Raw genomic sequence first — 42223 nt, 5'->3', positions numbered from 1 at the left:
CGAGATTCCGTTGACAGAAGGCGGACCAGTTGTTGTCAAGAAAGGGGACAATGGCACTTGGGCTGTAGAGGGTAACCATCCAGGCGTGAAGGTTACAGGCGGTTCGATTGAAGTTCCAGCGGACAAAGTAGGCGATAGCGTCACCGTCACAGCAAAAGTTGGAGAAGGCGATCTAGAAAATAGCACAAACAGTGCAGCCTACAGCAAACAAGCGCATACTGTTCGTAAGACAGACATCATCAAGAAACCAACAGACACCTTGAGTGGCGAAGACCTTCATACGAAGACGGGAGTTGTGGGAGTCACAGTAGGAACGGAAGAGAAAGACTATGCGTCATCGAACATTCACTCCGTGACTTCAAAAGAACAATTACCAAGCTTAACTGCAGGAAGCACCCAAGATATTCCAGTTACGATTACTTACACTGACGGAAGTAGTGAAGACACGACTGTTAAGTTGAAAGTAACGAAAGCCGCGCCAACAGCCCCAACCGTAGAACAATGGCAAAACGGTAACTTGAAAGTGACTCCAGATACGACAAATGGAGGCGATCGCATCGAGATTCCGTTGACAGAAGGCGGACCAGTTGTTGTCAAGAAAGGGGACAATGGCACTTGGACTGTAGAGGGTAACCATCCAGGCGTGAAGGTTACAGGCGGTTCGATTGAAGTTCCAGCGGACAAAGTAGGCGATAGCGTCACCGTCACAGCAAAAGTTGGAGAAGGCGATCTAGAAAATAGCACAAACAGTGCAGCCTACAGCAAACAAGCGCATACTGTTCGTAAGACAGACATCATCAAGAAACCAACAGACACCTTGAGTGGCGAAGACCTTCATACGAAGACGGGAGTTGTGGGAGTCACAGTAGGAACGGAAGAGAAAGACTATGCGTCATCGAACATTCACTCCGTGACTTCAAAAGAACAATTACCAAGCTTAACTGCAGATAGCGAGACTGAGGTTCCAGTATTGATTACGTATAATGACGGTTCTCAAGAAAATACAGCTGTCACACTAAAAGTCGCACCAGTAGCACCTAACGTGACTGTCCAACCACAAGATGGCACAACAGGAGACTTAACACTAACAATCAAACGACATGATGATACTAAATACCCAGATGATTCTGTAGTAACTGTTCCAGGAATAGACGGAACATTCAAAGTTAAAGATGGAACAATCAGAATTAAGAATGATCAACTAAAAGATAAAGTACAAACAGGCAAAGTTACCGTAACAGAAGGAACAAAACTTCCAGCAGAAACTGACGGGGATAAGACGATTCCGGCGAAGAAAGTACTAAGTGCAACTCCAACATTTACGGTAGGAACACAAAATCCACAAACTGGAAATGTTGAAGTAACAGTTGATGGAGTTCCTGAAGGTACTAAAGTTAAATTACCTGGTATTGCTAGCGAAAAAGTTGTCACTGGAGGAAAAGTAGAGTTATCTCATAATGAGTTACCTGAAAATCCAACAACAGGAAAAGGAATTGCCCAAGAAGACGGTAAACTTCCAAAAGAAGGAACAAGTGATATTACAATTCCTGGTAAATTAACTAGCGCTAAAGGTGAGCCTGCAAGAGAATTTGAAGTAACAATCCCACTACCGATTGTAGTTCCAGATCCAGAACATTTAACGCCAGAAGAAAAAACAGAATTAGAGAAAAAAGTTAAAAAATCTAATCCAAATATGGATGTTAAAGTTGACGATAAAGGAAATGTTACTGTAACAGAACCTAAAACAGGTCAATCTAAAGTAATTCCAGTTAAAGATTTAACTGTTAAAGACTTCACCCCAGTGAAACCAACCGACAAGGTTCCAGTGAAAGACAAATCCCACTTAACTCCAGAAGAGAAAAAACAAGTGGCAGACAAAGTCAAAGATAAGAACCCAGGTAAGGAAGTAACAGTAGGAGACGATGGCACAGCAACAGTGACAGATCCAACAACAGGAATTAGTCACACAATTCCAGGAACAGACTTAGTGAACCAAGACTTCGAACCAGTGAAACCAACTGAAAAAGTTCCAGTCAAAGACAAATCCCACTTAACTCCAGAAGAGAAGAAACAAGTGGCAGATAAAGTCAAAGATAAGAACCCAGGTAAGGAAGTAACAGTAGGAGACGACGGCACAGCGACGGTTACCGATCCAACAACAGGAATCAGTCATACAATTCCAGGAACGGACTTAGTGAACCAAGACTTCGAACCAGTGAAACCAACCGAAAAAGTTCCAGTCAAAGACAAAGCGCACTTAACTCCAGAAGAGAAAAAACAAGTGGCAGATAAAGTCAAAGACAAGAACCCAGGTAAGGAAGTAACAGTAGGAGACGACGGAACTGCGACAGTGACAGATCCAACAACAGGAATCAGTCACACAATTCCAGGAACAGAGCTAGTGAACCAAGACTTCGAACCAGTGAAACCAACTGAAAAAGTTCCAGTCAAAGACAAAGCGCATTTAACTCCAGAAGAGAAAAAACAAGTGGCAGACAAAGTCAAAGCGAAGAACCCAGGTAAGGAAGTAACAGTAGGAGACGACGGCACAGCGACAGTGACAGATCCAACAACAGGAATCAGTCATACCATTCCAGGAACCGAGCTAATAACAATTGTGCCACCTATAGTTGAAGTACCAGAATACACAGAAGGGATAGGGACAACAGGTGACGGCCAACAAGGACCAGCTACGCCATCTGACGATACAAATCGTAGACCAGATACTGCTACCCCTGCTGAAGTGCCAGCTACTCAGCCGACTGAACAACCAAGTCAAACAGTTGAAGTACCTGCTCAATTGCCGAATGAAGTGTCAGAAACTGATTCATCAGTTTCTCAACCGCAAGCAGTATTGCCAAATACTGGTACACAAGAAAACCGTGCTACCGGTGCATTCGGACTTCTATCTCTTCTTGGCGCATTTGGTTTGCTATTTGCCAAAAAGAAAAAAGACGATGAAGAGGAAGCTTAAATAGATGATCTCATCTGATCCTTAGTAGTTTTCCCTGCATAAAGTCTTGGTAAATCAAAAAGAACTAGAAAATCACTCATTTGTGAGAATTCTAGTTCTTTTTTCGTATTTCATAAACATTTCATATTTAGGTTTTATAATAGTCTTACAAATATGGAGGTGACAAATGAATCCAATCCAAAGAGCTTGGGCTTATGTCAGCAGAAAACGACTGAGAAGTTTTATTTTATTTCTGATTTTATTGGTCCTATTGGCTGGAATTTCAGCCTGTTTGACTCTGATGAAGTCCAACAAAACAGTGGAAACCAATCTTTACAAATCACTTAACACATCTTTTTCTATTAAGAAGATAGAAACTGGGCAGACTTTCAAGTTGTCAGACCTAGCATCTGTAAGCAAGATTAAGGGACTGGAAAATGTTTCTCCTGAACTCGAGACGGTCGCAAAACTAAAAGACAAGGAAGCAGTGAGTGGCGAGCAGAGCGTTGAACGTGATGATTTGTCAGCTGCGGACAAGAACTTGGTTAGCTTAACGGCTCTTGAGGATTCATCCAAGGATGTGACCTTCACCAGCTCGGCTTTCAACTTAAAAGAAGGGCGACATCTTCAAAAAGGGGATTCAAAGAAAATCATCATCCACGAAGAGTTGGCTAAGAAGAACGGTCTTTCCCTTCATGATAAGATTGCCTTAGATGCTGGTCAGTCAGAAGCTGGTAAAGGACAAACTGTCGAGTTTGAAATCGTCGGAATCTTCTCTGGTAAAAAACAAGAAAAATTTACAGGCTTGTCTTCCGACTTCAGTGAAAACCAAGTCTTTACAGACTATGAAAGTAGCCAAACCCTTTTGGGCAATACTGAACCTCAAGTTAGTGCAGCGCGCTTCTATGTAGAAAATCCTAAGGAAATGGACGGACTCATGAAGCAGGTAGAAAACTTGTCCTTGGATAGTCAAGGTTACCAAGTTGAGAAGGAGAACAAGGCTTTTGAACAAATCAAAGACTCAGTTGCAACCTTCCAAACCTTCCTGACCATCTTCCTTTATGGGATGTTGATAGCAGGAGCAGGGGCCTTAATTCTTGTTTTGTCTCTCTGGTTGAGAGAAAGGGTCTACGAAGTGGGAATTTTACTGGCACTTGGAAAAGGCAAGAGCTCGATCTTCCTACAATTCTGTTTAGAGGTAGTTTTGGTATCTCTCGGTGCTTTGCTTCCATCCTTTATCGCTGGAAATGCCATTACATCCTATCTGCTCCAAACTGTCCTAGCCAGTGGAGATCAGGCAGTCTTACAAGACACGCTAGCCAAAGCAAGCAGTTTATCAACCAGTATCCTATCTTTTGCAGAATCCTATGTTTTTCTAGTTCTGCTTAGTTGCTTATCTGTAGCCCTTTGTTTCGTATTCTTATTTAGAAAATCGCCTAAAGAAATTTTATCATCTATTAGTTAATACTCTTCGAAAATCTCTTTAAACCGTGTCAGCTTCCATCTGCAACCTCAAAACAGTGTTTTGAGCAACCTGCGGCTAGCTTCCTAGTTTAATCTTTGATTTTCATTGAGTATAAGAAGGAGAAATCATGACCTTATTACAATTGCAAGATCTTACCTATCGTTATAAGAATACTGCCGAGGCAGTTTTATATCAGATCAATTATAATTTTGAACCCGGGAAATTTTACAGTATTATTGGGGAGTCAGGAGCAGGAAAATCCACACTCTTGTCCCTCCTTGCTGGTTTAGATAGTCCTGTTGAAGGTTCTATTCTTTTCCAAGGAGAGGATATTCGTAAGAAGGGCTATTCTTACCATCGTATGCACCATATTTCCTTGGTTTTTCAAAATTATAACTTGATAGATTATCTTTCTCCACTGGAAAATATCCGCTTGGTCAACAAAAAGGCAAGCAAGGATACACTGCTTGAGCTTGGTTTGGATGAAAGTCAGATCAAGCGGAATGTTCTCCAGTTATCAGGTGGTCAACAGCAACGTGTTGCCATTGCTCGTAGTTTGGTCTCAGAAGCTCCAGTTATTCTAGCGGATGAGCCAACAGGAAATCTGGACCCTAAAACTGCTGGAGATATTGTCGAACTGCTCAAATCACTTGCCCAGAAAACAGGTAAATGTGTCATTGTCGTAACTCACAGCAAAGAAGTGGCACAAGCGTCAGATATTACACTTGAATTGAAAGATAAGAAACTGACTGAAACTCGCAATACGACGAAATAATACGAGCTTTTTCTGTTAGAACTATAAAATAGAATAAAATCTAGAAAGGGAACCTATGTTACACAACGCATTTGCCTATGTTACAAGGAAGTTTTTCAAATCGATTGTCATCTTCCTGATTATTCTCCTCATGGCGAGCTTAAGTTTGGTTGGCTTGTCAATCAAGGGAGCTACTGCCAAGGCTTCTCAGGAGACTTTTAAAAATATCACCAACAGTTTCTCCATGCAAATCAATCGTCGCGTCAATCAAGGAACGCCTCGTGGTGCTGGGAATATCAAGGGTGAGGACATCAAGAAAATCACCGAAAACAAGGCCATTGAGTCTTATGTGAAACGCATCAACGCTATCGGAGATTTGACTGGCTATGAACTCATCGAAACGCCAGAAACCAAGAAAAATCTGACTCCTGACCGTGCTAAACATTTTGGAAGTAGCTTGATGATTACAGGTGTCAATGACTCCTCTAAAGAAGACAAGTTTGTTTCCGGTTCTTATAAGCTGGTCGAAGGTGAGCACCTAACCAACGATGACAAAGACAAGATTCTCATGCACAAGGACTTGGCAGCCAAACACGGCTGGAAAGTAGGGGATAAGGTCAAACTAGACTCTAATGTCTACGATGCAGACAATGAAAAAGGTGCCAAGGAAACAGTTGAAGTGAGAATCAAGGGACTCTTTGATGGTCACAATAAGTCGGCAGTAACTTACTCACAAGAACTCTATGAAAACACAGCTATTACAGACATTCACACTGCTGCAAAACTTTATGGATACACAGAAGACACAGCTATTTATGGGGACGCAACCTTCTTTGTAACAGCGGACAAGAACTTGGATGATGTTATGAAAGAGTTGAATGGCATCAGTGGTATCAACTGGAAGAGCTATACACTCGTTAAAAGCTCATCTAACTACCCAGCTCTTGAGCAATCCATCTCTGGTATGTACAAGATGGCCAACCTCCTCTTCTGGGGTAGCTTGAGTTTCTCAGTTCTTCTCCTTGCCCTCTTGCTCAGCCTTTGGATCAATGCCCGTCGCAAGGAAGTGGGAATTCTCCTCTCTATCGGTCTCAAGCAGGCAAGTATCTTGGGTCAATTCATCACTGAATCCATCTTGATTGCCATCCCTGCTCTTGTTTCTGCTTACTTCTTAGCTACTTACACAGCGCGTGCAATCGGAAATACTGTCCTTGCCAATGTGACTTCAGGTGTTGCCAAACAGGCTAGTAAGGCGGCTCAGGCCTCTAACCTTGGTGGTGGTGCAGAAGTAGATGGCTTTAGCAAGACCTTGTCGAGCCTAGATATTTCCATTCAGACATCAGACTTTATCCTCGTTTTTGTTCTTGCTTTAGTTCTAGTCGTTCTCGTTATGGCGCTTGCTTCAAGCAATCTCCTTAGAAAACAACCAAAAGAGCTTTTGCTGGATGGTGAATAATACTGATGCTAGACTGAAAAATGTGGCTAGCAACTGAAAGTTTTAAAATGATAAATGAAGCAGAAAGCAGTGGTGAAAATCATTGCTTTCAGTTGCTTTCTTTGTACTTTAGTGCTTAAAATATGATATACTAAAGCTATGGAATTTATTAGAAAGGAGTTTCGCAACTTATATATGGAATTGTGCATAAAAATCTATAGAAATCTTATCTTGAAAATAGATAGATAAATCTGTAGAAGCCTATCCATATCGCAAACATAGGCTAGTAGACCTAGGCAGGGTCTACTTTGGAAAATATAGAATAGTGAGGAAAAATAAACATTATGAGACAAACAAATGTTAGAGGAAGCTTGTCCCTCCGTGGCTTTAGAAAATTGAGAACTGGTGCAATTGTTGCGACAGGTGTCATTTTGCTAGGTCTGGGCTTTTTAGCTCCAACTGTATCAGCCAGTGAACAAGATGGTGTCTGGGTAGCCAGAACAGTTGAGGAAGTAAAAGCTGACCTTCAAAAAGAAGGTGATTTATTTAAGTATGTCATTAAGTGGGGAGATACATTAAGTGTTATCAGCGAAGCAAGCAATATCCCTGTAGATGTACTTCAAGAAATGAATCAAGCTTCAGGCAAGAATTTATTCTTACCGCACAATGAATTGTACTTTACCGAAGCTGAAACGGTTTCAGATACAGTCACAAAACACAAGATTGTCATCAAAGAAAGTGGTGCAAGTGGCGAAGTTCGCACTTACGAAGTCTTGCTCAAGAAAGATCAGGAAACAAAAGCTGTTACCTTTGAATTAACAGATGTCACTGAGAAAGTTGAAAAAATGACTGTGAACTATAGCCCAGTCTATCAGCCTGTATCAGCACCAGTAGTGGAAAGAGCGGAAGAATCGGGTGAAGAACCTGCTTCAGAAGCACCAGCAGAGACAAGCCCAGAAGTTAAAGAAGAAACAGAAGCTCCAGTAGCGCCAAAAGCAGAAGAACCAGCGACACCAGCGCCAAAAGTAGAGGAGCCAGCGCAACCAGCGGAAGACCAACCAGTATCGCCAGGAGCGACAGAAACACCAACTCCAGCGCAACCAGCGGAAGACCAACCAGTATCGCCAGGAGCGACAGAAACACCAACTCCAGCACAACCAGCGGAAGACCAACCAGCAGCGCCGGGAGCAACAGAACAACCAACCCCAGCGCAACCAGCGGAAGACCAACCAGTATCGCCAGGAGCAACAGAACAACCAACTCCAGCGCAACCAGCGGAAGACCAACCAGTAGCACCAGGAGCGACAGAAACACCAACTCCAGCACAACCAGCGGAAGACCAACCAGCAGCAGGAACAACACCAAAAGCAGACGAACCAGCAGCAGGAACAACACCAAAAGCAGAGGAGCCAGCAGCAGGAACAACACCAAAAGCAGACGAATCAGCAGCAGGAACAACGCCGAAAGCAGAGGAGCCAGCAGCAGGAGCAACACCAAAAGCAGACGAACCAGCAGCAGGAACAACGCCGAAAGCAGAGGAGCCAGCAGCAGGAACAACGCCGAAAGCAGAGGAGCCAGCAGCAGGAGCAACACCAAAAGCAGACGAACCAGCAGCAGGAACAACACCAAAAGCAGAGGAGCCAGCAGCAGGAACAACACCAAAAGCAGACGAATCAGCAGCAGGAACAACGCCGAAAGCAGAGGAGCCAGCAGCAGGAGCAACACCAAAAGCAGACGAACCAACGACCTCAGCACCGAAAGACGATGAATCAGCTTCTTCGGTTGAATCTCCATCAGCAGGTAATCATTTAGAAGAGTCTGGAGCGCCATCTACAACTCCTACAGGTGACTCAACAGCTACCCAACCAAGTGATTCAACATCGTCACTGGTAACCCCAAGTGAAGAAGCACCGGTCACATCAGGCGATACCAATTCTACTGCACAGCCAGCTGGAGAAACAGGTAACTCTGAAACAACTGCAGAACCTTCCAATACTCCATCTGCGGAAGCTACAAATGATTCAGGGAGTGCAGCGACATCAGGTTCAGTAACAGATGATACTACTTCAAATGTGGAAACTACAGAACAACCTGAAACTTCAGCTCCAAAAACCGAAGCAACAGCGCCAAAAGCAGAAGAACCAACGGCCTCAGCACCGAAAGACGATGAATCAGCTTCTTCGGTTGAATCTCCATCGACAAGTAATCATTCAGAAGAGTCTGGAGCGCCATCTACAACTCCTACAGGCGACTCAACAGCTACCCAACCAAGTGACTCAACTTCGTCACCGGTCGCCTCAGGTGAGCCCAATTCCACTACACAGCCAGCTGGAGAAGCAGGTAAAACTGAAACAACTGCAGAATCTTCCAATACTCCATCTGCAGATGCTACAAATGAATCAGGGAATGCAGCAGAATCAAGTTCAGTAACAGACAACGCCCCTTCAAACACAGGGGTTGCAGATCAACCTGTAGCTTCAAATTCAAGTTCTGAATCACCGGCGACCTCAACACCCAAAGCAGAAGAACCAGCAACAACTGAGCCGAAAGCGGAAGAGCTAACTTCTGAAGAAGCAAAAGCTAAAAAGGAACTAGCAGATGCACAAAAAGATGGGGAAGATATTATTAATGAACGAGTATCTTCAAAACTAGCTGAAATAGAAAAAGTTAAAGACGAAGCCGAAAAAGAAAAATTAAAAGCGGAATTAAAAACATTAAAAGAAGACGCATTAGCCGCAATAAATAATGCTAAAGATCATGATGCAGCAGTAGCTGCTGCGGATGAATATCAAACTAAAATTGATGAAATTAATGTTCCAGGTGAAGAATTACCAGCACCAAACTATAATAAAGATAATTTAACAAATGGCCGTAATGAAGGTACTACTATTGACAATGGAAGTACGGTAATAGGTCATGGTTCAGGTGAAGCTACCTCAACAACTCCGACACAGCCTGCTAGTGAAGAAAGCACGACTTCGACAGCATCTCCAACACAACCGTCTTCAACTTCAGAAAGAGGTTCAAGTTTTAGAAATGCCCCATCAGTTCAAGCAAGAGCAAGAAGAGTGGCACGTTCAACATCAGAACCAGATGGAACTGTAAATATTAGCTATAACTTCGCTGGAATGCCAGATATTCATGGCTTCCTATCTGATCCGGGAGAAAATAACACTGTCACAATTCCTGCAGGAACGAGTGAAGCACAGGCAAAAGAGCTAGTAAAAGAAAAAATTCAAGCCAAGATAAAAGACTTAGCTGCTAGAGGGTATCATGTGAAAAATGACATTATTTTTGAACAAGATACTACTGTGAAAAATTATAACTACGTCGTTACATTCACTAAGGAGGCTACAGGAACTTCAGGTTTCAGAATGGCTCCAGCAGTTCAACCACGCGCTAGCAGAAATCGTAGAAGTATAGAACAGCCAGTTCCTCAAAAGGTCAAAGTCAATGTTTTTTATAACTTTGATCAAATGAAAGATATTGCAGGTTTCCTAGGAGATATCAATGGAACTTCTCTTGAAATTGCGGAAGGTTTATCAAATGAACAGATTAAAGCAGCTGTCAAGAGCCAAGTTGATGCTAAGAAAGAAGAGTTGGGCAAACGCGGCTATACTTTCAAAGAGGACTATGTCTATCAAGCTAATGGGAAAGATTATAATTACGTTGTAACATTTTCAAAAGCAGCTAAATAATTTTCATTCTATAGAGAGTGAAATGCAAGCAGAGAGAGCGATAGGCTCTCTTTGTTTTATCTAGTGGTCAGTTGCTTACAGACAAAAGGCCAGTAAGAGGCTATAATAGAAAATAGAGTAGGTAGTTATTCTAATACTCTTAGAAAATCTCTTCAAACCACGTCAGCGTCGCCTTACCGTATATATGTTACTGACTTTGTCAGTTCTATCTACAACCTCAAAGCAGTGCTTTGAGCAACCTGCGGCCAGCTTCCTAGTTTGTTCTTTGATTTTCATTGAGTATAAGAAAAATAAAAAATAGAGAGCAGTTAAAGTATGAAAATTTTAATTGTAGAAGATGAAGAAATGATCCGTGAGGGGGTCAGTGATTATTTGACGGATTGTGGCTATGAAACCATTGAGGCTGCAGATGGTCAGGAAGCCTTAGAAAAATTTTCCAGCTATGAAGTAGCCTTAGTTTTACTGGATATCCAGATGCCCAAGCTCAATGGTCTGGAAGTTCTAGCTGAGATTCGTAAAACCAGTCAGGTTCCTGTTTTGATGTTGACTGCATTTCAGGATGAGGAATACAAGATGAGTGCCTTTGCCTCTTTGGCAGATGGCTATCTGGAAAAACCTTTCTCCCTCTCCCTCTTAAAAGTGAGGGTGGACGCGATTTTCAAGCGCTATTATGATACGGGACGAATCTTCTCCTATAAGGATGCCAAGGTAGACTTTGAGAGCTACAGTGCTAGCCTAGCAGGTAAAGAAGTGGCTATCAATGCCAAAGAGTTAGAAATCCTTGACTACTTGGTGAAAAATGAAGGACGAGCCTTGACTCGATCTCAGATAATTGATGCCGTCTGGAAAGCGACAGATGAGGTTCCCTTTGACCGTGTCATTGATGTTTATATCAAGGAATTGCGGAAAAAGCTAGACTTGGACTGCATCCTCACTGTGCGCAATGTTGGTTATAAATTGGAGCGAAAATGAAACGAACAGGTTTGTTTACAAAGATATTTATCTATACCTTCTCGATTTTTAGTGTTCTGGTTATTTGCCTTCATTTAGCTATTTATTTTCTTTTTCCTTCGACTTATCTGAGTCATCGTCAGGAAACCATTGGCCAGAAAGCGACAGCCATTGCCCAGTCCCTAGAAGGGAAGGATAGGCAGAGTATCGAGCAAGTGTTAGAGCTGTATTCCCAGACTAGTGATATCAAGGGGACCGTCAAGGGAGAGATGACTGAGGACAAGTTAGAAGTCAAGGACAGTCTTCCTCTGGATACAGACCGCCAGACCACCTCTCTTTTTATCGAGGAGCGCGAGGTGACAACGCAGGACGGTGGTACCATGACTCTCCAGTTTTTAGCGTCCATGGATTTGCAAAAGGAAGCAGAGCAAATCAGTCTCCAGTTTCTTCCCTATACCTTGCTGGCATCCTTTCTGATTTCCCTCTTGGTGGCCTATATCTATGCTCGGACCATTGTTGCACCGATTTTGGAAATCAAACGGGTGACTCGTAGAATGATGGAACTGGATTCCCAAGTGCGATTGCGCGTGGATTCTAAGGATGAGATTGGTGATCTCAAGGAACAAATCAATAGCCTCTACCAGCATCTTTTGACTGTTATTGCGGACTTGCATGACAAGAATGAAGCTATTCTCCAGCTGGAAAAGATGAAGGTCGAATTTTTGCGAGGGGCTTCTCATGAATTGAAAACACCTCTGGCTAGTTTGAAAATCCTAATTGAAAATATGAAAGAAAATATCGGGCGTTATAAGGATAGAGAACACTATTTGGGAGTAGCCTTAGGAATTGTGGATGAGCTCAATCACCATGTTCTGCAGATACTTTCTCTCTCTTCTGTGCAAGAATTGCGAGATGATAGGGAAGAAATTGACTTATACCAGATGACGCAAAGTCTGATTAAGGATTATGCTTTACTAGCCAAGGAAAGAGAGCTCCAGATAGACAATAGTTTGACTCATCAGCAGGCTTATCTAAACCCATCAGTTATGAAGTTAATCCTGTCTAACCTCATCAGTAATGCTATCAAGCACTCTGTTCCAGGTGGCTTGGTTGGCATTGGAGAAAGAGAAGGGGAATTTTTTATAGAAAATAGCTGTAGTCCAGAAGAACAAGAAAAACTAGCCCAGTCTTTTTCTGACAATGCTAGTCGCAAGGCCAAGGGGTCTGGGATGGGGCTCTTTGTGGTCAAGAGTCTATTGGAACATGAAAAATTAGCTTATCGTTTTGAAATGCAAGAGAATCGTTTGACTTTCTTCATAGCTTTTCCAAAAGTCGCCTAAGACTAGGGAGAGAAAGGGTTTACATAGATGAAGCTAGAAGAAATTCAATCGAAACTGCGGGAAAAACTAGATTTTTTTGTCAAAAAGTGATAAAATGAACAATGTAAATGGGATGACCCATAAAAATATACAGGAGGCCTGATAAAATGGCAATCGTTTCAGCAGAAAAATTTGTCCAAGCAGCTCGTGACAACGGTTATGCAGTTGGTGGATTTAACACAAACAACCTTGAGTGGACTCAAGCTATCTTGCGCGCAGCAGAAGCTAAAAAAGCTCCAGTTTTGATCCAAACTTCAATGGGTGCTGCTAAATACATGGGTGGTTACAAAGTTGCTCGCAACTTGATCGCTAACCTTGTTGAATCAATGGATATCACTGTACCAGTAGCTATCCACCTTGACCACGGTCACTACGAAGATGCACTTGAGTGTATCGAAGTTGGTTACACTTCAATCATGTTTGATGGTTCACACCTTCCAGTTGAAGAAAACCTTAAATTGGCTAAAGAAGTTGTTGAAAAAGCACACGCTAAAGGTATCTCAGTAGAAGCTGAAGTTGGTACTATCGGTGGTGAAGAAGACGGAATCATCGGTAAAGGTGAATTGGCTCCAATCGAAGACGCTAAAGCAATGGTTGAAACTGGTATCGACTTCTTGGCAGCTGGTATCGGTAACATCCACGGTCCTTACCCAGCAAACTGGGAAGGTCTTGACCTTGACCACTTGCAAAAATTGACAGAAGCTCTTCCAGGATTCCCAATCGTATTGCACGGTGGATCAGGTATTCCTGATGAGCAAATCCAAGCAGCTATCAAACTTGGTGTTGCCAAAGTTAACGTTAACACTGAATGCCAAATCGCATTCGCTAACGCAACTCGTAAATTTGCTCGTGATTACGAAGCAAACGAAGCAGAATACGACAAGAAAAAACTCTTCGACCCACGTAAATTCTTGGCTGACGGTGTAAAAGCTATCCAAGCATCAGTTGAAGAACGTATCGACGTATTCGGTTCAGAAGGTAAAGCTTAATCTAGCTGAATAATACAGATGAAACCTGCCCATTGGGTGGGTTTTTTGGTGTGAATATACTGTAGAAGAACCAATCTTAAGTTGCTTAAAGGACTTATTTTTTGTACAATAATGCTATGAAAAAACTAAAACAATGTAGTCTTGCCTTTCTTAGTTTCGTTCTTTTGTTTCTAGCGGCTACATTCATCTTTCACCGTATCAGTTTGGAAAAGGAACAAGCCTCACTGACACCTATGGGGCAACAAGTTCTTGTCAATGGACATCAAATGAATGTTTACGTTGAAGGGGATGGTCCTGAGACTATAGTAGTTCTCTCAGGTGCTGGTATTGCTTCTCCTATATTGGACTTTAAAGAAGTATCGGAATCCTTATCGAAACGGTATAAGGTAGTCATCGTGGAGAGAGCAGGGTATGGTTATAGTGATGATAGCAATCATTCAAGAGATGTGATAGAGGTTTTGTCTGAGACGCGTCAAGCTCTTTCACAAGCAAATGTCAAAGGTCCTTTTATCATTTTGTCTCATTCCATGGCTAGTCTTGAGAGTTTAGCTTGGCAGGAAAAATATCCTGATGAAGTGAAAACCCTGGTTGGATTAGATTGGGCACTGCCAGCTAGTTATGAGAATTTAAAGCAAAATCAGGCCTTAATCACTGTGGCATTTTGGAGCAGCAAGATTGGCCTATTACGCTACTTTCCTGAGTCCTTTTATATAAAAAATCCAACTCTGATTGAAACTGAACGAAAACAATATAAAATTCTAGCTTATAAGCAGTTGATGTCACAAGCCATGCTTCATGACTCCCAAAAGGTAAAGGAAAATGCCAAGAAAGTTCCCTCAAACATTAATCCGAAAATTCCCACCTTACTACTGGTGTCTAACGGTCAAGGTACTAGTTTTGGTCAATCAGAATGGCAGCATTTTTCAGAGAAATTTGCTAGTGAACAGTCTAATGTGAAAGTCATCTATATGGATGTACCACACGACCTTTATCATTATCAAAATCATGAGGTTGTTTCTCGTATTGAAGATTTTTTAAAGAGTAATTGAGGGGTTAGAAATCATTTTAGAGTGATGACAATAATTAAATGCTGAAGGATTAACAGTAGAATCGTGAGTTTTTTCGATTAAAAAAATTCTTTTTCTTATCCACCAGCCTGCCTATTGGGCAGGTTTTTGGCGTTTTAAGGGGAACTATTAAGCCAGAATTTTTGATTAAAACTATTATTTTAAGAGAGAAATCTTTAATTTTATAATCTGTAGGCAAACGCTTGCATTTTAGTTTTTATTGGACTATAATAGGTTGGTATAAAGACTTCTGTAGCAATAAAATGTAGAAGGTGTAGAAAGTAAGGATTTAGAATACTTGTAGTCAAAAGACAATGTTGCTATTCCTTGCGATAGGGAGATAGATATGGCGATGATAGAAGTGGAACATCTTCAGAAAAATTTTGTGAAGACTGTTAAGGAACCGGGCTTGAAGGGGGCTTTGCGTTCCTTTATTCATCCTGAAAAGCAGACCTTTGAAGCGGTCAAGGATTTGACTTTTGAGGTGCCAAAGGGGCAGATTTTAGGATTTATCGGGGCCAATGGTGCTGGGAAGTCGACAACCATTAAAATGCTGACAGGGATTTTAAAACCGACATCTGGTTTTTGTCGGATTAACGGCAAGATCCCCCAGGACAATCGCCAAGATTATGTCAAGGATATTGGAGTGGTCTTCGGGCAAAGAACCCAGTTATGGTGGGATTTAGCCCTGCAAGAGACCTACACGGTCTTAAAGGAGATTTACGATGTGCCAGACTCGCTCTTTCATAAACGCATGGATTTTTTGAATGAAGTCTTGGATTTGAAGGACTTTATCAAGGACCCCGTGCGGACTCTTTCACTTGGTCAACGGATGCGGGCGGATATTGCTGCTTCCTTGCTTCACAATCCCAAGGTTCTCTTTTTAGATGAGCCGACCATTGGTTTGGATGTTTCGGTCAAGGATAACATTCGTCGGGCTATTACTCAGATCAATCAGGAGGAAGAAACCACCATTCTCTTGACCACTCACGACCTGAGCGACATTGAGCAACTCTGTGATCGGATTTTTATGATTGATAAGGGGCAAGAGATTTTTGATGGAACGGTGAGCCAACTCAAGGAAACCTTTGGTAAGATGAAGACGCTCTCCTTTGAACTGCTACCAGGTCAAAGTCATCTAATTTCTCACTATGAAGGTCTACCTGATATGACTATCGATAGACAGGGGAATAGTCTCAACATTGAATTCGATAGTTCTCGCTACCAGTCGGCTGATATTATCAAGCAAACCCTGTCTGATTTTGAAATCCGCGATTTGAAGATGGTGGATACGGATATCGAGGATATTATCCGTCGCTTCTATCGAAAGGAGCTCTAAGATGGTCAAATTGTGGAGACGTTATAAACCCTTTATCAATGCAGGTGTTCAGGAATTGATCACCTATCGAGTCAACTTTATTCTTTATCGGATTGGGGATGTCATGGGGGCTTTTGTGGCCTTTTATCTCTGGAAGGCAGTCTTTGATTCCTCCCAGGAGTCTTTGATTCAGGGCTTTAGTATGGCAGATATCACCCTCTACATCATTATGAGTTTTGTGACCAATCTTCTGACTAGGTCAGATTCGTCCTTTATGATTGGGGAGGAGGTCAAGGATGGTTCCATTATCATGCGCTTGTTGAGACCAGTGCATTTTGCGGCTTCTTACCTCTTTACTGAGCTTGGGTCCAAGTGGTTGATTTTTATCTCTGTTGGCCTTCCATTTTTAAGTGTCATTGTTTTGATGAAAATCTTATCTGGGCAAGGGATTGTAGAAGTGCTGGGATTAACTATCCTTTACCTCTTTAGTTTAACGCTGGCCTATCTGATTAACTTTTTCTTTAATATCTGTTTTGGTTTTTCAGCCTTTGTGTTTAAAAATCTTTGGGGTTCCAATCTACTCAAGACTTCCATAGTGGCCTTTATGTCTGGAAGTTTGATTCCCTTGGCCTTCTTTCCAAAGGTTGTTTCAGATATTCTGTCCTTCCTGCCTTTTTCATCCTTGATTTACACTCCGGTCATGATCATTGTTGGGAAATACGATGCTAGTCAGATGCTTCAAGCACTCGCTTTGCAGTTTTTCTGGCTCTTAGTGATGGTGGGCTTGTCTCAGTTGATTTGGAAACGAGTCCAGTCATTCATTACTATTCAGGGAGGTTAGTATGAAAAAATATCAACGCATGCATCTGATTTTTATCAGACAATACATCAAACAGATCATGGAATACAAGGTGGATTTTGTGGTTGGTGTCCTGGGAGTTTTTCTGACCCAAGGCTTGAATCTCTTGTTTCTTAATGTCATTTTTCAACATATTCCATCCCTAGAAGGCTGGACTTTTCAAGAGATTGCCTTTATCTATGGATTTTCCTTGATTCCCAAGGGACTGGACCATCTCTTTTTTGACAATCTCTGGGCACTAGGGCAACGCCTAGTCCGAAAAGGGGAGTTTGACAAGTATCTGACTCGTCCCATCAATCCTCTCTTTCACATCCTAGTTGAGACCTTTCAGATTGATGCCTTGGGCGAGCTCTTAGTCGGTGGTATCCTACTGGGGACAACAGTGACTAGCATTGATTGGACTCTTCCAAAATTCTTGCTTTTCCTAGTCTGTATTCCTTTTGCGACCTTGATTTATACTTCCTTGAAAATTGCGACAGCCAGCATTGCTTTTTGGACCAAGCAGTCAGGGGCTATGATTTACATTTTCTATATGTTTAATGATTTTGCCAAGTATCCGATTTCTATTTACAATTCATTTCTTCGTTGGTTAATCAGTTTTATTGTACCTTTTGCCTTTACGGCCTATTATCCAGCTAGCTATTTCTTGCAGGACAAGGATGTACTCTTTAACATTGGAGGTTTGATTTTAATTTCCCTCGTTTTCTTTACTATTTCCTTGAAACTATGGGACAGGGGCTTGGATTCTTATGAAAGTGCTGGGTCCTAAGATGAAGAAACTCAAAGCCTTGTCTCAGGACAGGCTTTTTCTAATAGAGATGAAAATTCCTTGACATCTATTCTCAGAGTGCTATACTGTAAGTGTAATAGCCGATTTAGCTCAGTTGGTAGAGCAAGGCACTCGTAAAGCCTAGGTCACAGGTTCGATCCCTGTAATCGGCAAAGAGAAGAAACTCATTCTACTGGGTTTCTTTTTTCTTAATTATTGAACCACTTAGACCGAGATAGAGACCAGATAGACAAAAGAGCTTGTTCTTGAAACTGACCTCTGCTATAATGATTTTTGTAAGGGACGTGAGGGGGGCAGTATTAGACAAGTCATGTTCATAAAAAAGAAATCGGAGATAAAGAAATGAAAAAATTATTGGGGATTGTATTTTTAGTGGCAGCAGCGACAGTAGTGTATTTTGGTTCTGTTGGCTGGCCAAATTTGGATGTCAACCTCTGGTCATTGATTCCGGTAGGCTTGTTCCTCTTTTTCACTCTAGAGAATCTTTTGAAAAAGGATTACAAGGCTAGTCTGATGTGTTTAATTATTGCCTTTATCATCGCAAATGCAATTTTGGACCTGTTGCCAATTTCAAGTGGCTTGGTAATTGGAGCAGGTGTCCTAGCTTGTGTAGGTATTGGTTATCTATTTCCTGATAAAGAAGGAAAATAATACTCTTCGAAAATCTCTTCAAACCACGTCAGCTTCGCCTTGCCGTATATATGTGACTGACTTCGTCAGTCTTATCTGCAACCTCAAAACAGTGTTTTGAGCTGACTTCGTCAGTTCTATCTACAACCTAAAAGCAGTGCTTTTAGCAACCTGCGGCTAACTTCCTAGTTTGCTTTTTGATTTTTATTGAGTATAAGAATGATTAAAAAAGATATAAAGAAAAAACACTTCAATCACTGTATTTCAGTTTGATTGAGGTGTTTTCGATTTAGTTTTTTATTTCTGAGCCATCAATTCAACAATCATCTCGATATACATGACAAGGGTTAATAAAAATCCTGCACGCCAGAAGAATTTGATGAATTTAGGATAGTAAAAGCTGCGTTTTTTCAAAAGGAAGAAAAACACGAGAATAATGGCTAGGAGTGAGAGGGCTAGGCCTAGTCTAGGGAGGAAATTATGGGTAAAGGTTTTAGCCGTAATAAGGTAATACTCAAATACCAAGACTGGAAAAGCCAAATCCGCAAAGTTTCGTCCTAATTTTTTTAATCTAAAAAGTTTGGTTATGATAATGCAGACTACTAAAGTCAGTATCAATAATAAAATAGATGCTAATTTCATTAAAATCATACCCATATTGTATCATAAAAAATCGCTAAAGGAAACGAGAAACAGAGGAATTTATAGGAAAGTCAGGCTTTTGAGATTGTGGGTGTTTTTTGTTATAATGAAAGTTATGAAATCTTATAATACCTTGAATGATTATTATCGAAAACTCTTTGGAGAAAAGACCTTTAAAGTCCCTATTGATGCGGGGTTTGACTGTCCCAATCGTGATGGGACTGTGGCTCATGGAGGTTGTACTTTTTGTACGGTTTCAGGTTCTGGAGATGCTATTGTAGCACCAGATGCGCCTATCCGTGAGCAATTTTATAAGGAAATTGACTTTATGCATCGTAAGTGGCCAGATGTTCAGAAGTATCTGGTTTATTTTCAAAATTTTACCAACACCCATGAAAAGGTGGAAGTTATTCGAGAGCGCTATGAACAGGCTATCAACGAGCCAGGTGTGGTAGGAATCAATATTGGAACGCGCCCAGACTGTTTACCAGACGAAACCATTGAATATTTGGCTGAGTTATCGGAGCGCATGCATGTGACGGTAGAATTGGGCTTGCAGACCACTTATGAAGCAACCTCTGACCTGATTAACCGTGCCCATTCCTATGAGTTGTACGTGGAAACGGTCAAGCGTTTGAGAAAGTATCCCAAGATTGAGATTGTTTCTCATTTGATCAATGGCTTGCCTGGTGAAACCCATGAGATGATGCTTGAAAATGTCCGCCGCTGTGTCACGGATAACGATATTCAAGGGATTAAACTGCACTTGCTTCACCTGATGACCAATACACGTATGCAACGAGATTATCACGAAGGACGTTTGCAATTGATGAGTCAGGAAGAATATGTCAAGGTCATCTGTGACCAACTGGAAATCATTCCCAAACATATTGTCATCCATCGAATCACAGGAGATGCACCTAGAGATATGCTGATTGGCCCTATGTGGAGCCTCAATAAATGGGAAGTTCTCAACAGCATTGAGATGGAGATGCGACGTCGTGGAAGTGTTCAAGGATGCAAGGCTGTAAAACAGGAGTTTGAAAATGAAAAGACCACTTGAGATGGCACATGATTTTTTGGCTGAGGTTGTAACCCAGGATGATATCGTAGTGGATGCGACTATGGGAAATGGTCATGACACGCTTTTTCTAGCCAAGCTAGCCAAGAAAGTCTATGCCTTTGATATTCAGGAACAAGCCTTGGAAAAGACGCAAGAGCGTTTGAACCAAGCTGGAATGACAAATGCCCAGTTAATCTTGCAAGGTCATGAGACACTGGACCAGTTTGTGACAGAAGCCAAGGCAGGGATTTTTAATCTGGGCTATTTGCCATCAGCTGATAAGTCAGTCATTACCCAACCTCAGACGACTATTGAAGCATTAGAAAAGCTGTGTGGCTTACTTGTCAAAGGTGGACGGATTGCTATCATGATCTACTATGGTCATGAAGGAGGCGACCTCGAGAAAGATGCTGTCTTGGATTTTGTTAGCCAGTTGAACCAACAAGAGTACACAGTTGCCATTTACCGAACTTTAAACCAAGTCAACAACCCACCATTTTTAGTAATGATTGAAAAATTAGAGAGATATAGACATGGATAAACAATACCTACGTGAAAAGCTGGATGCCATGCGCCAGAATTTTGTTGAATCAACCCACCACGAACGAGCGGTGGGCGTGCTAGACCAAGCGCATATGAGCAAAAAAATGCTTAAAATCAAGAAAAAATTAGTTGCTCTTGAGATGGAACGGTGTCAGAGAAAAATTGAGCACAAAGACTGTTCCAAGATTGACCAAAAAATCAAAGAGCAGAAGGAGATATTTGAATCCTGTTGTAAAAAAGATTAAGGAGGACGTGCGTGGAATTACTGATTTACCTCATCCTATTTTTACTGGTCTTGATTGTCTCAAGTACAACCAATAAGCTCCTGCCCTTTTTGCCTCTCCCTTTGGTGCAAATTCTTTTGGGAATTGTGATTGGTCTCTTTTTACCCAATACCGACTTTCACCTCAATACGGAGTTGTTTTTGGCCCTGGTTATCGGGCCCTTGCTTTTCAGAGAGTCCGAAGAAGCAGATATTACAGCTATTTTAAAACACTGGCGAATCATTGTTTATCTCATATTCCCAGTGATTTTTATCTCGACATTGAGTTTGGGTGGCTTGGCCCACCTTCTTTGGTTCAGCCTTCCCTTGGCAGCTTGCTTAGCTGTTGGGGCAGCCCTTGGACCTACTGACTTGGTGGCCTTTGCCTCTCTGTCTGAGCGCTTTAGCTTTCCTAAGCGCGTGTCCAATATCCTCAAAGGTGAAGGACTCTTGAATGATGCTTCTGGCTTGGTGGCCTTTCAGGTTGCCTTGGCGGCTTGGACAACAGGAGCCTTTTCTCTTGGCCAAGCTGGTAGCTCGCTCATCTTTTCAATTCTAGGTGGTTTTCTGATTGGCTTTTTAACAGCCATGACCAATCGCTTCCTCCATACTTTCTTGCTAAGTGTGCGCGCAACGGATATTGCAAGCGAACTTTTATTAGAATTGAGTTTGCCTTTGGTGACCTTCTTTTTAGCAGAAGAGGTGCACGTTTCAGGGATTATTGCCGTTGTGGTTGCGGGGATTTTGAAGGCAAGTCGCTTTAAGAAAATCACACTCCTTGAAGCCCAAGTAGATACAGTGACCGAGACAGTCTGGCATACAGTGACCTTTATGCTCAATGGTTCTGTCTTTGTGATTTTGGGAATGGAGTTGGAAATGATAGCAGAACCTATCTTGACCAATCCAATCTATAATCCCTTACTCTTGCTAGTATCTCTTGTCGCACTTACCTTTGTTCTCTTTGCTATTCGTTTTGTCATGATCTATGGCTATTATGCTTACAGGACACGCCGCCTCAAAAAAAGTTAAATAAGTATATGAAGGATATGCTTCTCTTGACCTTCTCAGGTGTTAAGGGAACGGTGTCCATTGCTACGATTCTTCTGATACCAAGTGATTTAGAGCAGGAATATCCAATCTTGCTTTTCATTGTTGCAGGTGTCACGCTAGTAAGCTTTTTAACAGGTCTCTTGGTCTTGCCTCATCTTTCTGATGAACAGGAAGAAAGCAAGGACTATCTCATGCATATCGCTATTTTGAATGAAGTAACGCTAGAGTTGGAAAAAGAGTTGGAAGATACCAGAAATAAACTTCCCCTCTATGCGGCTATCGATAACTATCATGGTCGTATTGAAAATCTCATTTTGAGTCAAGAAAATAAGGGGGCTCAAGAAGACTGGGAGGCCTTAAAACTTCTCATCCTCAGTATTGAAAGTGATGGTTTAGAACAGGCTTACGAAGAGGACAAGATGAGTGAGCGTGCCTATCGAGTTTACCAACGTTATTTGAAAAACATGGAACAAAGTATCAATCGTAAGTTTGCGTCACGAGTGACCTATTATTTCCTTGTTTCCTTGCGGATTTTACGTTTTCTCCTACACGAAGTCTTTACCTTTGGCAAGACCTTCCGCAGTTGGAAAAATGAAGAATCACAGAAACTCAGAGCCCTTGACTACGATCAAATTGCAGAGCTCTATCTAGAAAATACAGAGATGATTATCGAAAGTTTGGAGAACCTAAAAGGGGTTTATAAGAGCTCCTTGATTAGCTTCATGCAGGATTCTCGTCTCCGTGAAACAGCTATCATCAGCAGTGGTGCCTTTGTGGAACGGGTTATCAATCGTGTTAAGCCCAACAATATCGATGAAATGCTGAGAGGCTATTATCTGGAGCGTAAGTTGATTTTCGAATATGAAGAGAAACGGTTGATTATGACCAAGTATGCCAAGAAGTTACGACAAAATGTCAATAACTTAGAGAACTATTCTCTGAAGGAAGCTGCCAATACCCTGCCTTATGATATGGTGGAATTGGTAAGAAGAAATTAGTTAATACTCTTCGAAAATCTCTTCAAACCACGTCAGCGTCGCCTTACCGTAGGTATGGTTACTGACTTCGTCAGTTTCATCTACAACCTCAAAGCAGTGCTTTGAGCAACCTGCGGCTAGCTTCCTAGTTTGCTCTTTGATTTTCATTGAGTATAAGATTGTAAATAAAGGAGTATGATATGAAGAAGTGGTGGAAAGAGATGATAGACAAGCCTTTATTAAAAGCTTTTTTGCATTATTATCAAGCATCAGATAGTGAGTTGACCAGTGTCGCAGTAGCCTACTATTGGTTGATTTCGATTTTTCCCCTACTTTTGGTGGTGGTCAATATCCTCCCTTATTTTCAGATTCCTATGGGAGAATTTCTGGGCTTTGTGAAAGACGTCCTGCCCCCAAGCCTCTATGAAGGTGTGGAAAAAATAGCCAGAGAAGTCTTGACGCAACCTTCAACAGGTTTATTGAGTTTTTCTGTTTTATCGGCGTTATGGAGTTTTTCAAAATCTATGAATTTCTTGCAAAAAGCTTTTAACAAGGCTTATGGCGTCGAAAAGAGTCGTGGACTTATTTCCCATCAGATGGTGAGTCTCCTAGTCAGTTTTGGCTTGCAGCTCCTCTTTGCGTTTGCCTTGTTTTTAAGCTTATTTGGGCAGATGATTTTGGATTTACTTGCTCATTATTGGACAAAAGATGGCATTATCTATCAGGCTTTACAAGGGTTGTCAGGTCCTCTGACTTACGCCCTGCTCTTTGCTATCTTGGTCATGCTTTATTATTTTCTTCCCAATCTATCTAACAGGAAAATTAGCTATACCCTACCAGGCAGTGCCTTTGTTCTCTTAGTGATTTTAGGTTTACTAACTCTGTTCTCTAGTTATCTCAATTACTATGTCCATCATTTAGTGGACGTCCGAATTTTAGGTTCTGTTCTTCTTGTTGTTATGATGTTTTGGTTTATCTTGATTGCTAAAATTGTTATCCTAGGCGCGGTGATCAATGCCAGTGTGCAGAGTTTGAAAGATCCGGCCTTTAGAAAAGATTAATACTATTCAAAAATCAAAGTGCAAACCACGTCAGCTTCACCTTGCCGACTCAAGTACAGCCTGTGGCTAGCTTCCTAGTTTGCACTTTGATTTTTATTGAGTATAATTCCTTATCCATTACAAAACGCATACTATCAGGCTTTATAACACCTGATAATATGCGCTTTTTTTGATTATGTAAATTAATAGATAAACATGGCATCACCGAAACTGAAGAAGCGGTAGTGTTCTTGAATGGCATGGTGGTAGGCATCTAAGACTAATTCACGGCCTGCAAAGGCAGAAACCAGCATGACCAGAGTTGATTTTGGCAGGTGGAAGTTGGTTGAGAAGGCATCCACGACCTTCCACTCATACCCAGGTTTGATAAAGATATTGGTCCAGCCAGAATCTGCTTGGATTTGCCCCTCAAACTTGGAACCAATAGTCTCCAAGGTGCGGATAGAAGTGGTTCCGACAGCGATGACACGGCCTCCATTTTCCTTGACAGATCGAAGGGTGGCAGCAGCTTCCTCAGAAAGTTGGTAGAATTCTGAGTGCATTTCATGTTCGTCCAGATTGTCAACTGAAACAGGTCTAAAGGTTCCAAGCCCGACATGAAGAGTCAGATAGACTAGATGAACTCCCTTAGCTTGGATTTCTGCCAGCAGTTCTTTGGTGAAGTGAAGACCAGCAGTCGGTGCTGCAGCAGAGCCACTTTCTTTAGCGTAGACCGTTTGATAGCGTTCACGGTCATCCAATTTTTCATGGATATAAGGCGGTAGCGGCATTTCTCCCAGACTTTCCAAGACTTCTAGGAAAATTCCTTGGTATTCAAAGCGGACAATGCGGCCTCCGTGAGTCAATTCTTCCGTAACGACAGCGCTGAGGCGACCATCACCAAAGCTGACACGAGTACCAACCTTGAGGCGTTTGGCAGGTTTTGCCAGAACCTCCCACTCATCTCCAGCAGTATTTTTGAGTAGGAGTAGTTCCACATGACCTCCAGTTTCTTCCTTTTGACCATAGAGGCGGGCAGGGAGAACGCGGGTGTCGTTCATAACGAGGGCATCACCAGGTTCCAGCATATCAATAATGGAGTGGAAGTGTTTATCCTGCATTTCTCCCGTCTCACGGTTGACAATGAGGAGTTTAGAGGCATCTCGTTTTTCAAGGGGCGTTTGAGCAATCAATTCCTCGGGTAAGTAGAAATCAAAATCAGCTGTATTCATATATTTGTTCATTCTTTCTAAGTTCTAATCTTATCCATTATAACATGTTTCAAGTTTGGACGCTCTTTTTTTGAAAATTAAACCGTTTTCACTTGACAAAAATTGGTCTATACCATATAATAAATATAGATTGAAACGGAGGATAAAAAGATGAAAGTTATTAAAGTTGAAAACCAAATCGAAGGTGGAAAAGTTGCTTTTGAGATTTTGAAGGAAAAATTAGCCAATGGAGCTCAAACCCTAGGACTTGCGACAGGAAGTAGCCCACTTGAATTTTACAAGGAAATTGTTGAGAGTGACCTTGATTTTTCAAATCTAACCAGTGTCAACCTTGATGAGTATGTAGGCCTTGATGGGGACAACCCACAGTCTTATCGTTACTTCATGCAAGAAAACTTGTTTAACCAAAAACCATTTAAAGAAAGTTTCTTGCCTCGTGGGGTTAAGGACAATGCTGAAGCTGAAGTAGAACGCTACAACCAAATTTTGGCTGACCATCCAGTTGACCTCCAAATCTTGGGAATCGGTCGCAATGGACATATCGGCTTTAATGAGCCTGGTACTCCATTTGACAGTCAAACACATCTAGTCGAACTTGACCAGTCTACTATCGAAGCCAATGCTCGCTTCTTTGACAAGATTGAAGATGTTCCAACCCAAGCCATTTCAATGGGGATTAAAAACATCTTGGATGCCAAGTCAATCCTTCTCTTTGCTTATGGTGAATCAAAAGCAGAAGCCATTGCTGGAACCGTGTCTGGTCCAGTGACTGAGAACTTACCAGCAAGTAGCCTACAAAACCACCCTGATGTGACTATTATTGCAGATGCAGAAGCGCTTAGCTTGTTAGAAAAATAAAAAGTATAAAAACCACTTTGAACTGCACCCCAAAAGTTAGACAGAAAAATCTAACTTTTGGGGTGTTTTTATTATGAAATTAACTTATGAAGATAAAGTTCAAATATATGAATTAAGAGAGAAAGGAGAGAGCTTTAGACAACTTTCAAATCAATTTGGGATAAACATTTCTAATCTTCAGTACATGATTAAATTGATTGATCGTTATGGAATAGAAATCGTCAAAAAAGGAAAGAATTGTTACTATTCTCCTGAACTAAAACAAGAGATCATTGATAAAGTTCTTCTTGAGGGGCGTTCACAAATTAGGGTGTCTCTGGATTATGCTCTTCCAAGTAGTGGATTACTTTCGAATTGGCTGGCACAATATAAGAAAAACAGGTATACTATTGTTGAGAAAACAAGGGGGAGACCACCTAAAATGGGACGTAAGCCAAAGAAGAGATTTGAAGATATGACAGAATTAGAACGTCTTCAAGCAGAAAATGAGTACTTGAGAGCGGAGAATGCCATTCTAAAAAAGTTGAGAGAACTCCGATTGAGAGACGAAAAGGAGCAAGAAGAAAAACGGAAATTGTTCAAGGACTGGTAACAGAGTTTTCTTTAGATATCCTTCTAAAGATTATTAAGCTTGCCCGTTCAACCTATTATTACCACTTAAAACAGCTGCATCAAAGCGATAAAGATTATGATATTAAAGCTGAAATTCAGTTAATTTATTCTGAGCATAAAGGAAATTACGGCTATCGTCGCATGACTCTAGAATTACGAAATCGTGGCTTCGTAGTGAACCATAAGAAGGTGCAGCGTCTGATGAAAGTACTTGGTTTAACGGCTCGAATTCGCCGTAAACGGAAGTATTCTTCATACCAAGGAGAGGTTGGCAAGAAAGCAGATAATCTTGTTCAACGTCAATTTGAAGCAACCAAACCAATGCAAAAGTGCTACACAGATGTGACAGAATTTGCCATTCCAGCAAGCAGCCAAAAGCTTTATTTATCACCAGTTTTAGATGGCTTTAACAGCGAAATTATCTCCTACAATATTTCTACTTCGCCGAACTTAGTACAAATGAAAGCTATGCTAGAACAAGCCTTTACAGAGAACCATTACGAAAATACAATTCTCCATAGTGACCAAGGATGGCAATACCAACACGATTTCTATCATCATTTTTTAAAGAATAAGGGAATCCAACCATCTATGTCACGTAAGGGAAATAGCCCAGATAACGGTATGATGGAATCTTTCTTTGGCATTCTTAAGTCTGAAATGTTTTATGGTTATGAGAATACGTTTCAGTCACTTGAACACTTGGAACAAGCTATTGTAGACTATATTGATTACTACAACAACAAACGAATTAAGGTAAAACTAAAAGGACTTAGCCCTGTACAATACAGAACTAAATCCTTTGCTTAAATTAATTGTCTAACTTTTGGGGGTCAGTACACTTGCTCTTTGGAGTGAGTGGTTTTTTACTTCAAATGTTCACTATCCTGCTAAAAGAAATTTTTCTGTAAATTCCCGTAACAGTTGTCGATATTTCATATAAAAAGGTATCCAATAGAAAATTATTAAATGTCTGTAAACTGTGATATAATCGTATTGACTATTTTTTATGATACTATACGATTTTTATTAAGACAGTCGATAGTTGTTGATGCTGGAAACCATGATATAACTGGCAATTCCTGACATGTGAAGAAAGGTTGAAATCCAGCCTGTTATATTTGGTAGAAGCATGGTGAGAGATAGAACGATTAAAAGGATATAAAATAGTTTTAATCCTAAATTGAAATTTTTCCATATACTAAACATATTCATCACCCCACCCGTTACAAAAGCATAGCCAATAGCAGAGATACCCGATGCCTGAATTTCTTGATTCTGTGTTAATATATGGAATGCAATTGAAGATATTATCATAGAAGTAATAAAAACTAAAAATACATATTTTGATCCCCTTTTATACTCCAATAGCCCACCAAAAGGAAGTAACATTAAAGTATTTAAAACTAAATGAAACCATATAAACCATACTGGTGCTTCTTTACTTCCATGCATAAATGTACCACTAAAGTATTGCCAACAATAAATTGGCTTTGAATGAAATGCAAATAAGTCATACATTACACTTCCCAAAAAGGTAGTAAGAATTCCTAGCAATAAACAAATTACAACTAAAATACTGACCACAGGGCAAATTTTTATGATTCTTTTCATGTTATAGATTCACTTCTAAATAATACTAATTTTTGCTAATCAATATGTGCCACTATTATATCATTTTCATCTATAAATGTTAATCAATTTTAACAAGATTAAAATTGAAGATAATATAAGTTTATGGCAGTTTTTTCTTGACAATTATTCCTTTTACGTGTAAAATAGAATAGATCTTGAACTTGAAGGGAGTGAAAAAAATGTCTAAAACAGTAGTACGTAAGAATGAATCTCTTGACGACGCACTTCGTCGTTTCAAACGTGCGGTTACTAAAGCTGGTACTCTTCAAGAAACACGCAAACGTGAATTCTATGAAAAACCTTCTGTAAAACGTAAACGTAAATCAGAAGCAGCTCGTAAACGTAAAAAATTCTAATTAGAAATGAAAGGCTAGAGAAATCTAGTCTTTTTCTTTTAAATAAATACTTCAAAGCCTGCAAAAATCTCAAATATCCTACTACAATTTGATATAATAGAGAGAAGAACTCATTTGAAGGAGGAAATGATGTCGGTTTTAGTAAAAGAAGTGATTGAAAAGCTTAGACTAGACATTGTCTATGGCGAACCAGAATTACTTGAAAAGGAAATTAATACCGCGGACATTACGCGACCTGGTCTTGAAATGACTGGCTATTTTGACTATTATACGCCTGAGCGAATCCAGCTCTTGGGAATGAAGGAGTGGTCCTACCTCGTTTCGATGTCCTCTCACAACCGTTACCAAGTCTTGAAAAAAATGTTTCTACCTGAGACACCTGCGGTAATTGTTGCCCGTGGTTTGGTGGTTCCGGAGGAAATGTTAAAGGCAGCCAGAGAATGTAAGATTGCCATCTTAACTAGCCGTACGGCAACCAGTCGTTTATCTGGAGAGTTATCTAGTTATCTGGATTCACGTTTAGCAGAACGGACCAGTGTGCACGGTGTCTTGATGGATATCTATGGTATGGGTGTCTTGATTCAGGGTGATAGTGGCATCGGTAAGAGTGAGACAGGTCTAGAGCTTGTCAAACGTGGTCACCGCTTGGTAGCTGATGACCGGGTTGATATTTTTGCCAAGGATGAGATTACTCTTTGGGGTGAACCAGCTGAAATCTTGAGGCACCTGATTGAAATTCGTGGGGTTGGGATTATCGATGTCATGAGCCTCTACGGTGCGAGTGCGGTCAAGGATTCTTCACAAGTCCAGCTGGCTGTTTATTTGGAAAATTACGATACACATAAAACTTTTGATCGTCTTGGAAACAATGCAGAGGAACTTGAAATTTCTGGCGTATCTATTCCTCGTATTCGTATTCCAGTTAAAACAGGTCGTAATATTTCTGTCGTGATTGAGGCTGCTGCCATGAATTATCGTGCCAAGGAAATGGGCTTTGATGCGACACGCTTGTTCGAAGAACGCTTGACAAATCTCATTGCTCAAAACGAGGTGCCTAATGCTTGATCCAATTGCTATTCATCTAGGCCCTCTAGCCATTCGTTGGTATGCCTTGTGTATTGTGACAGGCTTGATTTTGGCGGTTTATTTGACCATGAAAGAAGCACCTAGAAAGAAGATCATACCAGACGATATTTTAGATTTTATCTTGATAGCCTTTCCCTTGGCTATTTTAGGAGCTCGTCTCTACTATGTCATTTTCCGTTTTGATTACTATAGTCAGAATTTGGGAGAAATTTTTGCCATTTGGAATGGTGGTTTGGCCATTTACGGTGGTTTGATAACTGGTGCCCTTGTACTCTACATCTTTGCTGATCGTAAACTCATCAATACTTGGGATTTTCTAGATATTGCGGCGCCTAGCGTCATGATTGCTCAAAGTCTGGGACGCTGGGGTAATTTCTTTAACCAAGAAGCCTATGGTGCAGCAGTGGATAATTTGGATTATCTACCTGGCTTTATCCGTGACCAGATGTATATTGATGGGAGCTACCGTCAACCGACCTTCCTTTATGAGTCCCTATGGAATCTACTTGGATTTGCCTTGATTCTGATATTCAGACGAAAATGGAAGAGTCTCAGAAGAGGTCATATCACTGCTTTCTACTTGATTTGGTATGGTTTCGGTCGTATGGTCATCGAAGGTATGCGGACAGATAGTCTCATGTTCTTTGGCCTTCGAGTGTCTCAATGGCTTTCAGTTGTTCTTATCGGACTGGGTATTTTTATCATTCTATATCAAAATCGAAAGAAGGCCCCTTACTATATTTCAGAGGAGGAAAATTAAATGTTAGAAGTTGCATATATTCTTGTAGCCCTTGCTTTGATTGTATTTTTAGTATATTTAATCATTACTGTACAAAAGCTTGGACGTGTTATCGATGAAACAGAGAAGACGATTAAAACCTTAACTTCAGATGTTGATGTGACCTTGCATCACACAAATGAATTGCTGGCTAAGGTCAATGTCTTGGCAGATGATATCAATGTCAAGGTGGCAACGATTGATCCACTCTTTAGTGCAGTAGCAGATTTATCTCTATCTGTTTCCGACCTCAATGACCATGCGCGTGTCTTGAGCAAGAAAGCTTCATCAGCTGGATCAAAAACACTCAAGACTGGTGCAAGTCTGTCAGCTCTACGTGTCGCAAGTAAATTTTTCAAAAAATAAAAAAGGAGAATTCTTATGGGTAAACTATCCTCAATCCTTTTAGGAACCGTTTCAGGTGCAGCTCTTGCCTTGTTTTTAACAAGCGACAAGGGAAAACAAGTTTGCAGTCAGGCTCAAGATTTTCTAGATGACTTGAGAGAAGATCCTGAGTATGCCAAGGAGCAGGTCTGTGAAAAACTAACAGAAGTCAAGGAACAGGCTACAGATTTTGTTCTTAAAACCAAAGAACAGGTTGAGTCAGGTGAAATCACTGTGGACAGCGTCCTTGCTCAAGCCAAATCATGTGCTCGTCAAGCAACAGAAGCATCAAAAGATCGATTCAATAATCTCAAGGAGCAATGGCAAGAAAAGGCCGAAACTCTTGATGAATTAGAAGAGATTGTGATTGATATCAAAGAAGAAAAAATCTAGATTTGATGAGACTGGGCAAAAACTCAATTCTCGGAGAAAATGAAGTAGATCTTCCCACAATCAAACGCATAGTATCAAGGTTTTTCAAGACTTGATATTATGCGTTTTTTGATTTTAATACTCTTCAAAAATCAAATTCGAACCACGTCAACGTCGCCTTGCCGTACTCAAGTATAGCCTGCGGCTAGTTTCCTAGTTTGCTCTTTGATTTTTATTGAGTATAAAGACTTTTCGACAAACCTTTTTTAAAACATATGAGTGTTATGGTTTTTTATGGTATAATGGCAGTGTTGGAAGTGAAATATTTACATTTTTTTATATTTTACTGATATTTTATTAATATTAATCGATCCATTTTTCTATGATTAGAAATCAATGTGATAGTTTATGATCAAGTAGAGGAAAAGCTCTAAAATTTTAGTCAAGAAATGATCTAGTATTCTGTCAAGGCAAAATATTAGAAGCCTCTATTTTGTAAAAAAATAGCTAGAAAGAAAGTTGGTAAAATGAAAGATATTTTTAATAAACGTCAACGTTTTTCGATTCGAAAATTTTCCGTTGGAGTGGCTTCTGTATTAATAGGAATTGCCTTGTTTACACCATCTCAGGGAGTGCTTGCTTCTACGGAAAATTCTCCATCTTCTGTGGAGAAAAAACAAGAGTCTCAAAGTTCACCAGAGAATCGAGCTTCTATTTCCAGTCCAGCCCCAAAAGATACTCCAATAATATCTACAAGAACTACAGAACTTGAGACATCTGGGGAGATGGGCAATAATAGCTTGACCACAAGGGCTTCCGCGGCGGGTGAAGACAGATCAAGCACTCCAGCGGTGAGAGCAGCATCAAATCCTTCCGAGGTTAAAAAGTATGAATTAACTGATGAGTATGCTAAGCAAATAAAAGCAGGAGTAATCGGTTCAGAAGGTAATAAGCTTGACAGTTTGTTATTAAACGGTCCTAAGTTAAGTCCAGAAGCTTATACAGATGATGACTACTTGAAGGATAAAGAAGAACTTTATATTTATGAAAAAGGCGGGAAAAAGTATGTAGGGTATAATAGTCATCCCTTATTAGAAGATACTGATGGTGATGGTATTATTGACAGTAACGAAAAACCCGATGAAAAATTAAAATGGAATGTCAGTGAGCGCGATATGATTATGTTCATGGAATTGTCCTACCGTGATGATAATTATATTGATAGAGTGCTGGATCATAAGAGATCCTTAACAGAGTCAGAGTTATATAAAAAGAATGGTGACAGTAGACCACGTTATGAGTATATGATGATGAATAAGGAATTGGGGCCTTATTGGGAGAGGAAGAAAAGTTACCATACCTCCAGTGGACTAGATGCTGTCTTGTATGAAACGAAGAGTGATTTCTTATATTTACCAAATGGAACTGCACAAGTATTAGCCTTTCGTGGAACAAGTGATGCGAAGGATATAGGAGCTGATGTAACACTTGGATTAGGAAGCAATCCTCAGCAAGGGATAGATGCAGAAAATATCATGCGTGAACTGGCTAAAGATAAGAGTATCACCAATCTTTATTTGACAGGTCATTCTTTAGGAGGATATTTAGTACAACGGGCAATGGTTGAAGCTTATCAGCTGGCATATTCTGACAGCAGAGTCATGTCTCCTAAAGAGCAGTTGGCTTATAGAAACTTTTATAATAATGTATTGAAAAAAGGAACAACATTTAATGCCCCAAAAGTAGTGACGAGTTTGGTTTCTGGTCGTGAATTTTGGCAAAAAGGTTTAGATAGCAAAAAAATAGCCAAGTCTGGTAAAATGACTCATTATATTGTTGATAATGATTCGACGATAAGAAAAGGCGTCAGCAATGATAGTGATGTTGTTATAAATGTTGGAACAACAAGAGGAGGTCATAGTTCACGTTCTTATTTTGAAGCCGATATGATTAATAGAAGACCAGAATTTATATCTGGGAAACGAATTTCCTTAGATGGGACAGGTTATCAAGATAAAAAAATTGCAACAGTTAAATCTGTAGAAAAAGTTGGAGAAACTGTTGTATATAGTAAACGTGGAGATGACATCATTAAGTCAATAACTGTGAGTATGAGAAATTCTGATACAGGACAGATTACTAACAATACAATTGATGAAGTGTTCAAGAAAGATGGAGCCAAGTCTACAGTTGTCGATACCCAACTTGAGCCAAGTGTACGTTATGAAAAAGATGCCACAAAAGCCAAAGGTGAAGCAAATGTAACAATAGCTGGTACTCCAGGTACTAGTGCAGTAACTACGACTTATAGTGTAAATCCTAACACTGGAGATCTGATTGCACATATAGAACAACCAGTAGTTAAGCAACCGGCAATAGAAACAGTTGTCAAAGTCGCAGCCAAGGATGAAGTAGAATACATTAAAAAAGGAGACGACGTTGTTAAGAAGACGACAAGTTACACAGTAAACTCAAAAACCGGCAGTCTTACTTCGACTGAGAAGGAAGAAGTAGTCAATAGAGGTGGCGCGAGGGATATAGTTGAGTATAATTCAGTTGAACCCAAACCAGTTTATTTAAAAGATGTGAACAGTCCAAAAGGTACGAATACCGTTCAATTTCCAGGGAAAGCAGGAAAAACTAAAGTCACCACAACCTATAGCGTAAATCCAGTAAATGGAACCCTAACTCCATCAAAAGGCAAACCAGAAGTCGTAACTCTACCAATAGCTAGAGTTGTAAAAGTGGGAGCTAAGGATAAAGTAGAAGTAGAAACAATCCCATCTCCAGTAACATACGAAAAAGATATTAGTCGCGAAAAAGGCCAAGACAATATTACTGTCCCAGGAAAAGCTGGAAGTAAGACAACCACAACGACTTATACAGTAAATCCAGACAATGGGGAAGTTACTCCAAATGAAGGAAATCCAGTAATAGTAAATCCAACAGAAACAATCGTTAAAGTTGCGGCTAAGGATAAAGTAGTAGAAACACCAATTGAACCCGCAGTGGTTTACGAAAAAGATGGCACTCGTGACTTTGGTACACCAGACGAGCCTAGAGAAGGAGCAAAAGGAAAATCTGTAACGACTACAAGGTATGATGTTAATCCAAATAATGGAACAGTCACAGAACAGGTTGGTAACCCAGTGGTCACTCCAGCTGCTAAAACAATCGTTAAGGTTGGGGCTAAAACTAAGGTTGAGCGTAGCAAGGATGACCAAGGTCGTGAAGTTATCAACACTACAACTTATGAAGTTAATCCCAAAACAGGTAAGGTAACTCCTACAACAGTAACGACTTACGGAACAAGGAAAGAAGCAACGGTTGAGAAGAGGGTGGTACCATCTCCAGTACGTTACGAAAAAGATGATACGAAAGAAAAAGGTGCTGAAGCAATCACCGTTAAAGGAGAAGATGGTGAAGACACTATCACAACAACCTACGAAGTAAATCCAACAACAGGGGAAATTACCCCAACTGTAGGAAAACCAGTTCGTACGAAAGAACCAACTAATACGATTGTTAAAATTCCAGCTAAGGATAAAGTAGAAGTAAGAGGAATCCCATTATCTAAGAGATACGTAAAAGATGCTAGTAGGGAAAAAGGTCAAGATAATATTACTATTCCAGGAAAAGATGGAAGTAAGACAACCACAACGACTTATACAGTCAATCCAAATAATGGGGAAGTCACTCCAAATATAGGAGAGCCAGTAATAGTAAATCCAACGGATACAATTATCAAAGTAGCAGCAAAAGATAAAGTAGTATACTCTAAAGATGGGGATAACATTGTCAAAGAAGTTACTACCTATACAGTAAATTCAACCAATGGAAACATCACAGAGTATACAAGAAAAGAAACGTTTAAAGAAAACGGATTGAAGGATAAAGTAGACGTAGAAACAATCTCATCTCCAGTAAAATACGAAAAAGATGCTAGTCGCGAAAAAGGTCAAGACAATATTACTATCCCAGGAAAAGCTGGAAGTAAAACAACCACAACGACTTACACAGTAGATCCAAACAGTGGAGAAGCTATTGCACATACAGGAGAGCCAGTGATAGTAAATCCAACAATTACTATCGTTAAAGTCGCGGCTAAGGATAGAGTAGTAACTTCTAAAGATGGAAATAACATTGTGAAGACAGCAACTTCATATACAGTAAATCCAGATAATGGAAACATAATAGAGCATACAACAAAAGAAACATTTAAAGAAAATGGAGCGAAGGATAAAGTAGAAGTAGAAACAATCCCATCTCCAGTAAAATACGAAAAAGATGCTAGTCGAGAAAAAGGCCAAGACAATATTACTATTGCAGGAAAAGACGGAAGTAAGACAACCACAACGACTTACACAGTAAATCCAGACAATGGGGAAGTTACTCCAAATGTAGGAAATCCAGTAATAGTAAATCCAACAGAAACAATCGTTAAAGTCGCGGCTAAGGATAAAGTAGTAGAAACACCAATTGAACCCGCAGTGGTTTATGAAAAAGATGACACTCGTGACTTCGGTACACCAGATGAGCGTACGGAGGGTGAAAAAGGTAAAACAGTTACTACAAGCACTTACGATGTAGATTCAAAGGACGGTCATATCACAGAGCATCTTGATACAGTGGTCACCCCAGCAGGTAAGACAATAGTTAAGGTTGGAGCTAAAACTAAGGTTGAACGTAATAAGGATGACCAAGGTCGTGAAGTTATCAACACTACAACTTATGAAGTTGATTCAAAGACCGGTAAGGTAACTCCTACAACAGTGACTACTTACGGAATAAGGAAAGAACCAACGGTTGAGAAGAGGGTAGTACTATCTCCAGTAATTTACGAAAAAGATGATACGAAAGAAAAAGGTACTGAGGCAACTACCGTTAAAGGTGAAGATGGTGAAGACATTATCACAACAACGTACAAAGTAAATCCAACAACGGGGGAAATTACCCCAACTGTAGGTCAACCAGTTCGTACGAAAGAACCAACTAATACGATTGTCAAAATTCCAGCTAAGGATAAAGTAGTATATTCTAAGGATGGAGATCATGTTGTTAAGACAGTAACTTCTTATACAGTAGATTCCAATACAGGAAATATTACTGAGGATATAAGTGTTCTAATTTCTAATGAACATATTTTAGAATCAGCTAAATTGGATATAGCTGCACTTCTTATCACTAAGTGGGTTGATGAGGATGGTCATGATCTAAAACCAGCGGCTGTCAAAGAACCAGCTACACTAGGTGGTGCTAACGAGGCATTAGAAGCGGGTGAAATCGAAGGATATGTCTTTTTAAAAACAGAAAAAGATGAAGAAAATCATATTGTTAAACACATCTTCAAAAAAGTTTCATCTAATAGATTAATAGAAATGAATAATCATGAATCTAGCAATCATGAATCTAGCAATCATGAATCTAGCAATCATGAATCTAGCAATCATGAATCTAGCAATCATGAATCTAGCAATCATGAATCTAGCAATCATGAATCTAGTAATCATGAATCTAGTAATCATGAAACTAGTAATCATGAATCTAGTAACCATGAAACTAGTAATCATGAATCTAGTAATCATGAATCTAGTAACCATGAAACTAGTAATCATGAATCTAATAACTATGAATCTAGTAACCAAGAATCTAATAGCCCTCAACCAGTGCAATCTGATAATACGGAACGTGAATCTGAGAAAGTTACCCCAAGTGGACAAGTGGGGGAAACAGCGAACAATACAACAATAAAATCAAATGATTCTCAAAATGTATTGCCAAATACAGGAATAGAATCGAATGCGACTCTTGCATCTCTAGGACTTCTTGGCATGTTAAGCGGTCTCGGGCTTGCATTTGGAAAGAAAAGAAGACTAAAATAAAAATTTAGTCAAAATATGAACGGTTCATTGTTAAGTGGACAATGAAATATTAAACAACAGCCTTGTTCCTCATTTCAAGAGGTGCAAGGCTGTTGTTGTATTCTCGAAAAAGTGGATATTAATATTCGTACCAAGATATAGTGAATTGAAATAAAATATGCACAAATAGATTAAGGTATTTAGAAAAAATTTCTAAACATAAATTAGAAGCTGTATTGTACTATTATAGATTCAATGCACTACATCTAAAAAATTGTGTTGTTTCAACTCCGAATTCTCAGTTTTAAAGTGCCAAAAGAAGTTTTCAATATGTTCGTTATGAATGCATTTACCAATCTGAGATATAGAGTATGTGATCTGAAATAGTGTAGATATCATTCAATATTTTTGAGACGGATGTTCTACTAGATTCAACGACTATGAATCAGCTACTATGATATGTGAGAATAGGGATTGATTAATTTATAGATGATATAACAATATTGTATAAAATTATATATTTTGAACTGTTTGGAATTTATTTTATCAAATTGTTGTTCTTTTTACTTGGCAATTGAATGATAATTTTGTATACTGTTAGTAAGAGTAGTTGAATTTTCAACTTGAAATGAGTCGGAGTAGAGACGTTAAACCTACTTCCAGAGGTCGGAATGGAGACTGAAAACCCATATCCAGTGCAGAAGGAAACTGTGAAAAACCAAAGGAGGTTGATTTTTCATCCTCCTTTTTTGAGGTGATGCTATGGTAGAACAATCATTTAAAGAAAGAGTACGATTAAAGTTGATGAACTGTGCAGTGTTATACTATGAGCTGTTAGTTCAGAAAGATTATCTTATTTTCTCTAGGGAATTTAAATATCAGAAATATTATATCGTTTCTGCTTTTGAGGATAATTTTTTGCATTTAACAGGAGTTCACACAAACTTGCAAGCAAAAAATTTTTTTGAAAAATGTTATCAAAAGACTTTAGAGGATGGTGACTTTGAAATCAATGATAAGAGCCAAAAAGGTTCTGTTCGTAGGAAGATGAGTGTCTTAGAGAATGCTATTCAAATATTTTCATCAGAAGCAATTGTTGTGGAAGAGAATTTTAATAAAAATAGGATTTCTTGTTCTTTCGCTTCTTCAGATAAAGTTTGTACAATTGGTTTTACAAAGACGAAATTAGCCAAACCACAAACGATATTGAAGGGGTATCAATTACATGATGAAGTGAAAGTTGATCTTATTTTATCTAGAAATAAAGGTGAAACAGATTTTCAGACAGTTGTGTATAATACCTTGGATATGACTTTAGAGGAATGTATGGAATTAATCAAAACAAAATGATATGGGTGTGATGAGACAGTAGAATGATTTCTATTGTCTCTTTTTTATGGAATAAGGAGGAAGAAGATGAGAATACATGATTTCAATAATCGAATCGAAGAGATTAAAAAAGATGTGTTAGAAAGTCCTCAAGAATATATAAAACTTCTAGAGGTTATTGGTAATAATCATTGGTAGTTCTATAGAATATTGAAATAAGATGTGTACAAATCGATTAAGGTATTTAGAAAAAATTTCTAAACATAAATTAGAAGCTGTATTGTACTATTATAGATTCAATGCACTACATCTAAAAATTGTGTTGTTTCAACTCCGAATTCTCAGTTTTAAAGTGCCAAAAGAAGTTCTCGATATGTTCGTTATGAATGCATTTACCAATCTGAGATATAGAGTATGTCATATGAAATTGCGTAGATATCATTCAATATTTTTGAGACGGATTTTCTACAAGATTCAATGCCTATGATATGTGAGAATCGGGATCGATTAATCCACAAGATAATATAACAATATTTTTATAAAAGTTATATATTTTGAACTATTTGATAGAATAAACTGGTTTATATTTGATTAAAAATAGTAAAACTGGTATAATTGAGCTGTGATAGCTGTGATAGCTGTGATAGCTGTGATAGCTGTGATAGCTGTGATGTTATTAGCAAATACTAGTCATCATAGTGATTTTTATAACTTAACTCTTTTTTGAATTGAAGTTATAAAAATCTCTTTTTCTATATTATATTGCTCTTAGGAGGGAAAATGGAACATAAAAATAAGTCATTCAGTCGGATTAAACGTCATCAAAGTGATAAGGTCTTGCGCTATTCTATTCGTAAGTATAGCTTTGGTGCGGCTTCAGTAGCTGTAGCAGCACTGATGTTTTTAGGTACGCATGCCGTCAGTGCGGATGTTGTAGATGCTAAAAACCAACCTACCATAGGCGCACCGAATCCAAATGAGGAGGAATCGCCTCAGATAGAGCCTGCTCCAATATCAAAAAATGAGGAAACCAAGGAAACTGAAAAAGTTGAGGTAGCTAAGAAAACTGAGAAAATAGAAGAACCAGCTGAAAATCAAGAAGCCCTAGAGGCTAATCCTCTAACTAACGGCACATCTACTAGCGCCATAACTGTAACTGAAGATGCTAGTGGTGATAAAGTGGCAGAGAAACAAACACTAGATAAGACTAAATTACAGGCTAATATTACAAAAGTTCAAGAACTCTTGGATAAAGTCAACAAGGAAAAAGCTCCAGCTTCAACCCTTGCTGCAATCCAAGCAGATTTAGAAAATGCTAAAAATGCATTAAATAATAATGAGTTAACACAAGCTGAAGTTGATGCGGCAGCTAAAACTCTTAGCGATAAATTGTTTATATTATCTTCAATGCCTAAGCTTGGCACTCCTAAAAAAGTAAGCGATGAAACGGTAGTAACTCCTAAGACTGAAACAGAGATTAAACACTCTCTTGAAACAGTAAAAGAGGATCTTCAAAAATACGTGAAGAAATCAGAAATTACAACTGATAAACCAAACGTAACAGCAGCGGAAGAAATTCTAGAAAACATTTCAAAACAATTAGAAAATACTACGTTAACATCAAAAGAATTAACGACACTGTTGGAACAAGCAAAGGCAGTTCGGAATACATTAGTCAATGAAGAGTTGCGTGCAAATTCAGGCGCTCGTGATTCACGTAATAATCGAAGCATGGGTGAAGGGGTTAACTTTAGAGCAGATGGTGTAAACGTAGAAGGTGCGTTATACAATGTAAAAGAGTATATATCAGAGGATAAATTTACTGGTGGTGGCACAGTTACTGGTGCTCGTGCCCGAACAATTGATAAAACATTCATGACAGCAAAATATAGTACAGAGGGTAATAAGAAATTTATTACTTATGATGTTTACTTCCAAAATGATGGTCAAGCTTTGAGTGGGTATAATGGAAATGCATTTTGGTTCTACCCACCTCGTGATCTTTTGTATCAAGGAGGTAGTTATCCTGTAGGAGTTGTTTCTGATCTTTACTACGAACGTTATCAAAAAAATACAGGAGCAACAGGGACGCTTTCTCACAATTCGAATAATTTTACTAGAGTGGGTGAAAGATATACAGTTCCATTGGGGAGATTGGCAAGTAATAGTTATCAGGATTCAGACTCACAAAGACTATGGGGATCTGCTGGTGGACTTTTTCAGATGAGTGGTGGTCCTACTAGTGTAAATTCAAGTCAGCTACAACAAATGTTGAAGGGATTAAAAGATAATCCTGAGCTTAATCGTATCGTTCGGCAAGATAATGGTCAGTTACCTCGTGCTTCTTATTCTCATCTGTTAACTGTAGGTAGTCATCAAGATTATGCTTATAAATTTCATATTAAGGTGCGTTTGAGAGATGATGTTACGGCTGAGCAAGCTCAAAAAGCAGGAACTATAGCTGTAACTGCTAAAGAAGGAAAAGCTTTCAATGCGCTTCAGGCATATATTTATTCTGCCACAGGAACGAGATTGGAAACCAAGCCAGATGCACAAATAGATCCAATTCAAGGGTTGACTGTTACAAAAACAGTAGGAGACACTTTGGGGGATCCAAATGATCCTGCAAATTCAGGTTACGTCAGACATAAAGAGAATAAATCATTCCCAGGAGGTATGACTTGGAGTTGGCAAGGCGGTGTTAAGCCAACAAGTACAGCTAAAGCTGGAGTATTCAAATATAAAGTAATTGCAACATATCAAGACGGTACAACATCAGAAGATAAAGGTTCTGGTTCAGATGGTACAGTTACTCTAATTGTTAGACCAACGGCACCAACAATTACTACCGCACCTCAATACAACGGAACTTTAGTGTCGACTGATCGTGTCATTTCGGGAACAGGTACAGCTGGTGCAACGATTAAAGTAACGCTGCAAGATGGTACAACAGGTACAACAACAGTTAACAATCAAGGTAAGTGGACTTATAATTTAGGAGCAAATGAAAAACTTACGCAAAATACAAAATCAGATGCTACTATAAAAGCTGACAATGCTATCTCTGTTACACAAACACAAAATGGAGCAGAATCAGAAGCTTCAACAGTGAATGTTCAATTAGCCAAAGCCATCTCTATTGATACTCCAGTTCAAGCAGGACGAGAACTGACTGTTAAAGTTCCTCATGATGCAGGTCAATTCTATATTCAATTAAACTATGGTACAAGACAAGAGTACGAGTATGGAGTTAAACAAGTTAACGGGCAATGGCAAATAACAGATCCTAATAAAGCAAACACGACTGAGTTAATCGTAAAAAACGGAGCTAATATTTCAGAAAAAGAGTTAACTTTACGAATTAAGGATTCGAATAAGAAGATAAATATTCCGTTTACAATTCCAGCAGGGGAAAACAAGATAAGAGTTCGTGTACACCACGTTAATGCCAAAAATAATCCTGCTAATCCAGCAAATGAGACTGACCAAGGATGGATTACTGCTTCACCAGCAACAAATAATGCACCAACTATTACAGTCAAAGCACCAAGCACTCGTAATTATACTGCAGACGGTAGCTTAACGCTGACTGGATTGAAAAATCTTGTGACAGTAGCAGATAAAGAAGATGATGCGAACAAGACAGTAGGAAATACAGCTAGTGATAACTTTAACCTTACAATCAGAAAGGGAAATCAAGTTGTTAACCTAAAAAATAATGATTATCTGAAAAAAGGTGAATACACTTTAACGTATGCAACAACAGATGCGGCAGGGGCAACAGTAACAAAAGAACACACAATTACAGTTTCATCACTTGCAGAATCAAAAGGAACATCTATTACTTATCCAGTT

General features: G+C 39.6%; 30 protein-coding genes, 1 tRNA gene and 1 pseudogene. 29 read left to right on the top strand and 3 right to left on the bottom strand.

The window, feature by feature from the left end; translation table 11 throughout:
* From HMPREF9957_RS12350 to HMPREF9957_RS12045, 14 genes are all read left to right on the top strand, one after another.
* Positions 1 to 2974: LPXTG cell wall anchor domain-containing protein (locus HMPREF9957_RS12350; protein WP_000341904.1), on the top strand; the 2974-nt coding region annotated here is incomplete at its 5' end.
* Between the two features lie 166 nt (positions 2975 to 3140).
* Positions 3141 to 4418 (top strand): ABC transporter permease, encoded by a 1278-nt coding sequence (locus tag HMPREF9957_RS12105; protein ID WP_001068280.1) that lies wholly within the window; start codon positions 3141 to 3143, stop codon positions 4416 to 4418.
* Between the two features lie 127 nt (positions 4419 to 4545).
* Complete coding sequence (vex2, locus tag HMPREF9957_RS12100; protein ID WP_000173725.1) at positions 4546 to 5193, top strand: ABC transporter ATP-binding subunit Vex2; 648 nt, start codon at positions 4546 to 4548, stop codon at positions 5191 to 5193.
* Between the two features lie 55 nt (positions 5194 to 5248).
* Positions 5249 to 6628 carry an ABC transporter permease subunit Vex3 gene (gene vex3, locus HMPREF9957_RS12095; RefSeq protein WP_000902999.1) on the top strand — a complete coding sequence of 460 codons (1380 nt, stop codon included), beginning with the start codon at positions 5249 to 5251 and terminating at the stop codon, positions 6626 to 6628.
* 323 nt (positions 6629 to 6951) lie between these two features.
* On the top strand, positions 6952 to 10305 hold the full coding sequence (locus HMPREF9957_RS12345) for a LysM peptidoglycan-binding domain-containing protein (RefSeq protein ID WP_001250147.1): 3354 nt from the start codon (positions 6952 to 6954) through the stop codon (positions 10303 to 10305).
* 315 nt (positions 10306 to 10620) lie between these two features.
* A complete protein-coding gene (gene vncR / locus HMPREF9957_RS12085) occupies positions 10621 to 11277 on the top strand; it encodes a response regulator transcription factor VncR (RefSeq protein WP_000697955.1) in 657 nt (218 codons plus the stop codon).
* Positions 11274 to 12596 carry a sensor histidine kinase VncS gene (vncS, locus tag HMPREF9957_RS12080; RefSeq protein WP_000831378.1) on the top strand — a complete coding sequence of 441 codons (1323 nt, stop codon included), beginning with the start codon at positions 11274 to 11276 and terminating at the stop codon, positions 12594 to 12596. Before vncR ends, vncS begins: the two co-directional genes overlap by 4 nt.
* A gap of 146 nt (positions 12597 to 12742) precedes the next feature.
* Positions 12743 to 13624, top strand: a complete 882-nt coding sequence (locus HMPREF9957_RS12075) for a class II fructose-bisphosphate aldolase (RefSeq protein WP_001018991.1) — start codon at positions 12743 to 12745, stop codon at positions 13622 to 13624.
* A 116-nt stretch (positions 13625 to 13740) separates the two neighbouring features.
* On the top strand, positions 13741 to 14673 hold the full coding sequence (locus tag HMPREF9957_RS12070) for an alpha/beta fold hydrolase (RefSeq protein ID WP_029689938.1): 933 nt from the start codon (positions 13741 to 13743) through the stop codon (positions 14671 to 14673).
* 364 nt (positions 14674 to 15037) lie between these two features.
* Positions 15038 to 16030: an ABC transporter ATP-binding protein gene (locus tag HMPREF9957_RS12065; RefSeq protein ID WP_001240786.1), complete on the top strand. Its 993-nt coding sequence runs from the start codon at positions 15038 to 15040 to the stop codon at positions 16028 to 16030.
* Between the two features lies 1 nt (position 16031).
* On the top strand, positions 16032 to 16850 hold the full coding sequence (locus HMPREF9957_RS12060; protein ID WP_000240163.1) for an ABC transporter permease: 819 nt from the start codon (positions 16032 to 16034) through the stop codon (positions 16848 to 16850).
* 1 nt (position 16851) lies between these two features.
* Positions 16852 to 17637, top strand: coding sequence for an ABC transporter permease (locus HMPREF9957_RS12055; protein WP_000760743.1), 786 nt, complete (start codon positions 16852 to 16854; stop codon positions 17635 to 17637).
* A gap of 100 nt (positions 17638 to 17737) precedes the next feature.
* Positions 17738 to 17810, top strand: a tRNA-Thr gene (locus HMPREF9957_RS12050).
* 190 nt (positions 17811 to 18000) lie between these two features.
* Positions 18001 to 18309, top strand: coding sequence for a hypothetical protein (locus HMPREF9957_RS12045; protein WP_000734652.1), 309 nt, complete (start codon positions 18001 to 18003; stop codon positions 18307 to 18309).
* 276 nt (positions 18310 to 18585) lie between these two features.
* On the opposite strand, the gene HMPREF9957_RS12040 is transcribed toward HMPREF9957_RS12045, so the two are convergent.
* The gene (locus tag HMPREF9957_RS12040) at positions 18586 to 18945 is read right to left on the bottom strand and encodes a DUF3397 family protein (protein WP_004242853.1); all 360 of its coding nucleotides are present in this window, start codon (positions 18943 to 18945) and stop codon (positions 18586 to 18588) included.
* 91 nt (positions 18946 to 19036) lie between these two features.
* Here HMPREF9957_RS12040 and mnmL point away from each other — a divergent pair, with 91 nt between their 5' ends.
* The 5 genes and pseudogenes from mnmL (at position 19037) to HMPREF9957_RS12010 (ending at position 23886) form a co-directional block, all read left to right on the top strand.
* Positions 19037 to 19993: a tRNA modification radical SAM protein MnmL/YtqA gene (gene mnmL / locus HMPREF9957_RS12035; RefSeq protein WP_004242846.1), complete on the top strand. Its 957-nt coding sequence runs from the start codon at positions 19037 to 19039 to the stop codon at positions 19991 to 19993.
* On the top strand, positions 19977 to 20534 hold the full coding sequence (gene mnmM / locus HMPREF9957_RS12030; RefSeq protein WP_000828440.1) for a tRNA 5-(aminomethyl)-2-thiouridylate-methyltransferase MnmM: 558 nt from the start codon (positions 19977 to 19979) through the stop codon (positions 20532 to 20534). Before mnmL ends, mnmM begins: the two co-directional genes overlap by 17 nt.
* Positions 20527 to 20781, top strand: a complete 255-nt coding sequence (locus tag HMPREF9957_RS12025; protein WP_000361085.1) for a hypothetical protein — start codon at positions 20527 to 20529, stop codon at positions 20779 to 20781. The genes mnmM and HMPREF9957_RS12025 overlap by 8 nt, the downstream gene beginning before the upstream one ends.
* An 11-nt stretch (positions 20782 to 20792) precedes the next feature.
* Positions 20793 to 22846, top strand: a pseudogene (locus tag HMPREF9957_RS13675) (cation:proton antiporter).
* Positions 22847 to 23025: 179 nt separating this feature from the next.
* Entirely contained in the window at positions 23026 to 23886 is an 861-nt protein-coding gene (locus HMPREF9957_RS12010) for a YihY/virulence factor BrkB family protein (RefSeq protein ID WP_000759530.1), read from the top strand.
* Between the two features lie 182 nt (positions 23887 to 24068).
* Here the strand turns inward: HMPREF9957_RS12010 and queA are convergent, their stop codons facing one another.
* Entirely contained in the window at positions 24069 to 25097 is a 1029-nt protein-coding gene (gene queA, locus HMPREF9957_RS12005) for a tRNA preQ1(34) S-adenosylmethionine ribosyltransferase-isomerase QueA (RefSeq protein ID WP_004242851.1), read from the bottom strand.
* A 150-nt stretch (positions 25098 to 25247) separates the two neighbouring features.
* Between queA and HMPREF9957_RS12000 the strand changes: the two genes are divergently transcribed.
* Together HMPREF9957_RS12000 and HMPREF9957_RS12905 are read left to right on the top strand one after the other, a co-directional pair.
* Positions 25248 to 25955 carry a glucosamine-6-phosphate deaminase gene (locus HMPREF9957_RS12000; protein ID WP_000864591.1) on the top strand — a complete coding sequence of 236 codons (708 nt, stop codon included), beginning with the start codon at positions 25248 to 25250 and terminating at the stop codon, positions 25953 to 25955.
* Between the two features lie 73 nt (positions 25956 to 26028).
* Positions 26029 to 27377 (top strand): IS3 family transposase gene (locus tag HMPREF9957_RS12905; RefSeq protein ID WP_141562094.1). Its coding sequence is split into 2 segments (ribosomal slippage): positions 26029 to 26479 and positions 26479 to 27377, totalling 1350 coding nucleotides; the frame shifts between segments, so codons are not numbered across the junction.
* A 219-nt stretch (positions 27378 to 27596) separates the two neighbouring features.
* Here HMPREF9957_RS12905 and HMPREF9957_RS11990 read toward each other — a convergent pair.
* Positions 27597 to 28181 carry a rhomboid family intramembrane serine protease gene (locus HMPREF9957_RS11990; protein WP_000821238.1) on the bottom strand — a complete coding sequence of 195 codons (585 nt, stop codon included), beginning with the start codon at positions 28179 to 28181 and terminating at the stop codon, positions 27597 to 27599.
* A 200-nt stretch (positions 28182 to 28381) separates the two neighbouring features.
* On the opposite strand from HMPREF9957_RS11990, the gene rpsU reads away from it, so the two are divergent.
* The 8 genes from rpsU to HMPREF9957_RS11950 form a co-directional block, all read left to right on the top strand.
* Positions 28382 to 28558, top strand: coding sequence for a 30S ribosomal protein S21 (gene rpsU, locus HMPREF9957_RS11985; RefSeq protein WP_000048054.1), 177 nt, complete (start codon positions 28382 to 28384; stop codon positions 28556 to 28558).
* 129 nt (positions 28559 to 28687) lie between these two features.
* Entirely contained in the window at positions 28688 to 29623 is a 936-nt protein-coding gene (hprK, locus tag HMPREF9957_RS11980; RefSeq protein ID WP_000115157.1) for an HPr(Ser) kinase/phosphatase, read from the top strand.
* The gene (gene lgt / locus HMPREF9957_RS11975; protein WP_000886650.1) at positions 29616 to 30404 is read left to right on the top strand and encodes a prolipoprotein diacylglyceryl transferase; all 789 of its coding nucleotides are present in this window, start codon (positions 29616 to 29618) and stop codon (positions 30402 to 30404) included. Before hprK ends, lgt begins: the two co-directional genes overlap by 8 nt.
* Complete coding sequence (locus HMPREF9957_RS11970; protein WP_000895044.1) at positions 30405 to 30788, top strand: DUF948 domain-containing protein; 384 nt, start codon at positions 30405 to 30407, stop codon at positions 30786 to 30788.
* A 15-nt stretch (positions 30789 to 30803) separates the two neighbouring features.
* Complete coding sequence (locus tag HMPREF9957_RS11965; protein WP_000517380.1) at positions 30804 to 31199, top strand: YtxH domain-containing protein; 396 nt, start codon at positions 30804 to 30806, stop codon at positions 31197 to 31199.
* Positions 31200 to 31705: 506 nt separating this feature from the next.
* The gene (locus tag HMPREF9957_RS12335) at positions 31706 to 37060 is read left to right on the top strand and encodes a G5 domain-containing protein (RefSeq protein ID WP_000651642.1); all 5355 of its coding nucleotides are present in this window, start codon (positions 31706 to 31708) and stop codon (positions 37058 to 37060) included.
* Between the two features lie 741 nt (positions 37061 to 37801).
* Complete coding sequence (locus tag HMPREF9957_RS12330) at positions 37802 to 38389, top strand: PBECR4 domain-containing protein (RefSeq protein ID WP_000230219.1); 588 nt, start codon at positions 37802 to 37804, stop codon at positions 38387 to 38389.
* A gap of 759 nt (positions 38390 to 39148) precedes the next feature.
* On the top strand, positions 39149 to 42223 hold a 3075-nt coding region (locus HMPREF9957_RS11950; RefSeq protein WP_000400392.1), incomplete at its 3' end, for a YSIRK-type signal peptide-containing protein.

Origin of the sequence: Streptococcus mitis SK1080, assembly GCF_000220085.1 — a bacterium.
GTDB classification, from domain to species: Bacteria; Bacillota; Bacilli; order Lactobacillales; family Streptococcaceae; genus Streptococcus; species Streptococcus mitis_K.
Note: the sequence above shows the minus strand (reverse complement) of the source record. Positions and strands in the feature narration are given on the sequence as shown.

Bases quoted from the DNA above. Each gene is read 5' to 3' on its own strand.
- HMPREF9957_RS12105 (WP_001068280.1), top strand. From the start codon at position 3,141: ATGAATCCAATCCAAAGAGCTTGGGCTTATGTCAGCAGAAAACGACTG.
- vex2 (WP_000173725.1), top strand. From the start codon at position 4,546: ATGACCTTATTACAATTGCAAGATCTTACCTATCGTTATAAGAATACT.
- vex3 (WP_000902999.1), top strand. From the start codon at position 5,249: ATGTTACACAACGCATTTGCCTATGTTACAAGGAAGTTTTTCAAATCG.
- HMPREF9957_RS12345 (WP_001250147.1), top strand. From the start codon at position 6,952: ATGAGACAAACAAATGTTAGAGGAAGCTTGTCCCTCCGTGGCTTTAGA.
- vncR (WP_000697955.1), top strand. From the start codon at position 10,621: ATGAAAATTTTAATTGTAGAAGATGAAGAAATGATCCGTGAGGGGGTC.
- vncS (WP_000831378.1), top strand. From the start codon at position 11,274: ATGAAACGAACAGGTTTGTTTACAAAGATATTTATCTATACCTTCTCG.
- HMPREF9957_RS12075 (WP_001018991.1), top strand. From the start codon at position 12,743: ATGGCAATCGTTTCAGCAGAAAAATTTGTCCAAGCAGCTCGTGACAAC.
- HMPREF9957_RS12070 (WP_029689938.1), top strand. From the start codon at position 13,741: ATGAAAAAACTAAAACAATGTAGTCTTGCCTTTCTTAGTTTCGTTCTT.
- HMPREF9957_RS12065 (WP_001240786.1), top strand. From the start codon at position 15,038: ATGGCGATGATAGAAGTGGAACATCTTCAGAAAAATTTTGTGAAGACT.
- HMPREF9957_RS12060 (WP_000240163.1), top strand. From the start codon at position 16,032: ATGGTCAAATTGTGGAGACGTTATAAACCCTTTATCAATGCAGGTGTT.
- HMPREF9957_RS12055 (WP_000760743.1), top strand. From the start codon at position 16,852: ATGAAAAAATATCAACGCATGCATCTGATTTTTATCAGACAATACATC.
- HMPREF9957_RS12045 (WP_000734652.1), top strand. From the start codon at position 18,001: ATGAAAAAATTATTGGGGATTGTATTTTTAGTGGCAGCAGCGACAGTA.
- HMPREF9957_RS12040 (WP_004242853.1), bottom strand. From the start codon at position 18,945: ATGGGTATGATTTTAATGAAATTAGCATCTATTTTATTATTGATACTG.
- mnmL (WP_004242846.1), top strand. From the start codon at position 19,037: ATGAAAGTTATGAAATCTTATAATACCTTGAATGATTATTATCGAAAA.
- mnmM (WP_000828440.1), top strand. From the start codon at position 19,977: ATGAAAAGACCACTTGAGATGGCACATGATTTTTTGGCTGAGGTTGTA.
- HMPREF9957_RS12025 (WP_000361085.1), top strand. From the start codon at position 20,527: ATGGATAAACAATACCTACGTGAAAAGCTGGATGCCATGCGCCAGAAT.
- HMPREF9957_RS12010 (WP_000759530.1), top strand. From the start codon at position 23,026: ATGAAGAAGTGGTGGAAAGAGATGATAGACAAGCCTTTATTAAAAGCT.
- queA (WP_004242851.1), bottom strand. From the start codon at position 25,097: ATGAATACAGCTGATTTTGATTTCTACTTACCCGAGGAATTGATTGCT.
- HMPREF9957_RS12000 (WP_000864591.1), top strand. From the start codon at position 25,248: ATGAAAGTTATTAAAGTTGAAAACCAAATCGAAGGTGGAAAAGTTGCT.
- HMPREF9957_RS11990 (WP_000821238.1), bottom strand. From the start codon at position 28,181: ATGAAAAGAATCATAAAAATTTGCCCTGTGGTCAGTATTTTAGTTGTA.
- rpsU (WP_000048054.1), top strand. From the start codon at position 28,382: ATGTCTAAAACAGTAGTACGTAAGAATGAATCTCTTGACGACGCACTT.
- hprK (WP_000115157.1), top strand. From the start codon at position 28,688: ATGTCGGTTTTAGTAAAAGAAGTGATTGAAAAGCTTAGACTAGACATT.
- lgt (WP_000886650.1), top strand. From the start codon at position 29,616: ATGCTTGATCCAATTGCTATTCATCTAGGCCCTCTAGCCATTCGTTGG.
- HMPREF9957_RS11970 (WP_000895044.1), top strand. From the start codon at position 30,405: ATGTTAGAAGTTGCATATATTCTTGTAGCCCTTGCTTTGATTGTATTT.
- HMPREF9957_RS11965 (WP_000517380.1), top strand. From the start codon at position 30,804: ATGGGTAAACTATCCTCAATCCTTTTAGGAACCGTTTCAGGTGCAGCT.
- HMPREF9957_RS12335 (WP_000651642.1), top strand. From the start codon at position 31,706: ATGAAAGATATTTTTAATAAACGTCAACGTTTTTCGATTCGAAAATTT.
- HMPREF9957_RS12330 (WP_000230219.1), top strand. From the start codon at position 37,802: ATGGTAGAACAATCATTTAAAGAAAGAGTACGATTAAAGTTGATGAAC.